At 61.3% G+C, this 57,671-nt stretch carries 51 protein-coding genes (1 of these 51 running past the window's edge); 27 read left to right on the forward strand and 24 right to left on the reverse strand.

What is annotated here, in order from left to right:
• Positions 1–313: 313 nt before the first annotated feature.
• Genes bchO through crtA form a run of 4 tightly spaced genes read right to left on the reverse strand, consistent with a single transcriptional unit; the run spans position 314 to position 4,649 of the window.
• A complete protein-coding gene (bchO, locus tag ACTIE1_RS11930) occupies positions 314–1,210 on the reverse strand; it encodes an alpha/beta fold hydrolase BchO (RefSeq protein WP_439562610.1) in 897 nt (298 codons plus the stop codon).
• A gap of 3 nt (positions 1,211–1,213) precedes the next feature.
• Positions 1,214–2,887, reverse strand: coding sequence for a magnesium chelatase subunit D (locus ACTIE1_RS11935; RefSeq protein WP_439563418.1), 1,674 nt, complete (start codon positions 2,885–2,887; stop codon positions 1,214–1,216).
• A 56-nt stretch (positions 2,888–2,943) separates the two neighbouring features.
• Positions 2,944–3,945, reverse strand: coding sequence for a magnesium chelatase ATPase subunit I (gene bchI, locus ACTIE1_RS11940; protein ID WP_439562608.1), 1,002 nt, complete (start codon positions 3,943–3,945; stop codon positions 2,944–2,946).
• Positions 3,942–4,649: a spheroidene monooxygenase gene (gene crtA / locus ACTIE1_RS11945; protein WP_439562607.1), complete on the reverse strand. Its 708-nt coding sequence runs from the start codon at positions 4,647–4,649 to the stop codon at positions 3,942–3,944. The genes bchI and crtA overlap by 4 nt, the downstream gene beginning before the upstream one ends.
• A gap of 115 nt (positions 4,650–4,764) precedes the next feature.
• Here crtA and ACTIE1_RS11950 point away from each other — a divergent pair, with 115 nt between their 5' ends.
• The 3 genes from ACTIE1_RS11950 to tspO all read left to right on the forward strand — a co-directional run bounded on the left by ACTIE1_RS11950 (position 4,765) and on the right by tspO (position 7,961).
• Positions 4,765–6,318: a phytoene desaturase gene (locus tag ACTIE1_RS11950; RefSeq protein WP_439563419.1), complete on the forward strand. Its 1,554-nt coding sequence runs from the start codon at positions 4,765–4,767 to the stop codon at positions 6,316–6,318.
• A complete protein-coding gene (gene crtB, locus ACTIE1_RS11955) occupies positions 6,315–7,367 on the forward strand; it encodes a 15-cis-phytoene synthase (protein WP_439562605.1) in 1,053 nt (350 codons plus the stop codon). Before ACTIE1_RS11950 ends, crtB begins: the two co-directional genes overlap by 4 nt.
• Before the next feature lie 135 nt (positions 7,368–7,502).
• Positions 7,503–7,961, forward strand: coding sequence for a tryptophan-rich sensory protein TspO (gene tspO / locus ACTIE1_RS11960; RefSeq protein ID WP_439562604.1), 459 nt, complete (start codon positions 7,503–7,505; stop codon positions 7,959–7,961).
• 129 nt (positions 7,962–8,090) lie between these two features.
• On the opposite strand, the gene idi is transcribed toward tspO, so the two are convergent.
• From idi to ACTIE1_RS12000, 8 genes are all read right to left on the reverse strand, one after another.
• Positions 8,091–8,636: an isopentenyl-diphosphate Delta-isomerase gene (gene idi, locus ACTIE1_RS11965; protein ID WP_439562603.1), complete on the reverse strand. Its 546-nt coding sequence runs from the start codon at positions 8,634–8,636 to the stop codon at positions 8,091–8,093.
• Positions 8,633–9,814, reverse strand: a complete 1,182-nt coding sequence (locus tag ACTIE1_RS11970; RefSeq protein WP_439562602.1) for a geranylgeranyl diphosphate reductase — start codon at positions 9,812–9,814, stop codon at positions 8,633–8,635. Before ACTIE1_RS11970 ends, idi begins: the two co-directional genes overlap by 4 nt.
• A 3-nt stretch (positions 9,815–9,817) precedes the next feature.
• Entirely contained in the window at positions 9,818–11,089 is a 1,272-nt protein-coding gene (locus ACTIE1_RS11975; protein ID WP_439562601.1) for a BCD family MFS transporter, read from the reverse strand.
• Positions 11,086–12,006: a chlorophyll synthase ChlG gene (gene chlG / locus ACTIE1_RS11980; RefSeq protein ID WP_439562600.1), complete on the reverse strand. Its 921-nt coding sequence runs from the start codon at positions 12,004–12,006 to the stop codon at positions 11,086–11,088. The genes ACTIE1_RS11975 and chlG overlap by 4 nt, the downstream gene beginning before the upstream one ends.
• Before the next feature lie 39 nt (positions 12,007–12,045).
• Positions 12,046–12,633 (reverse strand): bacteriochlorophyll 4-vinyl reductase, encoded by a 588-nt coding sequence (bchJ, locus tag ACTIE1_RS11985; RefSeq protein WP_439562641.1) that lies wholly within the window; start codon positions 12,631–12,633, stop codon positions 12,046–12,048.
• A gap of 5 nt (positions 12,634–12,638) precedes the next feature.
• Positions 12,639–14,330 (reverse strand): magnesium-protoporphyrin IX monomethyl ester anaerobic oxidative cyclase, encoded by a 1,692-nt coding sequence (gene bchE / locus ACTIE1_RS11990; RefSeq protein ID WP_439562599.1) that lies wholly within the window; start codon positions 14,328–14,330, stop codon positions 12,639–12,641.
• Positions 14,331–14,499: 169 nt separating this feature from the next.
• Positions 14,500–15,927, reverse strand: coding sequence for a transcriptional regulator PpsR (gene ppsR, locus ACTIE1_RS11995; protein WP_439562598.1), 1,428 nt, complete (start codon positions 15,925–15,927; stop codon positions 14,500–14,502).
• A gap of 63 nt (positions 15,928–15,990) precedes the next feature.
• The gene (locus ACTIE1_RS12000) at positions 15,991–16,788 is read right to left on the reverse strand and encodes a cobalamin B12-binding domain-containing protein (RefSeq protein ID WP_439562597.1); all 798 of its coding nucleotides are present in this window, start codon (positions 16,786–16,788) and stop codon (positions 15,991–15,993) included.
• A gap of 338 nt (positions 16,789–17,126) precedes the next feature.
• Here ACTIE1_RS12000 and bchF point away from each other — a divergent pair, with 338 nt between their 5' ends.
• From bchF to ACTIE1_RS12075, 15 genes are all read left to right on the forward strand, one after another.
• Complete coding sequence (bchF, locus tag ACTIE1_RS12005; RefSeq protein WP_439562596.1) at positions 17,127–17,594, forward strand: 2-vinyl bacteriochlorophyllide hydratase; 468 nt, start codon at positions 17,127–17,129, stop codon at positions 17,592–17,594.
• On the forward strand, positions 17,594–18,883 hold the full coding sequence (locus ACTIE1_RS12010) for a ferredoxin:protochlorophyllide reductase (ATP-dependent) subunit N (RefSeq protein WP_439562595.1): 1,290 nt from the start codon (positions 17,594–17,596) through the stop codon (positions 18,881–18,883). Before bchF ends, ACTIE1_RS12010 begins: the two co-directional genes overlap by 1 nt.
• A gap of 46 nt (positions 18,884–18,929) precedes the next feature.
• Complete coding sequence (bchB, locus tag ACTIE1_RS12015; protein ID WP_439562594.1) at positions 18,930–20,492, forward strand: ferredoxin:protochlorophyllide reductase (ATP-dependent) subunit B; 1,563 nt, start codon at positions 18,930–18,932, stop codon at positions 20,490–20,492.
• On the forward strand, positions 20,482–24,033 hold the full coding sequence (locus ACTIE1_RS12020) for a magnesium chelatase subunit H (RefSeq protein ID WP_439562593.1): 3,552 nt from the start codon (positions 20,482–20,484) through the stop codon (positions 24,031–24,033). Before bchB ends, ACTIE1_RS12020 begins: the two co-directional genes overlap by 11 nt.
• Positions 24,034–24,142: 109 nt before the next feature.
• Positions 24,143–25,039, forward strand: a complete 897-nt coding sequence (bchL, locus tag ACTIE1_RS12025) for a ferredoxin:protochlorophyllide reductase (ATP-dependent) iron-sulfur ATP-binding protein (RefSeq protein ID WP_439562592.1) — start codon at positions 24,143–24,145, stop codon at positions 25,037–25,039.
• Positions 25,039–25,716, forward strand: coding sequence for a magnesium protoporphyrin IX methyltransferase (gene bchM, locus ACTIE1_RS12030; RefSeq protein ID WP_439562591.1), 678 nt, complete (start codon positions 25,039–25,041; stop codon positions 25,714–25,716). Before bchL ends, bchM begins: the two co-directional genes overlap by 1 nt.
• On the forward strand, positions 25,713–27,149 hold the full coding sequence (locus ACTIE1_RS12035) for a PucC family protein (RefSeq protein WP_439562590.1): 1,437 nt from the start codon (positions 25,713–25,715) through the stop codon (positions 27,147–27,149). Before bchM ends, ACTIE1_RS12035 begins: the two co-directional genes overlap by 4 nt.
• A 19-nt stretch (positions 27,150–27,168) precedes the next feature.
• Positions 27,169–27,963, forward strand: a complete 795-nt coding sequence (gene puhA / locus ACTIE1_RS12040; protein ID WP_439562589.1) for a photosynthetic reaction center subunit H — start codon at positions 27,169–27,171, stop codon at positions 27,961–27,963.
• A gap of 42 nt (positions 27,964–28,005) precedes the next feature.
• A complete protein-coding gene (puhB, locus tag ACTIE1_RS12045; RefSeq protein WP_439562588.1) occupies positions 28,006–28,647 on the forward strand; it encodes a photosynthetic complex putative assembly protein PuhB in 642 nt (213 codons plus the stop codon).
• A gap of 12 nt (positions 28,648–28,659) precedes the next feature.
• Entirely contained in the window at positions 28,660–29,139 is a 480-nt protein-coding gene (gene puhC, locus ACTIE1_RS12050) for a photosynthetic complex assembly protein PuhC (RefSeq protein ID WP_439562587.1), read from the forward strand.
• A gap of 25 nt (positions 29,140–29,164) precedes the next feature.
• Complete coding sequence (locus ACTIE1_RS12055) at positions 29,165–29,461, forward strand: hypothetical protein (RefSeq protein ID WP_439562586.1); 297 nt, start codon at positions 29,165–29,167, stop codon at positions 29,459–29,461.
• 38 nt (positions 29,462–29,499) lie between these two features.
• Positions 29,500–30,552: a magnesium-protoporphyrin IX monomethyl ester (oxidative) cyclase gene (gene acsF, locus ACTIE1_RS12060; RefSeq protein ID WP_439562640.1), complete on the forward strand. Its 1,053-nt coding sequence runs from the start codon at positions 29,500–29,502 to the stop codon at positions 30,550–30,552.
• A 63-nt stretch (positions 30,553–30,615) separates the two neighbouring features.
• The gene (gene puhE / locus ACTIE1_RS12065) at positions 30,616–31,416 is read left to right on the forward strand and encodes a putative photosynthetic complex assembly protein PuhE (protein ID WP_439562585.1); all 801 of its coding nucleotides are present in this window, start codon (positions 30,616–30,618) and stop codon (positions 31,414–31,416) included.
• Positions 31,417–31,430: 14 nt separating this feature from the next.
• A complete protein-coding gene (gene hemA / locus ACTIE1_RS12070) occupies positions 31,431–32,642 on the forward strand; it encodes a 5-aminolevulinate synthase (protein ID WP_439562584.1) in 1,212 nt (403 codons plus the stop codon).
• A gap of 75 nt (positions 32,643–32,717) precedes the next feature.
• Positions 32,718–33,200: a c-type cytochrome gene (locus tag ACTIE1_RS12075; RefSeq protein ID WP_439562583.1), complete on the forward strand. Its 483-nt coding sequence runs from the start codon at positions 32,718–32,720 to the stop codon at positions 33,198–33,200.
• A 159-nt stretch (positions 33,201–33,359) separates the two neighbouring features.
• Here the strand turns inward: ACTIE1_RS12075 and ACTIE1_RS12080 are convergent, their stop codons facing one another.
• The 4 genes from ACTIE1_RS12080 to ACTIE1_RS12095 all read right to left on the reverse strand — a co-directional run bounded on the left by ACTIE1_RS12080 (position 33,360) and on the right by ACTIE1_RS12095 (position 37,126).
• Positions 33,360–34,082 (reverse strand): hypothetical protein, encoded by a 723-nt coding sequence (locus tag ACTIE1_RS12080; RefSeq protein ID WP_439562582.1) that lies wholly within the window; start codon positions 34,080–34,082, stop codon positions 33,360–33,362.
• Positions 34,079–34,909 carry a cobalamin B12-binding domain-containing protein gene (locus tag ACTIE1_RS12085; protein WP_439562581.1) on the reverse strand — a complete coding sequence of 277 codons (831 nt, stop codon included), beginning with the start codon at positions 34,907–34,909 and terminating at the stop codon, positions 34,079–34,081. The genes ACTIE1_RS12080 and ACTIE1_RS12085 overlap by 4 nt, the downstream gene beginning before the upstream one ends.
• Positions 34,910–35,048: 139 nt before the next feature.
• Positions 35,049–36,245, reverse strand: a complete 1,197-nt coding sequence (locus tag ACTIE1_RS12090; RefSeq protein WP_439562580.1) for a LysR family transcriptional regulator — start codon at positions 36,243–36,245, stop codon at positions 35,049–35,051.
• Positions 36,242–37,126, reverse strand: coding sequence for a DUF1932 domain-containing protein (locus ACTIE1_RS12095; RefSeq protein WP_439562579.1), 885 nt, complete (start codon positions 37,124–37,126; stop codon positions 36,242–36,244). Before ACTIE1_RS12095 ends, ACTIE1_RS12090 begins: the two co-directional genes overlap by 4 nt.
• A gap of 192 nt (positions 37,127–37,318) precedes the next feature.
• On the opposite strand from ACTIE1_RS12095, the gene ACTIE1_RS12100 reads away from it, so the two are divergent.
• The 3 genes from ACTIE1_RS12100 (at position 37,319) to ACTIE1_RS12110 (ending at position 41,493) form a co-directional block, all read left to right on the forward strand.
• Positions 37,319–38,611 (forward strand): phospholipase D-like domain-containing protein, encoded by a 1,293-nt coding sequence (locus ACTIE1_RS12100; protein ID WP_439562578.1) that lies wholly within the window; start codon positions 37,319–37,321, stop codon positions 38,609–38,611.
• A 566-nt stretch (positions 38,612–39,177) separates the two neighbouring features.
• Positions 39,178–39,357 carry a hypothetical protein gene (locus tag ACTIE1_RS12105; RefSeq protein WP_439562577.1) on the forward strand — a complete coding sequence of 60 codons (180 nt, stop codon included), beginning with the start codon at positions 39,178–39,180 and terminating at the stop codon, positions 39,355–39,357.
• 135 nt (positions 39,358–39,492) lie between these two features.
• Complete coding sequence (locus ACTIE1_RS12110) at positions 39,493–41,493, forward strand: OmpA family protein (RefSeq protein ID WP_439562576.1); 2,001 nt, start codon at positions 39,493–39,495, stop codon at positions 41,491–41,493.
• Between the two features lie 87 nt (positions 41,494–41,580).
• Here ACTIE1_RS12110 and ACTIE1_RS12115 read toward each other — a convergent pair whose 3' ends face one another.
• The 5 genes from ACTIE1_RS12115 to ACTIE1_RS12135 form a co-directional block, all read right to left on the reverse strand.
• Positions 41,581–42,684 (reverse strand): 5-methyltetrahydropteroyltriglutamate--homocysteine S-methyltransferase, encoded by a 1,104-nt coding sequence (locus ACTIE1_RS12115; RefSeq protein WP_439562575.1) that lies wholly within the window; start codon positions 42,682–42,684, stop codon positions 41,581–41,583.
• 169 nt (positions 42,685–42,853) lie between these two features.
• Positions 42,854–43,621: an SDR family NAD(P)-dependent oxidoreductase gene (locus ACTIE1_RS12120; RefSeq protein ID WP_439562574.1), complete on the reverse strand. Its 768-nt coding sequence runs from the start codon at positions 43,619–43,621 to the stop codon at positions 42,854–42,856.
• A gap of 35 nt (positions 43,622–43,656) precedes the next feature.
• Positions 43,657–44,991 carry a TRAP transporter large permease gene (locus ACTIE1_RS12125; RefSeq protein ID WP_439562573.1) on the reverse strand — a complete coding sequence of 445 codons (1,335 nt, stop codon included), beginning with the start codon at positions 44,989–44,991 and terminating at the stop codon, positions 43,657–43,659.
• Positions 44,984–45,472 (reverse strand): TRAP transporter small permease, encoded by a 489-nt coding sequence (locus ACTIE1_RS12130; protein WP_439562572.1) that lies wholly within the window; start codon positions 45,470–45,472, stop codon positions 44,984–44,986. Before ACTIE1_RS12130 ends, ACTIE1_RS12125 begins: the two co-directional genes overlap by 8 nt.
• A gap of 68 nt (positions 45,473–45,540) precedes the next feature.
• The gene (locus ACTIE1_RS12135) at positions 45,541–46,545 is read right to left on the reverse strand and encodes a DctP family TRAP transporter solute-binding subunit (RefSeq protein WP_439562571.1); all 1,005 of its coding nucleotides are present in this window, start codon (positions 46,543–46,545) and stop codon (positions 45,541–45,543) included.
• Positions 46,546–46,736: 191 nt separating this feature from the next.
• Here ACTIE1_RS12135 and ACTIE1_RS12140 point away from each other — a divergent pair, with 191 nt between their 5' ends.
• The 4 genes from ACTIE1_RS12140 to ACTIE1_RS12155 are packed head-to-tail and all read left to right on the forward strand — an operon-like array spanning position 46,737 to position 51,176.
• Positions 46,737–47,561: an IclR family transcriptional regulator gene (locus ACTIE1_RS12140; protein WP_439562570.1), complete on the forward strand. Its 825-nt coding sequence runs from the start codon at positions 46,737–46,739 to the stop codon at positions 47,559–47,561.
• A complete protein-coding gene (locus ACTIE1_RS12145) occupies positions 47,558–48,727 on the forward strand; it encodes an acetyl-CoA acetyltransferase (protein WP_439562569.1) in 1,170 nt (389 codons plus the stop codon). Before ACTIE1_RS12140 ends, ACTIE1_RS12145 begins: the two co-directional genes overlap by 4 nt.
• Complete coding sequence (locus ACTIE1_RS12150) at positions 48,724–50,328, forward strand: acyl-CoA synthetase (protein WP_439562568.1); 1,605 nt, start codon at positions 48,724–48,726, stop codon at positions 50,326–50,328. The genes ACTIE1_RS12145 and ACTIE1_RS12150 overlap by 4 nt, the downstream gene beginning before the upstream one ends.
• Positions 50,325–51,176: a hypothetical protein gene (locus ACTIE1_RS12155; protein ID WP_439562567.1), complete on the forward strand. Its 852-nt coding sequence runs from the start codon at positions 50,325–50,327 to the stop codon at positions 51,174–51,176. The genes ACTIE1_RS12150 and ACTIE1_RS12155 overlap by 4 nt, the downstream gene beginning before the upstream one ends.
• A 247-nt stretch (positions 51,177–51,423) precedes the next feature.
• Here the strand turns inward: ACTIE1_RS12155 and ACTIE1_RS12160 are convergent, their stop codons facing one another.
• Genes ACTIE1_RS12160 through ACTIE1_RS12170 form a run of 3 tightly spaced genes read right to left on the reverse strand, consistent with a single transcriptional unit; the run spans position 51,424 to position 55,605 of the window.
• Complete coding sequence (locus tag ACTIE1_RS12160) at positions 51,424–53,793, reverse strand: TIM-barrel domain-containing protein (protein WP_439562566.1); 2,370 nt, start codon at positions 53,791–53,793, stop codon at positions 51,424–51,426.
• A 4-nt stretch (positions 53,794–53,797) separates the two neighbouring features.
• Positions 53,798–55,096, reverse strand: a complete 1,299-nt coding sequence (locus tag ACTIE1_RS12165) for a TRAP transporter large permease (RefSeq protein WP_439562565.1) — start codon at positions 55,094–55,096, stop codon at positions 53,798–53,800.
• Positions 55,093–55,605 carry a TRAP transporter small permease gene (locus ACTIE1_RS12170; protein ID WP_439562564.1) on the reverse strand — a complete coding sequence of 171 codons (513 nt, stop codon included), beginning with the start codon at positions 55,603–55,605 and terminating at the stop codon, positions 55,093–55,095. The genes ACTIE1_RS12165 and ACTIE1_RS12170 overlap by 4 nt, the downstream gene beginning before the upstream one ends.
• 226 nt (positions 55,606–55,831) lie before the next feature.
• Between ACTIE1_RS12170 and ACTIE1_RS12175 the strand changes: the two genes are divergently transcribed.
• On the forward strand, positions 55,832–56,815 hold the full coding sequence (locus tag ACTIE1_RS12175) for a TRAP transporter substrate-binding protein (protein WP_439562563.1): 984 nt from the start codon (positions 55,832–55,834) through the stop codon (positions 56,813–56,815).
• 94 nt (positions 56,816–56,909) lie between these two features.
• A protein-coding gene (locus ACTIE1_RS12180) for a glycoside hydrolase family 2 protein (RefSeq protein ID WP_439562562.1) crosses the window boundary here: on the forward strand, positions 56,910–57,671 show its beginning. 1,029 nt of this gene lie beyond the right edge of the window; 762 of the gene's 1,791 nt are visible here — the first part of the coding sequence; the start codon lies at positions 56,910–56,912; its stop codon lies off the right edge, out of view.

Raw genomic sequence — 57,671 nt, forward strand, 5'->3', positions numbered from 1 at the left:
CGATTAGGCCATGCAGCGGTCAGGGGAAAGGAGTGGCACAGACAGGTTGTTTTCCGGCCTGAAGGGGGCCTTGGGTATTCCCCCCAAGGTGCGGGACAAGGCCGCAGGCCGCCGCACCATCGGCGGGCCGTCCCGCGGCCTGCCGATTTGGCTGGTGGCAGGCCCAGCCTTTTAACGCCGGAGTATGCAGCCTGCATAAAGTGCATTCTACAAATGTCGGATCGGCCGTCCCGCGGCCTGCCGATGGTGCGAGCTTGATCCAAGTTCGAAGGCCCACACCCTGCCCGCATCCCCCCTAGCGCCGAAACTGGCGTCAGTCCGGCGTGTCCCGTCCGTCGGGGACCACACGCAGCGTGCCCTGATGTTCAGCCAGCCATGGCAGGATAAGTGCGGCAACATCTTCGGGGTATTCCTCGTGCACCAGATGCCCGCCTTGCGGCAGTTCCGCGTATTGTGCGCGCGCGAGTTGCTGGCTGGCCTGACGCGACACCTGCACCGGAACCGCCAGATCCCCGCGCGATGCAATCAGCAGTGCAGGCACGGTAATTTGCGGCAGGCGTTCCAGCAGGGGTTCCAGATCCCATTGCGCCATCATGCCCAATGTCCCTTCAATATGGGATGTGCGGCTGACAAGGCGTTGATACAGCGCAACACCGTCTTCATCCAGCGGCGAGCCCGTCCCCTCCAGTAATTTTTCGACCTGCTTGCGCTTGGACGACAGCCGCGTCACGATCGCGGCAACGAAGGGGCTGCCCGCCATCGCGCGCGCCAGTTTCGGGAACAGCCACCCCGCAAAGCCGTCAAATGGACCAAGGGCAGCATTTATCCCCACTACGGCACGCGGGGGCCGACGCATCATTTCGGTCATGCGCAGCGCTACTGCCGCCCCTGCCGAATGGCCGATAATGGCATCCGGCCGCCAGCCCTGATCCTCGCACAGCGCGCACAAATCATCGGCCATGGCATCCAGCCCCAGACGCATAACGCCACCTGCACGCGTGAACCCCTGACCGGGCAGGTCGGGCACAATCAGGCGACAGCCGGGTATATGCCCCATAAGGCGGTGAAAACTGTGGCCGGACGCGCCAGCCCCGTGCAACAGCAACACATCCGGTCCGGTGCCCGCAATCTGGACATGCCATTCATGCGGGCGGCAGCGGATCAGCCGGGAATATTCGCATAATGGCCAGTCTTGCGGGACAGCGCGCATCACCTAATCCCCGAATGCGGCGGACAGCGTTGCCGATAATGCGCGCGCATCGGCGCGTGGCAATGCAATCTGTGTGGCCCCCATATGGCCGGACAAACCGGCCAAATGCAGGTTCGGACGCAGGCCCGTATCAATAACAAGCGCGGGAATGCCATGCTGCGCGATCCCGCGCGCCAGCCTGTCGGCATCTGCGCCCGCCTGCGCGCGGTCGGCACTGCCGTCCAGCGCGATATTGCCACGCCCGTCGGTCAACAGCGCAAGCGTGGGTGCCATGCCATGGCTGCGCGCCTGCAGCGCGGCATCAAGGGCCACCTGCAACCCTGCCGCAAGCGGTGTGCCCCCGCCACCGGGCAGGCCCGCAAGCTGCCGTTTGGCCTGAACCAGCGACCGCGTTGGCGCCAGCTCAAGCGCTGCCTGCCTCCCGCGAAAGCTGACCAGCGCAACATGGTCGCGTGTGGCATAGGCATCGGCCAGCATCAATTCTATCGCGCCCTTGGCCTCGGCCAGACGGGCGATTGCGCTGGAACCGGATGCATCGACCACGAAAATCAGCACGCGGTCGGTTTGCGCCCGAAACTGCTTCACGCGAATATCGGACGGGTGCACCAACACCCGCCCTGCTGGCGCGTCGGGGCGTGCCTTGCGGCGCAGTTTCTGCCACGGCGCCGCCTGACGCAAGGTCGCCACCACATCCACCCGCGCAGCCGAATCCGGCGCACCGGCACGCGATGGCAGGGGCCGCCCGCGACGTCTGGACTTGCGCACGGCCCCGCCACTGGACTGGCCCTGTGCAGCACGCGCCACGCGACCGGCCTGCAACCGTGCCAGCAACCCTGCCGGCAAGGCCGCGCGCGCTGCCTCGATCAGCAGATCATCGGGAATGTCTTGCGCGTTTTCATGTTCAGACTGCGGGGCGGGGGTATCATCATCAGGCGGGGGCGGCGTGTCTTCGTTTTCGGGCGGGGGCGCATCGGGCATCATCGTGGCGCGGTGGCCCAGAACCAATGCAACCGCCAGCGCGATATCCTGCGCCTGCGGGCGTGACAGGCCGCGCCACGCCGCATGCGCCCGCGCGGCAGCCAGCGCAAGCAGCGGCGCGCGCAGACTGTCTATGCCAAGGGCCGCTGCAACGCCCGTGACCTGTTTGCGCATATCATCCGTGATACAGACCTGCGACAGTCGGCCGCGGGCCTGCGTGATCTGGTCCATGGGCAGAACGAACGGCGCCGTATCGGCCCATGCCACCCCGTCCAGATCCAGAAACAGCCCAAGGCGTTCGGACAATGCGGACGCCAGCCCTTCACCGTCCTGCGCGGCTTCATCAAGGGCAATCAGCCCAAGGTCTGGTCGCGCATCAAGCGCCTGTCCCAGCCGCACGGCAAGCGCGGGCGGGCAGCGTTCGGCCATGGTCAGCACACACATGCCCCCTTCACCCAGAAGGCCCGCATGGTGGTGCATTCTGCCCGTGCCAAGCGTGGCGGCCAGATCCAGCCCGCCAAAAAGCGCGTCATCACTGATACTGGGGTGCAGTTTGCGCGGCGCGAACGCCGCCAGCGCATCTTGCAGACGCGCGCGCACAGGGCCTGCCCGCGCCCGCAACCACAACCCGCGCAATCCCGCAGGGTCCACAGCCAGCAATGTCAGTGCAAGGGTGACACGCGCCCATGGGTCTTCCATGGGGTCCGGCCCGTGGCCGGGGCGGCCGGTCGGGCCGCTGGTGTCGTCAAAGGGTGTCAGGGCAGCACCTCTGACAATTGGCGGGCGACACGGGCACCCGTGCCCGCCTCGTCCAGCGGATCACGGCGCAGACGGTGGCGCAGCGCCATGGGCGCGGCCGCACGAATATGGGCGCGCGACACGGCATCCGCGCCCGCAAAGGCCGCCATGGCACGCGCCGCGGCCAGCAATGTCAATTCCCCCCGCAACCCGTCAGACCCAAGCGCCAGACACACCGACGCGCAATCATGCAGCGCCACATTCGACACCTGCACCCCCGCAAGCGCCGCGCGCGCCGCAAGGATCTGCGCGCGCAGATCCGCATCCTCGGACTGCCAATGCGCCATAAACGCCGCATGGTCGTTTTCATAGGCATCGCGCCTGCGCATCACCTCGATACGGGTTTCAATATCCTTGGGGCTTGTCACTTCGACCGACAGGCCGAAACGGTCCAGCAATTGCGGGCGCAATTCACCTTCTTCGGGGTTGCCCGACCCCACCAGCACGAACCGTGCAGGGTGGCGAATGGACAGCCCTTCGCGTTCGACCACGTTTTCGCCCGACTGCGCGACATCCAGCAACAGATCGACGATATGGTCCTCCAGCAGGTTCACTTCGTCGATATACAGATACCCGCGATTGGCCCGCGCCAGCAGTCCCGCCTGAAACGCCTTTTCACCGCGCGTCAGGGCGCGTTCAATATCCAGCGCCCCGGTTACGCGATCCTCGCTGACACCAAGGGGCATATCCACAACCGGCGTGGGGCGTGTGACAATATCGGTCTGTGTTATGCCTGCCCAGTCGGGGCATTCGGCCAGTGTGGCGGAATTGCATGGGCACCCCGCAACCATGTCAATGGGCGGCAACAACGCCGCAAGCGCGCGCACCGCCGTTGATTTTCCGGTGCCACGATCCCCGAACACCAGTACACCCCCGATTCTGGGGTCGATCGCAGTCAGGATCATCGCGGTTTTCATTTCGTCCTGCCCGACAATGGCAGAGAAGGGATAAGGCGTCATGCGGCCTCCTGAATAAGTGCTGCAGGGTCCAGCGGATCGCGGCCCTGCCATGTGCCCATGCGCGCGGAAATGCGGAAACGGGCGTAAAGTTCTTCGGTAAACCAGCGTTCATTCCGCACGGCGCGGATGGCCTGCTGGTGCGGTCCACGACGGGCAAATCCGGCCATGCTGTCCGCATCGGGCCAGACCGAGAATGTGACCTGACGCAGCAGCGGCATTTCCCCGATACCAATCTTGAACATGACATTGGGGTCGGTCCCCACCTTGGCGGAAATATCCGGCACCTGCCCCCAGAAGCGCAACGCCCGCGCCGGACGCACACTGGCGCGCGTCATCGCGGCAACAGGGCCATCAGCGCCGCCTTCGGGGCGAAACGGGGCCTGACCGGACCAGCGCCCCCGCGCGGCATAGGGTTCCAGAAACAGCGTATAGCATTCATCCGCGCGCGCCCGCCACCGCGCGAAGGCGTCGCCCGACAGCCCTTGTCGCGCGGCATTCTGCGTGCCCCAGACCCCCAGAATTGCCCACACGCCCCAATTCGGGCGGGGTGTGAACCCCTGCCCCGTGCCAGAGCCGCAGATCTTCCAGAACTCCAGCCCCGACTGGCGCGCAAGTGCCCTGCGCGTGGCCAGCATCCGGGCCAGAACCCAAAGCCGTGTGGCCGTCCGGTCAAACCGGAAAAGGCTGAGCGTGATCGTTTGCATAGCGATTCCCGTCCGCAAGTGTAAACTTAAGTTGTCACATTACAGGCAGAGTGTAAAGAATAAGAATGTAAACCTTGATTGACAGTTTGCATCTGTGTAAGCTGACATCAACACTATGAAACGGGAAGCGCACATGTCTGATTCTGACGCACCGCACCACGCCATTGTCATTGGCGCGGGATTGGGCGGGCTGGCTGCGGCCATGCGACTGGGCGCCAAAGGCTACTGCGTCAGCGTGGTTGACCGGCTGGACAGGCCCGGCGGGCGCGGATCTTCCATCACACAAGGCGGGCACAGATTCGACCTTGGCCCCACCATTGTAACTGTGCCGCAGGGGCTGCGGGAATTATGGGCCGCCTGCGGGCGCGATTTCGACCGCGATGTGACGCTGAAGCCCATGACCCCGTTTTATGAAATCCGCTGGCCGGACGGGTCCAGCTTTGCCGCAGTTCAGGACGATGACGCGATGGAAGCCGAAGTCGCGCGCCTGTCACCCGATGATCTGGCGGGCTATCGCAAGTTCCTGAAGGACGCGAAAGCGCGCTACTGGTTCGGCTATGAGGATCTGGGCCGCCGCCCCATGCACCAGCTATGGGACTTGATCAAGGCGTTGCCGCGTTTCGTCTGGCTGCGTGCCGACAGGTCGGTTTATGCCCATGCTGCCGCGCGCGTGCGTGACCCGCGCCTGCGCTTCGCGCTGTCGTTTCACCCGCTGTTTATCGGGGGGGATCCTTTCAACGTGACATCGATGTATATTCTTGTCAGCCATCTGGAAAAATCGTTTGGCGTGCATTACGCGATGGGCGGCGTGCAGGCCATTGCGGATGCCATGGCGAATGTGGTGCGCGCACAGGGCGGCACCGTTGCGCTGAACACGGAAATCGACGAAATCATCATTCAGGATGGGCGCGCTGCGGGTGTCCGCCTGCGGGGCGGCAGGGTGATGCATGCCGATATTGTCGTGTCCAACGCAGATGCGGGGCACACCTATACCCGCCTGTTGCGCAACCAGCCCCGCAAACGCTGGACTGACGCGAAGCTGAAACGCAGCCGCTGGTCGATGGGCCTGTTCGTGTGGTATTTCGGCACGCGCGGCACGCGCAACATGTGGCGTGACGTGGGCCACCATACCATTCTGGTCGGTCCGCGATACCGCGACCATATCAAGGATATCTTCATTCGCGGCCACCTGAGCGATGACATGAGCCTGTATGTCCACCGCCCTTCCGTCACCGACCCCTCGGTCGCGCCAGCGGGGGATGATACCTTCTATGTCCTTAGCCCCGTGCCGCATCTGGGACATGACAACAGCGTGGACTGGACAACCCGACAGGACCCCTACCGCCGCAAGATGCTGGCCATGCTGGAACAACGCTTGTTGCCCGGCCTGTCAGACCATATTACCGAAAGCCTTGTTTTCACGCCGGAAACCTTCCGCGACCGCTATCTGTCGCCCTTGGGGGCGGGGTTTTCGATTGAACCGCGCATTTTGCAAAGCGCGTGGTTCAGGCCGCACAATATTTCCGAAGAAGTGCCGGGCCTGTATCTGGCAGGGGCGGGCACACATCCGGGCGCGGGGCTGCCCGGTGTGATCAGCAGCGCCGAAGTGCTGGCGCAGGTTGTGCCCGACCCCGCACCGTCCATGGCCTTGCCGGTGGCCGCGGAATGACCGGCCAGCCCTATATCGCTGCGCCCGACATGGACGCCTGCCGCGCGGCAATCCGCACCGGCTCGCGCAGTTTTCATGCGGCCTCGCGGTTGCTGCCCGCCAGCTTGCGCGACCCCGCGCTTGTGCTCTATGCGTTTTGCCGCGTCGCGGATGATGCCGTCGATGAAGGGCATGATCCGGTGCGCGCTGTGCTGCACCTGCAAGACAGGCTGGAGCGCGCTTATGCTGGCCAGCCCCATGACGCCCCCATTGACCGCGCCTTCGCCGCGATGGTGCTGCACCATGATTTGCCGCGCGCCCTGCCCGATGCCCTGCTGGAAGGGCTGGCATGGGACGCCGAAGGGCGGCGGTTTGGCACATTCTCGGAACTGCTGGATTATGCCGCGCGCGTGGCCGCTGTTGTGGGGGCCATGATGTGCGTGCTGATGGGGGTGCGCGACCGCGACAGGCTGGCGCGCGCCTGCGATCTGGGCGTGGCCATGCAACTGACCAATATCGCCCGCGACATTGGCGAGGATGCGCGCAACGGGCGGCTGTATCTGCCGCTGGAGTGGTTTGACGACGCGCAGCTTTGCCCTGACAGCTTCTTGAGCGCGCCCACGGCCACCCCCGAAATACGCACCATGGCCGCACGCCTGCTGCAAAAGGCCGATCACCTGTACCACCGTGGCAGCGCCGGTATTGCAGCGCTTCCGCTGGCCTGTCGCCCCGGTATATTTGCCGCGCGCCATATCTATTGCGGGATCGGGGGCGCCCTGCGCGCCACGGGCTATGACAGCGTGACGCAGCGCGCCTATACCGGCAAGGGGCAGAAACTTGGCTGGCTGGCCCTGTCTGCCGCGCAGGCGGGGTTAAGCCTGATGCAACCACAGGCGGCGACATTACATGCCCGCCCCCTGCAAGAAACCCGCTTTCTGGTCGATGCCGCCAGCCGTGACACTGGCGCCACCCAACGCTCGCAAACCCTGATTGACGCCATGGCCCGCCTGCGCGCACAAGATTTGTCGGCGCGCCAACATTACCTTTCAGCATACCGCCGCAACGCCTGACGGGATCACAGAAAGCGGACCATATGCCCCGCCGCGCCCGCAAGGGCGCCCAAGTAAAGGCTTGCATCCGGAACGGATGCCCCGTTAGGTCAAACCACTTACGCAGCCGCAGATGTGGCAAAGGATGATATATTTATGGATTGGCTCCTGTTTCTGACCTTCCTTGCGGCCACAGCCGCCGCCGCCACCACAGGCGCAATGTTCGAGCCGGGCAAATGGTATGATGATCTGGACAAACCGCGCTGGACACCACCGGGCTTCATGTTCCCGATTGTGTGGACAACGCTTTATCTGGCCATGTCCTACGCCGCCATGCGCATCGGCCTTCTGGACGGGACGGCGCAGGCGCTTGCTTTCTGGGCGTTGCAGATCGCGTTCAATACACTTTGGTCGCCGGTTTTCTTCGGACTGAAACGCATGCGTGCGGCCCTTGTCGTGCTGTGCTTCCTATGGCTGTCCGTTGCCGCGACAACTGTCAGTTTCTGGATGTTCGATCCGGTCGCAGGCATGTTGCTGGCCCCCTATCTGCTATGGGTGACTATCGCGGGGGCGCTGAACGCGTCGGTGTTGCGGCGCAATCCGCAATTTGCCTGACGCAGGAGGGGGGGGCTGGGGCATGTTGCTCAAAAGTGGGAACCGGTTTTGAGCTTCTCGAACATGCGAAACCAATAAGTTAGAGCATGTCGCGTGAATACGAATGAACGCGACATGCTCCAGGGCGCCCTAGCGGTTGCCCGCATATTCCGGCGCGGGGCTGAATATCCTGTCCGCGTGATCGCGCAGATAGATTTTCAGCCATGGTGTGAACCGCTGGGGCGCGCGTTCCACGATGGCAGGCAGGGCCTGCAGGCTGATCCAGTCGGTCGCCGCCACCTCGTCAGGGTTGGGCGTGATCCGCAGGTCAGCCATGGCGCGCGCGGTGAACACCTGAACCACCTCATGCTCGACCAGCCCGCCACCGACATCGGCGCGGTATTCGATTTCGGCAACATGGGTCAGGGGCAATCCGGTAATGCCCAACTCCTCTTGCAAGCGGCGCGTGGCGCAGCTCAGGTCATCCTCGTCCCAATGCGGATGCGTGCAGCAGGTATTTGTCCACAAACCGGGGGTATGGTATTTGCCCAAGGCGCGGCGCTGCAACAAGACACGTTCGCCTTCGGTCACAAAGACCGAAATGGCCTTATGCTTCAGTCCGCGCTGGTGAACTTCCAGCTTGTCAACCGGCGTCAGGTGCCCGTCGACCCATGCGGGAATCAGCGCGCCACTCATGTGAAACCGGGCCGGACCAGCCCCGACAGATGCAGCAGGTTCTTCACCCCGATCTTGATATGCGCCAGCGGGCGGGCGGCCACCAGTTTCTTGTTCATATACGCCTCGAATGTCAGGCGCTGCACGTCAATGTCATGGCACAGGCTGACAAAGCGTTCGCGCCGTTCGTCGGATTTGTAATAGGCATCCTGCATGGAACGCAAGACCTTGAACACGGTCTTGTGGTCGCGCATGAACAGCTTGCGCGCCAGTGCCAGATCACGCGCGCGGCCACTGGCCAGCGCCGCCTGTGCCGCAGTTGCGGCCACCCGTCCGCCGACCATGGCATAGTAGATCCCCTCGCCCGAACTGGGGGCCACGACACCGGCGGCGTCACCTGCCAGCACAACATCGCGGCCATTGTCCCAGCGGTCCATCGGGCGCAGCGGGATGGGCGCGCCTTCGCGCCGGATGGTTTCGCACCCTGACAGGCCCGCCATGGCGCGCAGATCCGCCGTGGCCTGTTTCAGGTCCGCGCCGTTGATTTCGGTGCCCATGCCCACGCTGGCATGTTTTCCATGCGGGAACACCCAGCCATAGAAATCCGAACTGATGCGCCCGTCATAGATGACATCGCAGCGGTCGGGGTCATAATGGTCATTGGCGGGTGGGGCCTTGATGATTTCGTGATAGGCGATCACATACGGAATCCTGTCACCGCCCGGCACCTCGGCGCGGGCCACGTTGGACCGCGCGCCATCCGCGCCGATGACCAGCCTTGTGGGGCTGCGCCGCTCCTCTCCGCTGGCCTTGTCGCGCCAGACAACATGCGTGCCGTCCTTGTCGCGGTCTATCCGCAAAAAGGTTCCCGTCAGCCGCGCGGCCCCGTTTGCCGCGGCCCGAACCCGCAGGAATTCGTCAAAATCTTCCCTATCCACCATGCCGACAAACCCGTTTTCAATGGGAATATCCACGGCCCGCCCTGTGGGCGAGATCATGCGCGCTGTGGTGATCTGCGCGACCAACTGCGTCATGGGGATGTCAAAATCCGCGATTGCGCGCGGCGGAATGGCGCCGCCACAAGGCTTGATGCGCCCCGCCCTGTCCAGCAGCGCCACCTTATGGCCCGCGCGCGCCAGATCATCGGCTGCCGTGGCCCCCGACGGGCCACCCCCCACAACAAAGACATCATATTCCATCGCTTATTCCCCCGGAACCAGCAGCGCAGTGTCGCGCGGTGTCATGATGCGTGCAGCCAGCAGGGCCGACGCGATGAAAATTATCGCCTGAAACAGGAACACGGCACCGAATGCGTCCGCCACAGGCAACAGGGTGCGGGCCAGATCAACCAGCGCAGCCCCTGTCAGCCCGCCAAACCCTGCCGCAATCGCCTGACTGGCGCCCCACAGGCCCATGCGCGTGCCTTCGCGCTTGTCGCGCCCTTCACCCGCAAGCTGCATCATCGACCCGATGGCCGCGACCGCAAACATCCCGTTGAAGAACCCCAGCGCGACGACCAGCGGCACCAGTGGCAGCGCCCACAGGCTTGCGCCCGCAATCGCCAGCAGCACCAGCGCGGACCCCGTGCACCCGCACACAACCCAGACCCGCAGCGACCCCAGCCGCAACCCCGTCGCCGCAACGCCCACCAGCACCATGCCCAGAAACACACCGCCATTCTGCGCGCCCGACATCTGTGTTGATTGCCCCGGTGTGAACCCGAACACCAAACCCGCATAGGGTTCCAGAATCAGTTCCTGCATGAAATAGGCCGTCATCGACAGGAATACGAAAAAGGTGAAATTCCGCGCGCGGGTATCGGCCCAGATGTCGCGCATACCGTCCCGAAAACGTATCGGCGCAGGTGCTGCGCGGGCAATGACCTGCCGTTCAATCCCCCAAACCGCCAGAACAGTCAGCACAAACGCCCCCGAACAGATCACCGCGACGATCATCAGCAGGCGCGCAGGGCTGTACGGGTCCAGATACCTGCCCGCCATGATTGCCGTCAGCGCAATACCCGCAATCATCATCAGCCATGTGATTGTCGCCGCAGCAGGGCGCCTGTGTTCCGCCGTGGCCGTGGCCAGAAGCGCCAGCAGCGATGTGCCCGAAGCGCCCACCCCCAGCCCGATGACCGCATAGGCCAGCACCGACAGCGCCAGCCCAAGGGCGAAACTGACCTCCAACACCGGAATGGCCAGCGTTGCGCCAAGACCCCCAAGGGCCAGAATGCCCATACCGGCGATAATCCAGCGGGTGCGGTTGCCGCCCTGATCGGCCAGATGGCCCCAGTTCGGCCGCGTGATCTGCACCCCGTAATGCAGCGCCACCAATGCACCGGGCAACACGACCGGCAGCGCCAGTTCCACCACCATCAGCCGGTTCAGGGTCGATGTCATCAACACCACAATCGCGCCCAGACAGGCCTGCACCAGCCCAAGGCGGACTATCTGCACCCAGCCCAGCGTCATGCCCCCAGCCCCCGCAGCGCGAAGGCCGCAACCATCATGCCCAGCACATAGGGACCGACCCCCGTGCCGTTGAACCATGGCGCAAGGCGCGCGGGATCACTGCGCCAGCGCCCCAATGCCCAGATCTGGACACCAATACCCAGCGCGATTGCCCCTGCATGCAGCGGCGCGCCCCAGATCAGCAGCAAAACCACAACGATCAGTTGCGCCAGCACCATGACGGTGCCCGCAACCGTTGCCGCATCAACCGGCCCCAAGGTGACCGGCAGGGACCGGATACCCATCTGGCGGTCGCCTTCAATCGCCTTGAAATCATTGATTGTCATGATGCCATGCGCGCCCAGACCATACAGGACGGCAATCACCACAATCTCGAACCGTGGGGCACCGGCTGCGATGACGGCGGCGCCCGTGAACCATGGCAGCGCTTCATAGCTTAGGCCCACCAACCCCGGACCCCACCAGCCTGACCGTTTGGCCCGCACAGGTTCGGCGGAATAGGCCCATGCCGCCAGCACACCGACCACAGTTGCGCCGAACCCCCAAGGCCCCAACTGCCAGCCGACAGCCAGCGCCAGCACAGACATGACCAGCGCGATATACAGGCCCCAGCGGCCCGGAATGCGCCCGGACGGGATGGGGCGGTCAGGTTCGTTAATGGCATCCACATGGCGGTCGCACCAGTCATTGGCGGCCTGCGACATGCCGCAGACAATGGGACCGGCCAGCAACACCCCCAGCACCACCAGCGCCCAACTGTCCGGCCACACCCCCACAGAAATGATACCGCACAGATAGGCCCACATTGGCGGGAACCATGTGACAGGTTTGATAAGCTCCAGCATCGCGGCGGGTTTGGGCAGGGTGCCCTGTCCTGAACGGCGTGCAGATCGGGTGTCTAGACTCGCTTCACTCATACTGTAAACTTTGCCTGACATATTTGTTTGCATCAAGTGTTATTTGCGCCCGTGCGGTGCAATCATGAAACGACAGCTTGGCGCACCGGCGGCACAACACCGCGTTTCGGTCACGGTTGCATCTGGCCAGACAAGTTCGGCAAACAGCCCTTCGAACACGGCTGCATGCCAGTCGCATACCGGATGTGGTGACGCGCGACGCGCCAGCGGGTTATCCGCAATTTCAAAACATAGCGGCGCATGACCCTGCACGCGAAACCGGCCTGATCCCGCGAATGTCCATGCATGACGCGCAATCGCCGCCGACAGCACCCGCGCCCCCAAGGGCGCGGGCAATGCCCGAATTATGGCCTGTGCGGCACGGGGTATACGGTTGGCCAGAATGTATCTTGCGGTCGCCAGGCCAGCTGCGCGCTGGATTGCGGCGGCCTGCGCGGGCAGGAACAGGCGCACGGCATGATGCAGCCTTGCGACCTCCTCCTCGTGCAGCATGCCCGCATCGGGGGGCGGCGCATCCAGACCTGCGCGATGCAGCAATGCCGCGCGCAGGTTTTCACCGATCAGCGCATCCAGTACCGGCAGATGCTGCAAAACGGCATTCGGCCCAATTCTTGCCTGCGCCGTCATAAGGCTCACTCCGCTGGCTCTATCCGCGCGGTGGCTGCCCCGTTGGGCATGCGGAACTGGCGGGGGGCGTCAAGCTGCTGAGTGCCGCCGCCGCAAGCCTTCACGGCAGACCGTTCGGCGGCGCGTTCCTTGCCCTGGGCGCGCAATGCGGCGCGGCGTTCCCCGGCCTTGGCCTTCACATCGGCGCTGGCCTGCCAGTCGGCCATTTGCGCATCGGCAATGGTGCGGGTCATGTCGAACTGGAAATCAACCTTGTCCTTGGATTGCGGCCCCCAGTATCCGGCCTTGCCCAGATCATAGAATGTGCGCCCCACACCCGCCTTCAGAAACGCCTTCAAGCAGCCCAGCAAATACCGCCGCCGGTAGCCGGTGCCGCGCCACGGGTAATGAAACAACGCCTTTTGCATATAGAAGCGGCGGTAATTCTTCATCACCCCGTCCAGCAATTCACCGCGCGTCATGGCTGCGGGTTTCATGATTGGGGTGACAAAATTGTATTTTGAATAATCGAACACCTCGACCTGATCGCGCAATTCCTGAAACAGCGGCGTGAAGGGCCAGGGCGTGTACATCGCCCAATTCGCCAGATCAGGCTGCCAGTCCCATGCCATGCGATAGGTTTCTTCCAGCGTTTCGGGGGTTTCATTGTCCAGCCCGACGATAAACTGCGCTTCCACAAAAATATCGGCCTCGCGCAGCAGGCGGATGGCTTCCTTGTTTTCGGCGACTGTGGTTTCCTTGTTGAACTGGTCCAGCTTCAACTGCGCAGCAGCTTCGGTGCCAAGGCTGACATGCACCAGACCCGCCTTGCGATACAGCGCCAGCAATTCGCGGTCCCGCATGATGTCGGTGACGCGGGTATTGATGCCCCATTGCACACGCGCGGGCAGGTCGCGGCGGATCAGTTCCTCGCAAAACTCCACGAATTTGCGGCGGTTGATGGTGGGTTCCTCATCGGCCAGAATGAAGAAGCCCACACCGTGGTTCTCGACCAGATCCTCGATTTCATCGACAACCTTGATGGGGTCGCGCACACGGTAATCGCGCCAGAATTTCCACTGGCTGCAAAAGGAACAGGTGAAGGGACAGCCGCGCGCCATATTGGGAATGGCCACACGCCGGTTCAGCGGCACATAGATGTATTTGTCCCATTCCAGAATCGACCAGTCCGGCTTGATCCCGTCCAGATTCCTGACCGTAGATGCCGCCTGCGTGGCCACAATTTCCGTGCCTTCCGTAAAAGCCAGACCATGAATTTTGCGCCGCTCCGCAGGCCAGCGCCGCTGTTCTATGGCCTGCATCAGGTTGACAACGATCTCTTCGCCCTCGCCGCGCACAATCACATCGATCCATGGCGCCTCGCTCAGGACCTGACGATACATGAATGTCGCGTGAATGCCGCCCAGCACCCTGACGGCCTGTGGCGCGACCTCTTGCGCGATGCGCAACACCTCCTCGGCCATATAGATGGCGGGTGTGATTGCTGTTGTGCCCACAACATCAGGCTTCAGTTCGGCCAAACGCGCGCGCAGGCTGTCATTGTCGATGTGGTTGGTCATGGCGTCGATGAAATGAATATCATCAAAGCCCGCAGCCTTCAGCGAGCCGGTCAGATACGCGACCCATGCAGGCGGCCAGTTGCCCGCGATTTCAGCGCCGCCGGAATGATAATTCGGGTGAACGAACACGATTCGCATATCAACCTCCAGTTATGTAACGACAGGTTGACAGTTTATGAGTACATTACAATTGACACAGATCAAGTATGTGGAAAAAAAGCTGTCGTTGCGCGCGCATATCCTGCCGCACAACGCAATAATCCTGTTCAGGAATGGTCGCGGGCAAACACTGCTGCCATGCGGGCAATCAGGCTTCGTCGCGGCTGAGTATACCGTATTTGCGCAGCTTCACATACAGCGACTGGCGCGACAGACCCAGCATTTCGGCGGCCGCAACGCGGTTGTTGCGCGTCAGTTCAATCGCGGTCTCGATGCAGATCTTCTCGATGACATTGGTGGTTTCCGACACAATGTCCTTCAGGGTGGATGATCCGACAAGTTCCATCACACCGCGCATATTCGCCTCTGGTGTTGCGTTATCCGCCCGCAGCGCTGCCGCGTTGGATGCGTTGCGGATAATAAGCGCCAGCACCGGATCACTGCGGTCGTCCAGCCATGTTGCCGAAATTTCCACCGAAACGCGGGCGTCAAAATCGGTCTTCAGCTTGGTCGAATACATGCGCAACTGCCCCGCACGGCGGGCGTTGTCCAGCAGCACTTTCAGATCGACCATGCCGCGTGTCAGGAAATCGGCCATTGACCGGCCACGCACAGCGGCCAGACCGGGGGCATCGGTCAGGTTCAGGAATGTTTCACTGGCCGCAAGGATCAAGCCTTCCTTGTCGGTGAACACAATCGCATCCACCCCACGGTGGAACAACTGCCGCAGGTTTGTCATCAACCGCCCGTCGGCAGACGACCCCTGTGCGACATCGCTGATGCGGATAATGGCAAGCTGTTCACCGGCGGCGCGGAACATCTTGGGTGTCAGCAACAACCGGCGCGCCTCGGCCTTCGCTTCAACCTCGATCGCAGGCGAGGCCTCCATCGAGGAGGGCAAATCCAGCGCGGCCATCAACTCTTCCTTGCCGCGGCCCACGAACTGATCGGCGAAGGGACGCTTGATCAGATCAGCGCGCGCACTTCCCAACAGCGCCGCCGCATTATGGTTCATGTCAACAATCTGGCCGGACATCGCCGCGACCAGCACAACGGCATCGGTGGTGAAATCCATCAGCAACCGGTAGCGCGTGTCGATTTCGCGCTGTGCCTCGTAGTCGCGTTCAAGGGCAATTTGCGCATTCAGCAGCATTTGCTGCATTTCCAGAACCGGGCGCTGGTCGGTGCCCAGCAACAACAGCTCGCCGCTCTCCTCGACCCAGTGCATGACATAGCGCACAGGCACCGTCTGGCCCGAACTGACAGGATGCGCAATCTCCAGCCAGCGGGGCGGGACAGTTTCACCTTTTTCGGCCCGTTCCAGCAAATCCGCCAGACGTTCCTGAAACTTCGGAACACTCTCCGAATCCAGCAAGGACACAAAGTCCTTGCCAACCCATGATGCCACCCCGTCAAAACTTACGGCGTCAGGCTTGACATGAACGACCCGAACAATAGCTTCCTTGGAAATAAGCAGGGAAATATCGGCAAGACTGGTCAGAACGGCAGAGAAGAAATTCCCGCCGAACACAGGGACAGAGCCGCTTTCAAGGAATCTGGCACCTTCGTTAGACACAGTAAACCTGCTCCTTCCTGGAATCTGCCCCAAACCTGCGGCGCAGATAACGCGGCATATAACTTATTTTACATTTAAGTGATTTATGGCCAAACCGCAGGAAGTTAAAGCCTCTGATATATGCGTTGTGGCGATATTTGCGCCCACCATTGCCGCGATATGCTGCAAATTCATATCTTTTTGCAACAATGTCACCAATGCGCCCCCCAAAGCGATCGGCAGATCCCTGCCGGAATGCGCACGAATCGTTTTCATCAACTCAACACAAGGGGTTAGCGAAGAGCGGTTGGAGGCTGATACAAAAACCGCGTGAAAGCGGTGTTCGGACAATTCCTCCTCGATGGATCGCGCGGTCGGCAGCAGGCTGACACGGACCGATATGCCCAAGCGCCGCATCTGATTGGCCGCCACCATCGCCCCCAGACTATGCTGTTCACCGGCGGGCAGCACCAGAAACACGCGCCCGTCATGGCAATCGCCGGTCCTGTCTGCGAACCATGCCAGCGCGATTTCACGCAGCAAGGATTGCAGGCGCGCCATGGCCAGTGTCGCCTGAAATATATCCAGCTCGCCCTCGTGCCAGCTGTTTCCCAATTTTGAAATTGCCGCAGGCAGATAGATATCCACGATCTGCTCGGCCGAGACACGCCTGCGCTTCATTTCCTCATACACAGCCGCGAACATTCCGGGATCTGAATTCTTGGACAATCTGACCATCAGACTCAGCAAATCCCGATCAGGTTCACCCGACTGGACGCCGGATTTCTGAACAAGCTCGGACACAACCCGAAGCGCAAATTGCCGCACAACAGCCTGACCTGACGTCATGTCATCAAACTGCGCTAATCGAAGTCCTTCCATCTCTGCCCCCCCGGCAGATTTCAAGACCACGCGCACGGACCAAAGAAACCTGGTGATGCACTGAATACGTTATGACCTTGAATCTTGGATATTAAGCAAACCCAGTGTCACAGTTGAATGCTGAATTGTCAAACTAAACTTACATCACCCGCGCAAAACAGGGAACAGGTCCAGACTTGTAAGATTTTAACATTATAAATCAAAGCCTTGAGACCGCACCACTGAAACCCGCCCCTCAACATGTGTCACCTTACATGTGCAGCAATGTGTAAGTTTTAATTGACACTCAATCCTTGATGCCGTTAGTATTTTTAGTGGGAATCAAGAGAGGATGCGCAATGCAACGGCAACAAGGTGACAGGCAACTCTATACGCCTGAACAACGTGCCCGGCGCGACGCATCCCGATGGACATTCGTTCAGGCCGTGCTGGCGCCTGTGCAATTCCTGATCTGCCTGATCTCGGTCGTGCTGGTCGTTCGCTATCTCATGACCGGCGAAGGCTACATGGCCGCCACCATTTCGGTCCTTATCAAGACCTTCGCGCTTTATGCCATCATGGTCACCGGCGCGATCTGGGAAAAGGAAGTGTTCGGCCAGTATCTTCTGGCGGATGCGTTCTTCTGGGAAGATATGGTCAGCTTCGCTGTCATCGCGCTACATACGCTATATATTGCCGCGCTGGTGTCAGGCATGCTTGCGCCGGCGCAGCTTATGGCCCTGGCACTGGTGGCCTATATTGCCTATGCCGTGAATGCGGCGCAGTTTCTGTGGAAATTGCGGGTCGCGCGATTGGGGGCCTGCTGATGCCCGCGGACCCCACAACCTGCCAATCGGCCCCAGTCCTGAAAGAACGCGGCCAGCGCGAGGTGTTTTGCGGCCTGACCGGCATTATCTGGCTGCACCGCAAAATGCAGGATGCCTTTTTTCTGGTTGTCGGCTCACGCACCTGCGCGCATCTGTTGCAATCGGCGGCGGGCGTGATGATCTTTGCGGAACCCCGTTTCGGCACGGCAATTCTGGAAGAAAAAGATCTGGCCGGCATGGCCGATGCCAATCAGGAACTGGACCGCGAAGTGGGCCGCCTGCTGGCGCGCCGCCCCGATATTCGCCAGCTGTTTCTGGTCGGCTCCTGCCCGTCCGAGGTGATCAAGCTGGACCTTGCGCGCGCCGCAGAACGCCTGAGCATTCAGCACGCCCCCCATGTGCGGGTGCTGAATTTCTCGGGCTCGGGCATCGAAACGACCTTCACCCAGGGCGAGGATGCCTGTCTGGCGTCCATGGTGCCCGCGCTGCCCGACACACAGGCAAGGGAACTTCTGCTGGTGGGGGCCTTGCCCGATGTGGTCGAGGATCAGGCGCTTGATCTGCTGGCCCAGATGGGCATTGCGCCCGTGCGCTGCCTGCCTGCGCGCCGCGCGCAGGATACGCCCGCAATCGGGCCGAACACCGTCTTTGCCCTGACCCAACCGTTTCTGGGCGACACGCATGCCGCCTTGCTGCGCCGTGGTGCGCGCCATATCCCCGCCCCCTTCCCGTTTGGCGCCGAAGGGACAATGCTGTGGCTGAATGCCGTGGCCGCCGAATTCGGCATTGCGCCGGACGTGGTGGCCCGTGTCACCGCAGCCCCCCGCGCCCGCGCCGAAAAATCCATTGCCGCTGCGGCCGCCACCCTGCGCGGCAAACGGGTGTTCTTCATGCCCGACAGCCAGCTTGAAGTGCCTTTGGCCCGTTTTCTGACGCGCGAATGCGGCATGACGGCCGTGGAAATCGGCACGCCCTATCTGCATTCCGAATTGCACGGCCCCGAACTGGCGCTGATCGCCGCAGGCCCCACCCTGTCCGAAGGGCAGGACGTGGACCGCCAGCTGGACCGTGTGCGCGCCGCGCGCCCCGACCTGACCGTATGCGGCCTGGGCCTTGCCAATCCGCTGGAAGCCGAAGGGCTGGCCACCAAATGGGCGATCGAGCTGGTCTTCACGCCTGTGCATTTCTTTGAACAGGCCGGTGATCTGGCCGCACTTTTCGCTCGCCCGCTGCGCCGCCGCGCAGCCCTCGCCCGCCAGCACCCCAACTTTCAGGAGGCCGCCGAATGACCGCCGCCTTCATCTTGCCAGAAATACTCAAATCAGGACAGCAGACATGAAGCTGGCGGTCTGGACATATGAAGGCCCGCCGCATGTCGGCGCGATGCGCGTGGCCACAGGAATGCGCGATCTGCATATGGTGCTGCATGCGCCGCAGGGCGACACCTATGCAGACCTGCTGTTCACAATGATCGAACGGCGCAACCACCGCCCGCCTGTCAGCTACACCACCTTTCAGGCGCGCGATCTGGGGGCTGATACGGCGGGTTTGTTCAAATCCGCCTGTCAAGACGCCCATGACCGTTTCCAGCCTCAGGCCATTATGGTCGCGGCCTCTTGCACCGCGGAACTTATTCAGGATGATCCCGGCGGGCTGGCGGAAACCATGGGCCTGCCCGTTCCGGTTGTCGCGCTGGATTTGCCCAGCTACCAGCGCAAGGAGAATTTCGGCGCGGATGAAGCCTTCTTGCAACTCTGCCGCCATCTTGCCAAACCCGTGGCCCGCAGCGCACGCGTAAGCTGCAACATACTCGGCCCCACGGCATTGGGGTTCCGGCACCGCGACGATCTGGCGGAAATTACCGCGCTGCTGTCCGAAATGGGCATTGCGGTCAATGTGGCAGCGCCCATGGGCGCCAGCCCTGCCGACATTGCCCGCATGGGGGCTGCCCATTTCAATGTGCTGCTCTATCCCGAAACGGCCGAATCTGCCGCGCGCTGGTGCGAAAAGGAACTGGGCCAGCCCTATACCAGAACCATCCCCATCGGGGCGCACGCCACCCGCGCCTTCATTGATGAACTGCGTGCGCTGTCGGGCAGCACCCTGCCTGTAGACGAGACGCGCCTGCGCCAGCCATGGTGGGCCGCCTCGGTCGATTCGACCTATCTTCACGGCAAGCGGGTGTTCCTGTTCGGCGATGGCACCCATGTCATGGCCGCAGCCCGCGTCGCGCGCGACGAGATGGGTTTTGAGGTTTGCGGCATGGGCTGCTACAACCGCGAACAGGCCCGTCCCCTGCGCGCCCTTGCGCAGGAATTCGGCCTTAGCGCGCTGATCACCGATGATTATCTGGAGGTCGAGGCCGCAATCGAGGCCGCCGCCCCCGAAATGATCCTTGGCACCCAGATGGAACGCCATATCGGCAAACGCCTTGGCATTCCCTGTGCGGTCATTTCCGCGCCCGTGCATGTGCAGGACTTCCCCGCGCGCTATTCGCCGCAAATGGGGTTTGAAGGCGCGAATGTCCTGTTTGACACATGGGTTCACCCGCTGGTCATGGGGCTGGAAGAACACCTGCTGCACATGTTCCGCGACGATTTCGAGTTTCACGACGCCGCTGGCCCGTCCCATCACGGGGCCAGGGCGCAACCCCTGCCCCAAAGCGCGCCCGCCGCCCCTGCGGCCGCGGATGAAGGGGGCTCGACGCCCCCGCCATCCGCCCCCCCGTCGCTGGACAATATCGTCTGGCTGTCCTGCGCCGAACGCGAATTGCGGAAAATTCCGTTCTTTGTGCGCGGCAAGGCACGGCGCAATACGGAAACCTTCGCGCAGCAAAAGGGCATCAGCGAAATTTCGGTCGATACGCTTTACGAGGCAAAGGCCCATTATGCTCGATAGTCGCCACACCCAGCCCCTGCCTTACCGTTTCGTCATTGTCACACTTGACGCACATGCCGCTGGCCCCGCCGAGCGTGTTTTGCCCAAACTCCGGCAAGATTTTCCGGGGCTGGAAATCTCCATTCACGCCGCGGCCGAATGGGCCGAAGACCCTGACGCGCTGGCGCGGGCCAAGGCCGCGATCAACGCCGCCGATATTGTCGTGGCCAACCTGCTGTTCATCGAGGAACATGTCACCGCCTGCCTGCCCGAATTGCAGGCCGCGCGCGCACGTTGCGACGCTTTTGTCGGTGTGATCGCCGACCCCCAGATCGTGAAACTGACAAACATGGGCGATCTGGACATGTCCAGACCCGCCACAGGTCTGGCCAAAATCATGAAGAAACTGCGCGGCGGTGGCGACAAGGGAAAACCCGCGTCCGGCGAGAAGCAGATGACCTTGCTGCGCCGCCTGCCGAAAATCCTGCGCTTCATTCCCGGCAAGGCGCAGGATCTGCGCGCATGGTTCCTGTCCATGCAGTACTGGCTGGGCGGGTCGGACGACAATATTGAATCGATGATGCGTTTTCTGATTTCGCGCTATGCCACACGGCCGGAATGGTCGGGCATTACCGCAAAAGCGCCTGTCGACTACCCCGAACTGGGCCTGTATCACCCCGATCTGCCCGCACGCATGACCACCGACCCCGCCGCATTACCCACGCGCCGCGACGCGCGCGGCACTGTCGGGCTGTTGCTGATGCGGTCATATATTCTGGCGTCGGACACGGCGCATTATGACGCCGTGATCCGCGCATTGGAGGCACAGGGGCTGAATGTCATTCCCGCCTTCGCTGGCGGGCTGGACGGTCGCCCCGCGATCGAGGCATTCCATCAAGGGCGCGTGGACACGCTTTTGTCCCTGACAGGGTTCAGCCTTGTGGGGGGGCCTGCCTATAATGACAGCCCCGCCGCCGTATCGGTCCTGAAGGCGCTTGATGTGCCCTATATGGTCGCCCATCCGCTTGAATTCCAGACACTTGGGCAATGGGCATCATCCGGCGGGGGCTTGGGTCCGGTGGAAACCACCATGCTGATTGCCTTGCCCGAAATTGACGGGGCCACCTGCCCCACAGTGTTTGCCGGACGGCATGCCCCGGACGGCTGCACCGGCTGCGCCCATGCCTGCAAGCCCGCGCCCGACACCACCGCCAAGGCCATGGCCCCTTGCCCTGAACGTATTTGCGCACTGGCCGATAAGGTCGCCCGCATGGTGCGCCTGCGCCGCAGTGACATTGCACAGCGCAAGGTCGCAATCGTGCTATACGGTTTTCCGCCCAATGCCGGTGCAGTGGGCACTGCCGCCTATCTGTCGGTATTTGAAAGCCTGTTCAACACCTTGCATGCCATGGCCCGCGATGGCTATGACCTGACCCCGCCCGACAGTGTGGACGCCCTGCGCGCGATGGTGCTGGAGGGCAATGCCCAGCGCTATGGCCAGCCTGCGAATGTCTGCGCCCATGTCAGCGCCGACCAGATTGTCGCCAATACCCCATGGCTGCCCGAGATTGAGGCCGTCTGGGGCCCCGCACCGGGGCGCGCGCAGTCGGACGGGCGCAATGTGTTCGTTCTGGGCGCGCAATTCGGCAATATCTTTGTCGGGATTCAACCCGTTTTCGGCTATGAGGGCGACCCGATGCGCCTGCTGTTCGAGAAGGGCTTTGCGCCGACCCACGCCTTCGCGACCTTCTATCTGTGGCTACGCAACCAGTTCAATGCCGATGCCGTGCTGCATTTCGGCATGCATGGCGCGCTGGAATTCATGCCCGGCAAACAGGCAGGCGTGGGCGCGGGCTGCTGGCCGGACCGGCTGATCGGCAACCTGCCCAATATCTATCTGTATGCGGCCAATAACCCGTCCGAGGCAAGCCTGGCCAAGCGCCGTTCAAACGCGGTGACAATCACCCACCTGACGCCACCTGTCGCGGCGGCGGGCCTGTATAAGGGCCTGCAAGACCTGAAGGACAGCCTGCAACGCTGGCGCAAGACAGATGCCGGCGCGCGCGCCGAACTGGACGCGCTGATTGCCGAACAGGCCGCAGCGCTGGACCTGTCGGGCGCGCCGGCAACGCTGTGGCTGAAGCTGCTGGAACTGGAAAACGCCCTGATTCCCGAAGGGTTGCACGTTATGGGCCGCGCACTGGACGCGCCCGACCGCGCCCGGCTGCTGGCGATGGTCGATGCCGATGACGACACCCGCGCCCGCATGGATACCGATCTGGCAGGCGATCACGAAATGCGCGGTCTGCTGCACGCGCTTGGCGCGGGCTATATTGCGCCCGTTCCGGGCGGCGACCTGATCCGCGCGCCCCAGATCGTGCCCACGGGGCGCAATATTCACGCCTTTGACCCGTTCCGCATGCCAACGGCCTTTGCCCTGCGCGAAGGGGCTGTTCAGGCGCAAAAGCTGATTGACGCCCATCGCAGCATCCCGCGGTCTGTCGCAATGGTGCTGTGGGGGTCCGACAATATTAAATCCGACGGTGGACCAATTGCGCAGGCGCTGGCGCTGATCGGCGCGCGCCCGCGTTTTGATGCCTATGGCCGCCTGTCAGGCGCTGACCTGATCCCGCTGTCCGAACTGGGCCGCCCGCGCATTGACGTGGTGATGACCCTGTCGGGCATTTTCCGCGACCTGTTGCCGCTGCAAACCCGCCTGCTGGCCGAAGCGGCGCTGAAAGCCGCCATGGCCGATGAGCACGACTCGCAGAATTTCATCCGCGCCAATGCCCGCGCCACTGCGGCCGAGTTGGGCATAGACATGGAAACCGCGGCCCTGCGCGTGTTTTCCAATGCCGAAGGGGCCTACGGGTCCAATGTAAACCAGCTTGTCGACAGTTCCGCATTCGGGCACGAGGACGAGTTGGCCGACGCCTATCAGGCGCGCAAGGGTTTTGCCTACGGGGTGAACGGCAAGGCCAAGGCCCAGCCGGACCTGCTGAAGGCGACGTTGAAAACTGTGGATCTGGCCTATCAGAACCTTGAATCCGTTGAACTGGGCGTCACCAGCGTAGACCATTATTTCGACACCCTTGGCGGGATTGCACGCGCCATCAAACGTGCGCGCGGCGGCGCCGACACCCCCGTCTATATCGGTGATCAGACCAAGGGCAGCGGCAAGGTCCGCAGCCTGCGCGACCAGATCGCACTGGAAACACGTTCGCGCAGCCTGAACCCGAAATTCTATGAGGCGCTTTTGGTGCATAAATCCGAAGGGGTGCGCCAGATCGAGGCCCATGTGACCAACACACTGGGCTGGTCGGCCACCACCGGCAAGGTCGATCCATGGGTCTATCAACGCCTGTCCGAGACCTTCGTGCTGGACGAGGTGATGCGCAGACGACTGGCGGATATGAACCCGCAAGCCAGCGCACGCCTTGCCGGACGCCTGATCGAGGCGGGCGAGCGTGACTACTGGCAGCCGGATGCCGCCACACTGGCCGCACTGCAAAACGCCGCCGACGAGATCGAAGACCGCGTGGAAGGGATTGCCGCCGAATGAGCACCCCCACCCGCATCGCCAGTCCCGCAAAGGGCACAGGGGGGCCAGCCCCCCGGCGGCTGCGCCGCCACCCCCCGGGATATTTTTACCAGAATGAAGGAAGAACGCCATGAGCCCCAGAGATGACATACCGCAACTGAGAGGGCTGGACGGCGAGGGTTCGGTTCAGGTGCATCAGGACGAGGCCGCGCGCATCGAGGGCGCGATGGTGTTTTCCGTATATGGCAAGGGGGGGATCGGCAAATCGACGACCAGTTCCAACCTGTCCGCCGCCTTTGCCGCAATGGGCAAGCGCGTGTTGCAGATTGGCTGCGACCCGAAACATGACAGCACATTCACCCTGACGGGCCGGTTGCAGCCCACCGTTATCGACATTCTGAAAGAGGTGGATTTCCACCCCGAAGAACTGCGCGCCGAGGATTTCGTCACCGAAGGCTGGGGCGGGGTGATGTGTGTGGAGGCGGGCGGCCCGCCTGCGGGCACCGGCTGCGGGGGCTATGTTGTGGGCCAGACGGTCAAATTGCTGAAGCAGCACCATTTGCTGGAAGACACGGATGTGGTGATTTTCGACGTGTTGGGCGATGTGGTTTGCGGCGGGTTTGCAGCGCCCCTGCAACATGCCGACAAGGCGGTGATTGTCACCGCCAATGATTTCGACAGCATCTATGCGATGAACCGCATCATTGCCGCCGTGCAGGCCAAATCGGCCAATTACAAGGTGCGGCTGGCCGGCTGCATTGCCAACCGGTCGCGCGACACTGACGAGGTGGACCGGTTTTGCGACCGTGTGGGGTTCAAGCGCATTGGCCATATGCCCGATATCGACGCCATTCGCAGAAGCCGTCTGAAGAAGAAAACCCTGTTCGAGATGGACCCGGACGAGGATGTTCTGGCCTGTCGTGCCGAATATATACGGCTGGCGCATGCGCTGTATACGGGCACAGACGCGCTGAGCCCCGACCCGATGCCCGACCGCGATATATTCGAGTTGCTGGGATTTGACTGATGCGCGATCTGACCCCGCCCCCGTCCAGTTATGATGACACCCGCGCGCGGGTCGAGCAGTATTTTGACGCCACTGCAACGCGGGTCTGGGAGAGGCTGACCTCGGACATGCCGGTGTCGCGGATTCGCCAGACTGTGCGCGAGGGGCGCGACGCGATGCGCGCGCTGATTCTGGCGCAATTGCCGGACGACCTGCGCGGGGCGCGGGTGCTGGATGCGGGCTGCGGCACGGGGGCTGCAACTGCGGAACTGGCCGCACGCGGGGCGGATGTGACCGCGATCGATATTTCGCCAAAGCTGGTCGAGATCGCACGCGCCCGCCTGCCCGAGGCGCTGGCGGGCCGTGTGGCGTTTCGCGCGGGCGACATGCTGGCGGGAAATCTTGGGCGGTTTGACCATGTCATCGCCATGGACAGCCTTATTTACTACACCCGCCCCGATCTGGAGGGCGCGTTAGACGCGCTGTCGGCGCGGGCCGGTTCGGTGGTGTTCACTGTAGCCCCGCGCACGCCGTTGCTGATGGCCATGTGGCATATGGGCCGGATGCTGCCGCGTGCCGACCGGTCCCCCAGCATGATACCCCATGACTGGCGGCGTATGAATGTGGCCGGACTGGCCCGCGTCGGGCGGGTGTCGCGGGGGTTCTATATCTCGGAATGCCTGAGGGTGGCGCCATGATCATCCCGAAATCCATGTTCCGCACGCTGAACGCCAACTGGCTGCCCTTTGCCGATGCCGCGTCCGAAGGGTTGCCGCTGCGCCAGATCCTGCGCCTGAGCCTGTTTCAGGTGTCGGTGGGGATGGCCACGGTCCTGCTGCTGGGCACGTTGAACCGCGTGATGATTGTGGAAATGTCGCTGGCCGCAAGCCTTGTGGCGATCATGATTGCCCTGCCGGTGCTGATTGCGCCGTTCCGCGCGCTGCTGGGGTTCAAGTCCGACACCTACCGGTCGGCGATTGGCTGGAAGCGCATTCCGTTCCTGTGGTTCGGCAGCTTGTGGCAATTCGGCGGGCTGGCGGTCATGCCTTTCGCGCTGATCGTGCTGTCGGGTGACAATGTCCATGACGTGCCCTTCGCAGGCGAGGTGCTGGCAGCGCTGGCGTTCCTGATGACAGGGCTGGGCCTGCACATGACCCAGACCGCAGGCATCGCATTGGCCGCAGACCGCGCAGACGCGCAAACCCGCCCGCGTGTGGTGGCGCTGTTATATGTAACCTTCCTTGCGGGCATGGCGGTTTCGGCGCTGATCGTGGGCTGGCTGCTACGCGATTTCAGCGAATTGCAACTGATCCGCGTGGTGCAGGGCTGTGCGGTGGCGACACTGGCGCTGAACATCATTGCATTGTGGAAGCAGGAAAAAGTGCGGCCCATGACGCGCGAGGAACGCGCAGCCCCCCGTCCCAGCTTCCGCGAGGCATGGGCCGATTATGTGGGTGGCGGGCAGGCCGGGCGTCTGCTGGCAGTGGTGTTTGTGGGCGGTCTGGCCTTCAATATGCAAGATGTGCTGCTGGAACCCTATGGCGGCGAGATCATGGGCCTGTCGGTTGCGGCCACAACCACCCTGACGGCCGTATGGGCCTGTGGGGCGCTGCTGGGTTTCTGGCTGGCGGCGCGCTGGCTGGCGCGGGGGGTGGACCAGTTCCGGATGGCCGCGCGCGGCATCCTGTTTGGCATTGTGGCGTTCTCCGCCGTGATTTTTGCCGCCCCCATCGGGTCTGGCGGGCTGTTTTATGGCGGGGCCTTCGGAATTGGCCTTGGCATGGGGTTGTTTGCCGTGGCCACGCTGACCGCCGCGATGGACATGCCCAAGCGCGGTGTCGTGGGCGGCGGGCTGGCGCTTGGCGCGTGGGGGGCGGCGCAGGCCACCGCCGCCGGGCTGGCCGTGGCGCTTGGCGGCGGCATTCGCGACAGTGTTCAGGGGCTGGCCAATGCGGGCCATCTGGGCGCGGGCCTGATGACGCCCGACATCGGCTATTCGGTTGTTTACCACATCGAGATTGGACTGCTTTTCCTGACGCTTGTCATTCTGGGCCCGCTGGTGCGCACCCGCATTGTTGACACGTCCCAAACCCGCAGATCGCGGATCGGCCTTGCCGATTTCCCGACCTGACATATCGGAGGATTGACTAATGGATACCCCTTATGGCTGGATATTCTTCGGCAATTTCGATCTGGCGCTTGTATCGCTTTACATGTTCTGGATCTTCTTTGCCGGGCTGATCTATTACATCCAGCGCGAGAATATGCGCGAAGGCTACCCGCTGGAAAACGATGACGGCAGTCACGCGAATTCGCTGCTGTCCGTGCCCGAACCCAAAACATTCACCCTGCCACACGGGCGTGGAACCTACGCAGCCCCCAATGCGGAGCGCGAGGCCCGCGAACTGGCGCTGGCACCCACCGCGGTTTCCGGCGGCTTTCCTTTTGCCCCCACGGGGGACGCCATGAAGGACGGTGTCGGCCCCGCCGCCTATGCCATGCGCCGCGACGAGCCGGAACTGGACGGGCACGGCCATGCCAAGATCCAGCCCATGGCCAAGGTCGGTGATTTTGCCGTTGCCGCAGGGCGCGATCCGCGCGGGCTGAAAATCATGTGCCATGACATGAAATCACCGGGCGTTGTCAGTGACATGTGGGTGGATATTCCCGAACAGATGGTGCGCTATCTGGAAGTGACGCTTGAGGATGGCGGCAAACGGCTGGTGCCCATGGCGATGGTGCGCATCAAGCAAAACCGCGTCATCGTCAATGCGCTGGATTCCGAGAGTTTCAAGGATATTCCCGTCATCGCGTCTGATGCGCAGGTCACCAAGCTGGAAGAAGACAAGATCTCCGGCTTCGTGGCGGGGGGGTACCTGTACACCAGCGACAAGCGCATGACGCAATGGTCGGCGTTCAAGAAGATCATGGCGCAACCCGCATAAGGGTGCGCCACGAATAGCCCTATAAAAACAAGGAACCGGTCCATGTCACATGATGATTTCGCCTTTGAACCCGTGAAGGGCTTGCCAGAGCGTCCACCAGAGCATGAGCACATTCTGTGGCAGGGCCGGCCCGACACATTCGCGCTGGCGCGCGAAGCCTATAAGCTGAACTGGATCAACGCCTATTTTGCGCTGATCGTGCTGTGGCGTGCAGGTGTTGGCGCCGCAGATGCGGGGGCCGCGGGGGCGTTTGCCTTCGGGCTGCCCTATGCGCTGCTATGGGCGCTCGCGGTCGCGGTGGTGCTGGTGCTGGCCGTCGTGCAAGCGCGCAGCACGGTCTATACCGTCACGACCGCGCGCGTGGCCATGCGGATCGGGGCCGCGCTGACGGTCACGCTGAACCTGCCGTTTCGTCAGGTCGCGCAGGCCAATCTGGACCTGCGCAAATCCGGCACCGGCACAGTCGCGCTGGAAACACTGGGCGAGACGAAGTTTTCATATCTTGTGCTGTGGCCGCATTGCCGCCCCGGCCATGTGCGCGTGACCAAGCCTGCCTTGCGCTGCATTCCTGATGCGGCGCGCGTGGCCAAGCTGCTGGCAGATGCCGCCGAGGCGCGCGTGTCGCAACCTGTCGTGGAACGCCGCACGCCTGCGCCCGCTGGCACCCTTGTCGCAGCGGAATAAAGGAAACACGCCATGACACACAGTCCCGAACCCTTCTCCCCTGCGTTCAAGCGCGAAGACAATAACGACATGATCCCCGTGGGGCTGGTGCGTGCCATGTTCGCGCTGGCCTTGCTGACACTGGCACTGGTGACCATGGCCGCGCTGTCGGGGCGCCCCCCTGCGGCGATTCCCGATAATGGCGCGGCAGTGCAGGAATGGCAGTTGCGCCTTGTCGCGGGCGATGCGCAGGCGGTCACGGTGCAAGCCGCTGATGGCACGCATATCGACCGGCTGGATCATGGCGGCTTTGTCACTGTGGTTCAGAACGGCCTGCAAACCGCGCGCCGCCGCCATGGCATAGACCCCGCCCTGCCGCTGCGCATTGTCGCGTTCGAGAATGGACGCCTTAGCGCGATTGACGACCACACAAATTACCGCGTCGAACTGGATGTGTTCGGTGCAGATAACAAGGCCGCGTTCGAACGGCTGCTGACAACACTGCAAAACTAAAAAACACCAAATAAGGGAAAATCAAATGTCACTCTTCTCTCGGAAAGTCGAAAAAGTGCCCTGCACTGTCGAAGTCAGCCACCGTTTTGAGGCGCTGCACGCGCATGTGCGTTTCAATGACGGGTCCATCATTCACCCCGGCGACGAAGTGCAGGTCCAGGGCCCGCCCGTTCTGGCGGCATGGGGTGAACTGATCATCGAGGACCGGATGGCCACCATCACGCGCGCGAACGCGCTGGAACGGCTTTGGACGCGTCTGACGGGTGATTTTGAATTCATGGAACTCTGTGAATTCTCGTTCTCAGAGGAGATGAGCGTATGAACATGCATGCCACCACACATGACGAACTTGCCGCTGAAATGGGCGACCGTTTCGACACGGATGCCATGGCGCAGGAATCCACCCTGCTGAACCCGCGTTTCTACACAACCGATTTTGACGAAATGGACCGTATCGACGTAAGCCCCGTGCGCGAAGAATGGGACATTCTGATCGGCCAGATGAAGTCGGACCCCAACAAGGGCCATTTCAAGAAAAACGCTGACTGGGACCAGATCGACTGGGACGGAATGGAACCGGGCCTGAAGCGCGAGTTCATCGACTTTCTGGTGTCGTCCTGCACGGCCGAATTTTCGGGATGTGTGCTGTATAAGGAAATGAAACGCCGCGGCACCAACAAGGACATCTGCGAGCTGTTCAACTACATGGCCCGCGACGAGGCCCGCCATGCAGGTTTCATCAACGACGCACTGCGCGAAGCGGGGGTTGCGGTCAATCTGGGCTTTTTGACCAAGGCCAAGAAATACACCTATTTCCGGCCCAAATTCATCTATTACGCCACCTATCTGTCAGAAAAGATCGGCTATGCGCGCTACATCACCATCTACCGCCATCTGGAAGCAAACCCCGACAAGCGCTTCCACCCGATTTTCAAGTGGTTCCGCGAATGGTGCAATGATGAATTCAGCCATGGCGAGGCCTTCGCCCTGCTGATGCGCACGGACCCCAAACTGACGGAAAGTTTCGTCAACAAGCTGTGGATACGCTTCTTTCTGACTGCGGTGTATTCCACGATGTATGTGCGCGACCATGCGCGGCCAGAATTCCACAAGGCGCTTGGTGTCGATATCGAATGGTATGATCAGGAAGTGTTCCGCAAGACATCTGCCATCGCGCGGCAGGTGTTCCCGATAGAAGTGGATATCGACCACCCGCGCTGGCTGCCCAATCTGCGCCGTATGGAAGCGGCATTCCGCAAGATGGACGCGGGCGCAAAACAAGGCGGGCTGGCCGGACAGTTGCGCAAACTGGCAGGCACGGCACAGGCCGCGCGCGCGTTTGCGTCATTGTATCTGATCCCCGTGCGCAAGACCACGCCGCCCGCTTCGGTTCGGATGGAACCGGCATACTGACCCCGTGGTGTCGGGCCTGATCCGGCACCCTTACCCCTGACCCCTGACCGGCGGGAGCCGCCCATGTTTGAAACCCCCTGGATTGCCGCACTTGCCGCATTGTTTCTGTGGTGGTCCACCACAGGGCTGCTGCTGTGGCGCGTGCATGCGGCAGACAGGGGCGGACCGGACCAGCATTTATGGTCGGTCATCCTGTCGGTGCCGCTGCTGGTGGGCGGGGTGCTGGGCGTGAATGGCACCCTTGATGACGGCAGCCCGCAAGGCGTCTGGTTCGCGTTCCTGTCGGCGCTGGCGCTGTGGGGCTGGGTGGAACTGGCCTTCTTGTCGGGCATCATTACCGGCCCGAACACCCGCCCCTGTCCGATGGGGCTGGGGCCAATGGCGCGGTTTTCGGCCGCGTTCCGCACTGTGGCCTTCCATGAACTGGCACTGGCCGCGATTTTTCTGGCCCTTGCCATTGCCACCTATGACAGGGTGAACCCGTTTGCATTCTGGACATTTCTTGTGCTGTTTGCGGCGCGTATTTCCGCGAAACTGAACCTGTTTCTGGGTGTTCCGCGCATCAACACGGATTTCCTGCCGCGCCCGCTGGAACATTTGTCCAGCTATTTCCGCCAAAGCCCCGTCAGCGGTTTCTTCCCGCTGTCGGTCACAATTCTGACGATCGGCACCGGCTATTTTCTGGCCCGCCTGTGGCATGCAAATGCCATGGGCGATGATGGCAGGATTATCGGCTTCACGCTTTTGTCCATGCTTGCCGCCCTTGCCCTGCTGGAACACTGGTTCATGGTCTGGCGGGTGCGTGACGACAAACTCTGGCGCTGGATGCTTCCGGCACCTGACGCCCAAAAACCCAAAATATGACCGAGGGGACACCTATGAATTTTGACCGTCATTTCAAAACCGCACTCGACACCCTTCGGACAGAAGGAAACTACCGCGTCTTTGCCGAAGTCGAACGTCAATGCGGCGCCTTTCCGAAGGTCCGGCATTTCAACGGCGATGATATCGACGAGGTGACGGTCTGGTGTTCAAATGACTATCTGTGCATGGGCCTGCATCCTGACGTGATGGGAGCCATGGTTGATGCGATTGGCAGATGCGGGACAGGCGCGGGCGGCACGCGCAATATTTCCGGCAACACCCATTTGCACCGCGTTCTGGAAGAAGAACTGGCGCAGCTTCATGGCAAGGAAGCCGCATTGCTGTTCACATCCGGCTATGTGTCGAACTGGGCGGCGCTGTCGACGCTGGGCACGAAAATCCCTGACGCCGTCATATTGTCGGATGAAAAGAACCATGCGTCCATGATTGAGGGCATCCGGCATTCGCGCGCCGACAAGGTCATCTGGAAACATAACGACTGGCGCGATCTGGACCGCAAGCTAAAGGCCGTGGGCGACAGACCCAAGATTGTGGCGTTTGAATCCGTCTACTCCATGGATGGCGACATTGCCCCAATGCGCGAGATTGTCGAAGTGGCCGAAGCGCATGGGGCCATGACCTATTTGGACGAGGTGCATGCCGTGGGCATGTATGGGGCGCGGGGCGGCGGCATTTCCGAACGCGAGGGGCTGGCCCATCGTATTACCCTGATTGAAGGGACATTGGGCAAGGCATATGGCGTTGTCGGCGGCTATATCACCGGATCGACGGCGCTGTGCGACTTCATCCGGTCATTCGCCAGCGGGTTCATTTTCACCACCGCATTGCCGCCCGCAGTTGCGGCGGCGGCAACGGCATCGGTGCGGCACCTGAAACACTCTGGCATCGAACGCGCGGCACAGCGCGACCGCGTGGCACGGTTGCGCGCAAGGCTGGATGCGCAAGGCATTCCGCATATGGCCAATGACAGCCACATCATTCCCGTAATGATTGGTGATCCGGTCAAATGCCGGATGATCTCGGACATCCTGATGCAGGACTGGGGCATCTATGTGCAGCCCATCAACTACCCCACGGTGCCCAAAGGAACCGAACGTCTGCGCATAACCCCCGGCCCCATGCACAGCGATGCAGATATCGACCATCTGGTAATGGCGCTGGCTGCGCTGTGGAAGCAATGCGCCATATCACATGCCGTTGCCTGATTGATCCGGCAGCGTCGTCTGCGCGTATTAGTACGTAAGCAAAAAAACCAAATTCCAAATCGGGAGGACCCCACGATGACCAGATTAAGCTACGCAACCTTCGGTGCCATGGCATTTGCCATGACGGCCTTTCCGGCATTTGCAGGGGACCCTGCAGCAGGTGAATCCGCCTTCACCAGCCAGTGCCAGAACTGCCACAACGTCACAAATGAGGCAGGCGAGGTTCTGGCGGGGCGCCCGAATATGCGCACTGGTCCGAACCTGTACGGCGTTATCGGACGTCAGGCAGGAACGATTGAGGGGTTCCGCTATGGCGCGTCACTGGTCGAGGCCGGAGAGGCAGGACTGGTCTGGAACGAAGACGACCTTGTCCCCTATCTTCTGGACCCCAACACATTCCTGCGCGAAACCCTTGATGAGCGTCGCGCCCGCAGCCAGATGTCATTCCGTGTCCGTGATGAGGATACGGCGCGCGATATCATTGCCTTCCTGACCCAATTTTCCGAAGTCGAGGATGGTGATGCAGATGAAGAAGGCACTGAAGAAAGCGAAGGGTGACAGTGATTGCGCAAACCCATGCCGGGTTTGCGCAATCCCGTGATCCTGAAAAATGCCAAAGTCCGCGGTCATTCCGGTGACTGCGGCCTTATCTTGAACGCCATTGCAGAACGGGAAACACGCGGCGGCAATCGTGCATCGGGGGCTTATATTACTGTTTCAGGCCCGCTTGGTTTCAAAGGCAAACCGGCTGGCCAGTTCATCCGAACTTATGCCCAGCATGTCGGCGGTTTTCGACAGGTCGTAATCGCAATGCTCGAACGCCTGACGAATGCACAAATCTTCCAGCACACGGCCGGTCTGTGCAATGATTTCCGACAACGGGATTTGCCCGATATTCGTGATCGCTTCTTCCATCGCGACATTGGCACGCGCTTTGGGCGCGGCGCCCCGTGTCACCGGCTTGCCGGATTCGGCTGAAACCAGATGTTGCTTCCAGCGCGTATCCTCGAAGGATTGTTCCATCTCCAGCATGGCATGACTGAATTTTTGCTGCATCCGGACCACGGGCCGAAGATCACGACACACAAGGACCGAACTGCCATAATCGGCCGCAATCCTGCGCACCAGCAGGGGTATTTCCGTGGCACCCTGATCGTCGATAAAGTTCAGGTGCCGCCAGACAGATGCCGCGTCGCCCTGATCGGACCACAGCAGATCCAGCTTGTGCCACACGTCATGGCTGACGACACTGCGCAGTTGCTGTCCGACCCAACCGGCCCCGATACTGTCTTCCAGCGCGCCCCCGCGCAGAACAGTGTCGACCCTGTTTTCGGCAGAAACAAACAGACAAAGATCACTTGCGGCCAATACAATCTGACCCAGCACTGACGGGGTTAATCGCGCGAAGGTGTTTACATCATGCTGGGGGGGGGTGGTCATGACAAACTCCATCTGCCGTATCGGCCATGCGTCATTTGGCTTAGCAAATGCTCTGACATCTCATCTATGTGCAACCCGACTTTATCGGCTTGCAAGAACCTGTAATGATCATAGGGTGGCATAATTGCAGCGCCCCCGACAATCACTTCGGTGTGTTGGGCCGAGTCTACACACCGCCATTCCCCTATCAGATCGGCCAATCCCATGAAAGCACTATCGGTGCTGACTGAAATGGCGACTGCGTCAACCGGACCCGCCTGCAAAAGGGGTGTCACCCTTCCGGTGCTGGACCCGTCAACAAATGTGACATCCCAGCCCCGCAGTTCCAGATGTTTGACCAGCACCCGCGCGCCGAATTCATGCGTGTCGCCGGGTGCTACAACCACAACAACATGCCCAAGATGCAATGCCCCCCCGTTCCGCACCTTCGGGGTATCAGCAGCGCCCAATGTCTCGATAATCCGGTGCATCAGACTGTAGGCGAAGGCGATCTGCTCGAATCCGGCGCGGTCCTCACTCCAGTCGCGACCAAGCTGCGCGATAACGGGCAGCAACAAACGGCCATACACTGCCGACCGGTCATGGCGTTGCGCCGACCTGAAGGCGCGGCATATTTGCAATGCATTTGCATATTCGCCCTTCAGCAAGGCCATATGCAGCTCATCGACAGGAACACGCACCTGCCCCGGCCTGACAGAATGCAAGGCCGTCCCCTGCAAGGGTGCGGCGGTGTTCAACCTGCCCATCCGCGCACCAATATCACGCCCCAGCGCTTCCAAACCCTGGACCAGCCAGGAACTACAGCCCTGATACAATCCCTTGTCCAATTCGCATGCCACCCTGTTTGACACCAAAGACCAGACGTAGTGCACCGGACACAGAACCCAAACCCCTGCCCGATTGCGGGACAGTCTAGCCGCGTGACGCCATGTTAAGCAACATTTCCTTCCTGTGCCGCAATTCCGGTCAGTTTGGAACACCCGCACCGGCACCATGCTGCGCCGCATCCCGCAGGAATTTCAGAAACTGGTCCTGCGCCGCCGTCGGCACCCAATCCGCGCGGTAGGTCAGTCCAATCGCGCGCCCCGGCGTTTCAAGTCCCGTGTGCAGCCGTGCCAGCAGCCCGCGCGACACCTCGGCCTCGGATTGATGGGCTGATATACACCCCAGCAGCGCGCTGCGATTCAACAATTCGCGCATCAACAATATGGACCCGCATTCGACGATACTGTCAGGCACAGGCAGGCCCTGATCATGGAACAAGGCGTCAAATTGCGCGCGCGCAGGAACGCCTGCGCGCGGGACAACCCAGCCATAGCGCGCCAGTTCCGCAAGCGGGGGTGCATCTGTCCCCGCCAGCGGGTGGGCCGGACTGCACAAGAATGCCAGACGGTCCATGAAAAGCTGTTCCTGCACCACATCGCCAATCGGCAGCGGGTCGCGCAGGGCACCAATGATAACATCAATATCACCACGGCGCAGACCGGCCAGCATTTCGCCATAAGGGCCGTCAAATATCTTGATACGGTGCCCCGGGCGTTGCGCGCGAAACCGCGCAATCGCATCAGGCAGCACGACCGAACGCGACAGGGGAAGCGCGCCGACAACAATATGGCCCACGTCACGGCCGTCAAATTCGGCGATATCGGCCTGCGCCTGCTCAAACTCTGCAAAGGCCAGCCGCGCGGCCTGTGCCAGTTTGCGGCAGGGGCGCGTTGCCACCATCCCGAAGGACGTGCGCTCGAACAGGGTCCGGCCCGCGGATTGTTCAATCTGCGTGACGGCGCGGTGCACTGTCGGCTGTGCAAGGCCCATGTTATGCGCAGCCAGTGTGAAATTCTGCGCCTCGCTCATCGCGACAAGGGCCTGAAGCTGCGAAAAGGTGGCGGTCACAATCAGCCGCGCCGCAACATCGTGCAGCGCGGCGTCCAGCTTCTCCATCGCGCGGCGAATGCGGGCCTCGAATGTGCGGCCCCGCGCCGTCAGGAAGAAGCCCTGCCGCGTGCGCTGGAACAACGCGCCGCCCATATCGCGTTCCAGCTTGTTCAGGGATTGTGTCACGGCGGGTTGCGACACACTGCAGCGCTGCGCGGCCCCTGTGGGCGAATGCAGTTCCGCAACCGCAAGGAAAACCCGCAAATGCCGAAGGTTATGCGCGATCATAGCGCCGCCAGTATCCGGTCAAGACGCAGGGCAAGATCATCCGGTCCGGGGTCGACGCCCAATCCGGCAACGCTGTCCTGCCAGTGCGCGCTGGCCGCGCTCATGGCGTTGGGCACGCCCAGCGCGGACACTGTTGCGGCGACTTCGCGCATTTCAGACGCCCGCCTGCCCCCATGCACCGCCATCCGTTCCAGATTATAGCTTGCCCTTGCACGCCAGTTGATATCGGGGTCCGACCCTTCAAGCGAGGCAAGCACCTGTTCTTCCACCCCCGCGCGCCGTGCTGCCAGAAAGCACTCGGCGCTCAGCGCCTCCATACCCTTGATCATGACCGAGCGCAGCATCTTGATGGATGACGCCTGACCCACGCGATCCCCTGCCAGTTGCGGGCGCATGGACAGCGCTTGCAGCGCCCGTATGGCGCTGTCCGCATGCGGGCCGGATACCAGCATTGGCACAAGGTGACGCTTGGGGTGGACAGGCGCCATAATGGCCACATCGACATAGCGCCCGCCCGCGGCCTCGATGATTTGCGCCGCCTGAATCTTGGTATCGGGCGCGCAGGAATTGCAATCCAGCCACAACGCGCCTGCACCAATATGCGCAGCCGCATCCGCTGCCGCATCCAGCGCCTGATCAGCAGTGACCAGACTGAAAACCAGCGCGGCACCATGCAGGGCACCTGCGGGACCATCTGCACCGGCAATGTCGTGACGGTCATATCGTGCCTGCATCGCGGGCCGCTGCGCAGGCTGGTGTGTTTTGACATCGAACGCCGAAAGTGTTGCCGGACGTGCAGCAGCCCAGCCGGTGACGAAAGCGCCCGCCGCCTCGCCAAAACCGATGAATGCGACGGGATCGGACAGGGTGAATTCACTCATCATGTCTCCTTACTCAAACGCAGAAATCCACGCCATCCATCTCATAATATGCATAAAATTACCAATTACTATAGCTTTTGCTTATGCCGATGCATACATTTAATTCCCGAACTTCCGATTATATGCAGTGGATCGGGAACCAAATCCGCGTCAGATACTTTAGCTATTGTCACTTTCCAACAAGCTGGTCCCATGCCGCGATTGCCGCACCGTTTTCGCCGAAAGATACGCGCAGCGATTGCCGGCATTCTGGCCATGTTTCTGTTCTGGTTTTTCGTCATTGCCCTTATGCCCTACCGGCGCGAATTGCGCAGGGCCGTTCCTGCAGGCACTGCGGCGTGCGACCCGCAATTCGCGCGCGATATGGCGGGGCTGTATGGCAGCCCCATCATTGGCGGCAACCGCATTGAAACACTTGTGAACGGTGATGCCATTTTTGACGCCATGCTGTCCGCGATCACGGGCGCGCAAACCTCTATTACGTTTGAAACCTATATTTATTGGAGCGGGCACATAGCGACGCGCTTTTGCGAAGCGCTGATCAACCGCGCGCAAGCAGGTGTGACCGTCAAGGTGCTGATCGACTGGGCGGGCGGGCTGCCAATGGATGACGACCTGATTGACCGCATGCACGAAGGTGGCGTTCACCTGCGCATGTTCAGGCCCATGCGACCGCGCACATTGTCACGGCTGAACAACCGCACCCACCGCAAGGTTCTGGTTATCGATGGCAAAACAGGTTTCATTGGCGGCGTGGGCATTGCCGATGTCTGGCAGGGCAATGCGCGCAACCCCGATGAATGGCGCGATACGCATTACCGCGTGACCGGACCTGTTGTTGCGCTGATGCAAAACGCATTTGCACATAACTGGGTCGAAGCCAGCGGCGAGGTGTTGCGCGGGCCGGACTTCTACCCGACGCTGCGCCCCACAGGTGATACCGATATCCAGATGGTCAAAAGCAATACCGGCAGCCGCAATGAAATTCACCTGATGTTCATGACCGCCATCGCCGCTGCCGAACGCCACATCCGCATCTCGACCCCGTATTTCGTGCCCGACAAGGTTGCCGTAAACCAGCTGCTGGAAGCGCGGGCGCGCGGTGTGGAAGTGGACCTGCTGATTGCCGGCAAACACACCGATTCATTTCTGGTGCGGCGTGTGTCGCGCCTGTCATGGCGCAGATTGCTGGAGGCGGGCGTGACCATACGCGAATATGCGCCGACATTCCTGCATGCCAAACTGATCGTCATTGACGAATGCTGGGCATCAATCGGGTCCGCGAATTTTGACGAACGGTCCTTCCGGCTGAACGACGAAGCGAACCTTAACGTCTATGATGCCGCGTTCGTGGCAGAGCAGATTCGCATCTTTGAAACAGATTGCGCAGCCGCGCAAAGGGTGACTCTGGCTGATCTGGACCGGATGGGCTGGATGCATCATGCGCAGAATGCTGTTCTTGGTCTGCTGAAACCGCATTTGTAGCAACCCCGTCCAACGCGTCGAATTGCGACAACACCTTCATTATCTCGTCAGGCAGGTTTTCGGGTTCCGGCAACGCGAAGGCGCGTTTCAGGTTCCTGTCGACAAGATGCTTGTTTTCAACGGACGTCGTGGTGAAGTTTTCAGTGTTGCTCATGATGCTCTCTACGCGGTGGTGTTGTGCGCGCGCCTCCTTAACTGCGGATTATGGTTCAACAGACATAATGTTACCAACGTAAACAGGTTCCAAACAAAACCGGAAAAGCCGGTAAAATCTGATGTGATGAAACATCGCGCTACAAATTGCGAAAAAATATTCCGACTGCGGGAACCGGTTCGGCCAACACACGTTTCATTGCTGTCCCTGTTCTGAAATCGGGTTGTCCCGCCCGGCAATTTCAGACCTTCCGGCCCGTCTTGCGCTGTTCCTCCCCGCAAGGCGGGCCAATTATTTTGCACACGGACTGTTGCAGAACATGCCAAGGCCCGCGGCCCTGCATGCGCCCGCCGTCGGGAACCAAAGCCCCTGCTTGTGCATTTGTGAATATACCCCTGAAAGGAGTGAAAAGATGGAAACCCCAACCCTGCTTGTCCTTCTTGCGCTGTTCACGCTGATTTGCGTTGTTATCTTCGCGGCAATCAGCAAACGAAAGACCGAGGAGCGGCGGCATGATCCGGCTGTTGCGAAATCCTCGCTGGCAACCGACAGCCCCGGCAAAAGCGCTGTCGAGGCATTGGACCGTCATTGAACCCGCGCCCTCAGGCGCAAGGTTCCCGTTTGTTGAAAGAGAGTTCAGATGCGTATCGCTAAATTCTATGCTACAACAGCCCTGACAGTTTGCCTGGCATCGCCCGCATCAATGACGTGGGCGCAAACCAGCATAATGACAGACGAAGATCTGTCCCGACTTAGCCCGCTTGCGCAAATGTGCATCGCCAACCCGCAAGGCGAAGATTGCGGGCCGGTGCTTGATGCCGTCAGTGATTGCGCCGCAGACATGAATGCCGTGCAATGCGAGGTTCTGTTCGACGATCCGGATGCGGTTTTTGCCTCGCCAGAGGAAACAGAGCGCGCACAAGAGCTTCTGCGCCAGATCGACGATGAGATGGCAGCGCTGGACGGAACTGAACCCGAGGCGGAGGCCGAGGTCGAAGCGGAGGCGGAGGCGGAGGCCGAAGCAGACACAGGGCCTGTTGATATGGTCACCGACCTGATTGACGATGCGACAGACGCGGTGGAAGGGCTGGCCGAAGAAGTATTGCCACCAGATGAAGACCCCGCGCCGGACGCGCCCGAAGCGCAGGACATGACGCCAGAGGATGAAGCGCCTGCGCCTGCCGAACAACAGGCGGAGCCAGCGCAAGACGACACGCAGCCGGATGACGCGGCAGAAACTGCGGCAGCGATGCAGCGCGCCCTTGAAGAAGAGGCGGCAGCCGCCGAGCTGGAAGCCGAGGCAGAAGCAGAGGCAGAGGCAGAGGTCGAAGCGGAAATCACAGCCGACGAAGGCACCACAGCCGAAATCGATGAAGCCGCAGAAATCGCGCAACAGGAACTGGAAGCAGAGCGCGCGCGCCTGCTGGAAGAAGCCGAAGCGCAGGCACAGGAAGCGCCCGAACTGGTCATCGAGGAGGCACCGGAAGAAGAACTTGTTGCCCCTGCCGACGCCCCGCGCGAACTGGACGCCGACCAGCAGGCGGCAATCGACCGTATGCTTGAAGACCCAAGCGTGTCATCCGCAGTTGGCCTTCTGGGGGCAATGCTGGGCACGCAGGACACCACCGGCCAGACGGACGCACCCGACGATGCACCCGCTGCGGCAACCATGGCGGCGCGCGACGAAGACGCGGACGCAGACCCCGACGCAGACACCCCGGAGGTCAGCGAGGAACGCATCACAGCCGCGCAAACCCGCAGCAGCCGCGATGATTTTGAATCTCGCCTTGCGCTGGATTTTGACACGGATGCGCAGGCACAGACCCAACGCAGCAGCAGCAACCGCCGCGATCTGGAACGCGCGGGTCTTGCCGCACTCGGGGCGCTGGCTGTGGGGATGGTCATCAACCAGAACCGCGTTGTTGCGCGGTCTGACGAACGCGTTGTCGTGGATCAGGGCGATGGCCAGTTGCAGCTGTGGCGCGATGATGACGCCATCTTGCTGGAGGACGGGTCCACCCGCCGGATCGAACGCTACAGCGACGGGTCCACACGCACCCGCTGGGAACGGCTGGACGGCACGCAAATTCTGACCATCCGCGATGCAACAGGGCGTGTGCTGCGCCGCGATCGCGTGCTGCCTGATGGCACAATCATCGAACTGGTCGATGACACCCGCGCGGTGCAGGCGATTGACGTGTCGGTCCTGCCGCCGCCGCGCACGCGCGAATTGCGCATCACCCAACGCACCGACCCTGAACTGGCGCTTGCGCTGCTGCGCGAAGCAGAGGCAGAGGCCCGCGCACTGGACAGGGAATTCTCGTTGCGGCAGATCCGCGAAATCCGCGAACTGCGCGAAACCGTGCCACTGCTAAGTCCGGACCCGATCACGTTTGAAACCAACCGTGCGAATGTCCGTTCCGAGGAAGCCTCGAAACTGTTGCAGGTGGGGCGCTTGATGGAACGCCTGATCGCGGACAACCCGCGAGAGATTTTCCTGATCGAGGGTCACACCGACGCCACTGGCCCTGCGGCCTTCAATCTGGCCCTGTCGGACAGGCGGGCTGAATCCGTGGCACTGGCGCTGACCGAATTTTTCGACATTCCGCCGGAAAATCTGGTCGTGCAAGGGTATGGGAAACGCTATTTGCGCATTCAGACCTTGCAGGCCGAAGAACGCAACCGCCGCGTTGCCATTCGCCGGATCACACCACTTCTGGGCCGGTAGCACCACCAAAACAAGACGGCAGGCCAGTTTGGACTGGCCTGCCGCTTTCGCAATTCATCCTGCCTTTATGCCAAGGGCAAAAGGGGCCTACGCCTCGCCCCACAGGTCCTGTGCGACCTTGACCACCAGTTCCAGTTTGCGCTTCTGGTCATCTTCAGTGATCTTGTTGCCATGCTCGGTCGAGGCGAAACCGCATTGCGGGGCAATGCCCAACTGGTCCATATCCACGAATTTTGACGCGGCATCGAACTGGCGGCGCAGGGAATCCATGCTTTCCAGTTCAGCGGTTTTGGTCGTGATGAAACCCGGCAACACGCGTTTCGTGCCTTTCGGCAGCAGGGCCAGCGGTTCCAGCCCGCCTGCGCGGTCGGTGTCATATTCCATGAAATAGACATCAACACTGGTGCGGTTGAAAATGGCATCTGCCGCCGCATCATACCCGCCAGTCGCCACAAAGGTGGACTGGAAATTGCCACGGCACATATGCATGCCGATGATCATATCGGACGGGCGGTCCTTGATGGCATCTTCCAGCATGCCGGCATATCGTTCGATCAGCCAGTCAGGATCCTGCCCCATGGCCGCACGGATGGCACGCTGTTTTTCGTCGCCCAGATAGGCGAAGAAAATGTCATCCAGCTGCAAATACCGGCACCCCGCCGCATAGAACGCATGCACGGCCTTCTTATAGGTCGCGGCGATGTCGGACATGAACAGGTCCTGATCGGCATAGGGGGCGTGTTTGTTGTTTTCGGGGGTCACCCGAAAATGCACAGCGGACGGGCCGGGAATGGAAATTTTCGGGCAAACCTTGGTCATCTGCGCAAGTTTGCGAAAATGCTCCAGCATGGGGTGGTCGGCGGGAAAATCCAGCGGGGCCGTGATCTGCGGCACCTGCGAAACAGTCGCCCCCTTGAACCCCAGCGCATCGCTGCCGGTTTCAATAATGTCCAACCCGTCCAGCATACCCATGAAATCATAATGCCAGAAGGCGCGGCGCGCTTCGCCATCGGTGACGACGTTCAGGCCGACATCTTCCTGCATGGCGACAAGGGCCGGTATCTCGCGGTCTTCAATGCTGGTCAGGTCTGCGCCAGTCACACCAGCCTTGCGGGCGTCTGCGATTGCCGCAGGGCGCAACAAGCTGCCCACATGGTCGGCGCGAAATGGCGGTGTAGCGGTGGTTGTCAAGGTTTCATCCCTTTTTCGGTTTCCGGTGGCGCGGGCGGGTCAGGGCAGCGCGATATCCGCCCCTGATCCTGCCCGCAGCACATGCCTGTTTGCACAGGGGGTGCACTGAATTGTTAACCCGCGTAACACACATGGAACAGGCCACAATGTCAATATGGGGCCAGCGGCGTCAGGGCGTGCCAGAACCGGCGCGCAGCGCGGGCAGGCCCACGCCCACAGCGTCAAACCCGCCATCCACGGCAATCGTCTGGCCGGTCACATAGCTGGCCTTGTCCGAACACAAGAAGGTTATCATCTCTGCGATCTCGGTTTCGCGGCCATAGCGGTTCAGCGGGATCGCGTCATGATAGGCGGCGCGGATTTCGGGCGAATGCACCGCAAGGGCCAGTTTAGTGTCCACAGGACCGGGGGCCACGCAATTGGCGCGAATGCCCCATTCGCCAAGTTCCGCCGCCTGCTGCGCGGTCAGGTGAATAACCGCCGCCTTGGATGTGCCATAGGCCACGCGCAGGGTGCTGGCGCGCAGCCCCGAAATGGACGCGATATTCACAATCGCGCCGCCCTGCGCCTTCAGATACGGAATGACCGCTTGCGATGTCAGGAAAACCCCGTCCAGATTTGTGGCCATCACCTGCCGCCAGATGGCAAGGTCGGTGTCGTCCATCGGGCGAAAATCGGCCACGCCCGCATTATTGACCAGCGCGTCAATGCGCCCGAAACGCCCCGCCACCTGCGTGACCATGGCGTCAACCTGATCCGGCAGCGACACATCGCATTCAAACGCCTGCGCGCCCGTCAGGCCCTGCGCGGCATCATGCAGCGCGGGTGCATCGCGGTCGATCATGGCCACATGCCAGCCCTGTGCCAGAAACAGGCGCGTCGTTGCCAGACCTATGCCGCGCGCCGCACCTGTTACGATTGCTGTTTTCACAGTCATTCAGTTTACCCTTCTGTATCGGAATTTCGTCCTGCCTAGCGCAGCCAGTCCACCAGTATTTGCGACATGGACGGCACAGCCGCCACAATCGCAATGCCCACAAGTGACGCCAGCAGGAAGGGCATGGTGCCGCGCGCGACCTGTTCAATCTTCATGCGGGTGACATTGGCCGCAACATACAGGTTTATACCCACCGGCGGCGTGATCAGCCCGATGGCCAGATTAACCATAACCAGCACCCCGAACCACACCGGGTCCCACCCCATTTCCCGCGCAACCGGCAGGAAGATGGGCAGCGCAATGAACATGACCGTGACAGGGTCCATGAACATGCCCGCCACCAGCAGGATCAGCATGATCACCAGCAAGATGACCCATTCATTCTGGCTAAGTCCCAGCAGCGCGCCGGAATAGCTGCGCACCAGATCATCAACCGTGACGACCCAGCCAAACAGGCTGGCATAGGCGACAATCAACATTACCACCGCAGAGGAGGCCGCCGCCGTGCCCAGCGCATCATATAATTTGCGCAGCGTCAGCGTCCGGTAGGCCAGCGCGCCCACGGCCAGCGCATAGACCGTGGCGACCAGCGCGGCCTCGGTCGGGGTGAAGATGCCGGAATAGATACCGCCCAGAATGACCACAGGCGTCATCAGGCCCCAGAAACTGTCACGGAAACTTAGCCATAATTTGCGGCCGCGCGGCTCCCCCTCGTAGGGTTCGGGCATTAACGCGGCCAGACTGGGTGCTGTTGCAGGCGCCGCGCGCCGCCGCGCGAAAGGCAACACCGCAACCATGGTCAGGGCCATGAATATGCCCGGAATAATGGCGGCAATGAACAGACGCGAGATCGAGGTCTCTGCGATCACCCCGTAAATCACCAACCCGATGGACGGCGGTATCACAATGGAAAACGCCGCCCCCGTGCACACAAGCCCCGCCGCAAAGGCGCGGTCATAGCCGTCTTCTTCCATGCCCTTGATGATCATCGGGCCAATGGCCGCAACAGATGCGGGGCCGGACCCGCTGACCGCGCCCCAGAACAGGCACACCACGGTTCCCACAACGCCCATTCCACCGGGCAACCCGCCCACAGCCACGCGGAAGAACCGGATCATGCGTTCGGCAATGCCCAGACTGCCCATCAGCGTGCCCGCCAGAATGAAAAACGGGATCGCCAGCAACGAGAATTTTGTAATGCCCGTGGCAATCAGGTCGCCCGCAAGTTCCAGCCCGAACCCGATTTGCCACATCGCATAAAGCGCAGACAGGCCCAGCGCGAACGCCACGGGCAGGCGCAAGGCCATCAGCAGGAAAAAGATGATGATCATCTGTGTGCCTGCGGATGATATGCCAAACCATTCAAACATCAGGCATGCCCCAGCTGTCCTTGCCGCGCAGCACATCCCATGCGTGTTGCAAATAGCGCAGAATAATCAGCCCGAACCCGAAGGGTATCGCGGCCTGATAGTACCATGCCGGAATTCCCAGCGCATAGGACCGCATGCCAACGCGCTTGATATTCATCATGGCATCCCATGAAAACCACGCCGATAACGCAAGCATGCCCACAGACAGCAGCACCGACAGAAGGAACACCGGCACCCAGAACGGGCGCGGCAACAGGTCATGCACAAGTGTAACCGCCAGATGCTCGCCCCGCCGTGCGGCAAGGGCTGCGCCGAAAATGGTCAGCAGCAAAAACCCGTTGACCAGAAGTTCCTCGCTGGCGGCAAAGGACAGGTTGGTGCCATAGCGCACAACGACATTCGCAAACCCCAACAGGGTCATGCCCAGAAACAGGATTGCGCAGATGATTTTTTCAGCGTCTCGCAAAAGAAAACGTATCACCTGCCGCACCCCCCGCCGCGCCTGTAAGTCCCATGGCCCAATACAGGGCCACGGGACAGATTTAAACCTTAGTTTGCTGCGGCAATCGCGTCCTGAAACGCACCCACGATTTCATCGCCCACACGCTCGGCCCATTGGTCGAATGCGGGTTGCGTGGCTGTGCGGAAGGCATCCAGTTCTTCAGCGCTTGGTTCATAGACTTCCATGCCCTGCTCGCGCAGGAATTCGATCCCTTGCGCAGTGCCGTCGCGGGTAATCTCGCGCTGGTATGCCATGGCGTCCTGTGCGGCTTCACGCAGAATGGTCTGCATGTCGGCGTCATAGCTGTCCCATTTCGCCTTGGAAATCCCAAGGAAAATGGGGTCATAGGAATAATGCCATGCCGTCAGGTATTTCTGGACCTCATAGACCTGCTGGGGAATGATCACGGCGCCAATGGGGTTTTCCTGACCATCGACAACACCCTGTTGCAGCGCGGACATGGTCTCGCCCCATTGCATCTGCTGCGGGTTCGCGCCCAGTGCGTTCATCACGTCGATATACATAGGCCCTGCCACGCGCATGTTCAGCCCGCGCAAATCTTCAGGGGTGCGGATGGGACGGACATTGTTGGTCACTTCGCGGAAGCCGTTTTCGCCCCATGCCAGCACGACAATGCCTTTTTCCAGCAGGATATCAGCCAGCATCTCGCCGGGTGCGCCTTGGGTTGTGGCGTCCACCTGTTCATAGCTGGAATACAGATAGGGCAGCGAGAAGACCGCCATTTCCGGCACCAGCGGGGTCACGTTGATGGCCGATGTCACCACCAGATCCAGCGCGCCACGGCCAACCATTTCGGCCTGACGCATCTGGTCGCCACCCGAAAGCTGCGCATTGGGGAAGACGCGCACATCCAGCGCGCCATCCGTGCGTTCGGCCAGCAATTCGCCGAATTTTTCGGCGCCCTGCTGCCATGTTGTCGTGTCGCCCGTGTTATGTGACAGGCGCAGGGTTTCCGCGCCCGCCGCGCCAAGGCCAAGCATACCGGCCAATGCGGCAGCAAGTGCTGTCCCGCTTACGCGTGCAAATGTCATGTTCTCCTCCTCTTGGTGTTCAGCGGCCTGCGCCATGACGTTGCACAAACCGGACCCTGAATAGCGTTCATATAGTGGACCGTTCATTTTCATGATTGCAAGAAAAACTTGCAACCTTCATCAGAAAAAATAACAATACCCCAAACAAACGGGTCATCACCACAGATCCTATGCAAGCACAGGTTCACATTATGAAACACGACATGGCAGAACCCGCGATTGGCGGCGCGCAAAGCGTTGATCGCGCGCTGTCGCTGCTGGGTCTGATCGGGCGGCATTCCGCACAGGGCCTGACGCTGTCGGCGCTGGTCGGGCAGTCGGGGCTGAACAAGGCCACTGTGCGCCGCCTTCTGCTGGCCCTGATGCGTGCGGGGCTGGTGGAGCAGGCCACCGAATCGCGCGCCTATCATCTGGGCGAGGAAGCCTATCTGCTGGGACTGATGGCGCAGGGGCGGCACGGGTTGCTGTCACTGGCCATGGACAGTTTGCAACGCCTTGCGCGCAACACGGGGGACGCCGCGTTCCTGTCCGTGCGGCGGGGCTTGTATTCCGTATGCCTGCACCGCGAGGATGGCGCGCACCCGATCCGCACCTATGCCCTGATGCCCGGCGCGCATCATCCACTGGGGGTGGGGGCGGGGTCGCTGGCCATGCTGGCTGCCCTGCCCGACGCGGAAGTGTCGGATATCATGACCGCGATCAAGGACGAGCTGCAAGACTCCTACCCCCGACTTGGTCCGGATGATCTGCATGCCCAGGTCGCGCGCACGCGCACTGACGGGTATGCCATGAATCCCGGCCTGATATTCGAGGATTCATGGGGGCTCGGCGTGGCATTGCACGGGCCGGACGGGCGGTTGGTGGGCGCCCTGTCACTGGCCGCCGTCGAAAGCCGCATGCGAGAGCCGCGCCGCGCCGAATTGTTGCACAGCCTGCGCATGGAAGCGCGCAAGATCGAACAGAAGCTGGCGCAAGGCAGCACCCGAAGCCATGAGAACAAGGAACAGATAACATGACACGCGCACAGATCATTGGCTGGGGCCATACGCCTTTTGGCAAATCCGACCACCCCGACACCGAAACCCTGATGGCCGCCGCCATTGCCCCCGCGCTGGACCATGCGGGCGTTGACGCGGGTGATGTGGATGGCATTTTTGCAGGCGTTTTCAACAACGGCTTCGCCAAGCAGGATTTTCAGGCGGCCCTTGTGGCCATGGGGGACGCGCGTTTTGCCCATACCCCCGCGACACGGTTTGAAAATGCCTGCGCGACAGGGTCGGCGGCGCTGCATGGGGCCATGGATTTTATCGAATCAGGGCGCGGGAATATTGCCTTGGTGGTCGGCGCCGAGAAAATGACCGCCACCCCCACCGCCGATGTGGGTGATATTTTGCTGGGGGCCAGCTATCGCGCGGAAGAAGCCGGTATTGACGGCGGCTTTGCGGGATTGTTCGGCACCATCGCCAATTCTTACTTCCAGCGCTATGGCGACCGGTCCGAAGAACTGGCCATGATCGCAGCCAAGAACCACGCCAATGGCATGGCCAACCCCTATGCCCATATGCGCAAGGATTTCGGTGTGGATTTCTGCAACACGGTATCAGATCGCAACCCGCGCGTGGCCGGACCCCTGCGGCGCACGGATTGCTCGCTCATCTCGGACGGGGCGGCCGTGCTGGTGCTGGCCAGCGCGGAAGTTGCGGCCACAATGCCCCGCGCAATCGGGTTTCGTGCCCGCACGCAAGCCAATGACATCATGGCGCTGTCACGCCGCGATGTGCTGGAATTTCGCGGTGCGCGCATTGCATGGGCCAACGCTCTGGCGGCGGCAGGGGTCACATTGGAAGATCTGGACCTTGTCGAAAGCCATGACTGTTTCACCATCGCGGAAATGCTGGAATACGAGGCCATGGGCCTGGCCGAGCAGGGGCAGGGGCACCGTGTTATCCGCGACGGGATCACGCGCAAGGACGGGCGGCTGCCTGTCAACCCGTCCGGCGGACTGAAATCCAAGGGCCACCCGATTGGGGCAACCGGCGTATCCATGCATGTGATGGCCGCAATGCAGCTGATGAACGACGCGGGTGACATGCAGATCAGGGACGCAAACCTTGCGGGGGTGTTCAACATGGGCGGTGCGGCGGTCGCAAATTATGTGTCCATCATGGAGCGCGTGAAATGAAGGACGACCTGTCGGCGGGTGTAACCCCCTATTCCACGCGGGTGATGAACCTGTCGCATTTTCTGACCGAAAGCGCGCGCAGGCTGGACAAGGCTGTTGGCATTGTATGGGGGGACAAGACATGGACATGGGCGGAAATGGACGCCCGCGCCAGTGCCTTCGCGCATGCATTGACGAATGAGTATGGCATAGTCAAAGGCGACCGCATTCTGGTACAATCCGCCAATTGCAACCAGATGCTGGAAGCGATGTTCGCCTGCTGGCGCATTGGCGCAGTCTGGGTTCCCGCAAATTACCGCCTGCCCCCCGATGATCTGGCAGGGCTGGCGCAATCATCCGGTGCGCGCGCGTTGATTTGCGGCGCACAATTCCCCGACCATGCGCAGGCCTGCGCCAGTCTGGTCGATTTCACCATCGCAATCGATTCCGCGCCCTTTGCGCAGGATTATGATGCGCTGGTCGCGCGCCATATGGGCCAGATCCCTGCCCCTGTTGCGGTGCAACGCGACGATCCGGCATGGTTTTTCTTTACCTCCGGCACAACGGGCAAACCCAAGGCGGCAGTGCTGACACATGGGCAGCTTGCGTTTGTGGTGACAAACCACCTGTGCGATTTGATGCCGGACACCGGCCCTGATGACGCATCGCTTGTGGTGGCACCCCTGTCGCATGGCGCAGGAATTCACCAGCTTGCGCAGGTGGCGCATGGGGTCAAGACAATCCTGCCCGCAGGTGACAGCTTCGACCCCGCCCAGATTTGGGCGCTTGTCGCGCAATGGCGGGTGACCAACATGTTCACCGTGCCCACGATCGTCAAACTGCTGGTCGAACATGACGCGGTGGACCAGCATGACCATTCCAGCCTGCGCCATGTCATTTATGCAGGCGCGCCGATGTACCGCGCCGATCAGGTGCGCGCGTTGCAAAAGCTGGGGCCGGTTCTGGTGCAGTATTTCGGACTAGGCGAGGTGACAGGGAATATCACCGTGCTGCCACCCTGCCACCACCATCTTGATGACACGGTCATGCGCATTGGCACATGCGGATTTGCCCGCACCGGCATGCAGGTCCAGATACAGGACGCGCAAGGCGCAGAAGTGCCTTTCGGGCAAACCGGCGAGATTGCGGTCATTGGCCCTGCGGTTTTCGCGGGGTATTTCAACAACCCTGACGCCAACGCGAAATCCTTTCGCAACGGCTGGTTTCTGACAGGTGATCTGGGCCATATGGACGCGCAGGGCTTTGTCTATCTGACGGGGCGTGCGTCTGACATGTATATTTCCGGCGGTTCCAACATCTACCCGCGCGAGATTGAGGAGAAGCTGTTGCTGCACCCCGACCTGTCGGAAGTGGCGGTTCTGGGCATTCCGGACCCCGTCTGGGGCGAGGTGGGCATGGCGGTTTGCGTGCCGCGCACAGGGGCCGCACCTTCAGCCGAAGCGCTGCTGGAATGGCTGGGTCCGAAACTGCCACGCTACAAGATGCCGCGCCATATGGTGTTATGGGATGCGCTGCCAAAATCCGGATATGGCAAGATCACCAAGAAAATGATCCATGATGAATTGCTGACGCGCGGGGAACTGCCCGCACCCCCCACATGACGCGCCCTGCCTTGCGCCGCATAACCCATCCGGGCCAGCCTGCACAGGCGCGTGATGCGGCGCTGCCCTGCCATGCGCGGCCCGTGACGCTGGCATTGCGCGCGGGCACGAATGTGACGCAGGCCATAACCGACGCGCTGGCGCAGGCAGGGGTTCAGGCGGCCTATCTGCGGCTGGACGGGGCCGTGCTGTCTGCGCTGTGTTTTGTTATTCCCGCCCCTGCCCCGGGGGACGGGCATGCGGCATGGTACAGCCGGACCTATGCCCCCGCACAGCCCGTGCGCCTGTTGCATGCAGGCGTGCATGCGGGCTGGCGTGACGGTGCGCGGTTTCTGCATTGCCACGGTCTGTGGGACGGGGCCGCGCCCGAACCTGCGATGGGGCATGTGCTGTGTCCTGATACCGTTCTGGCCGCGCCGTATCAGGCAACGGGCTGGGCGATCTGCGGGGCGGGCCTGTCTGTGGCGCATGACCCCGAAACCGAATTTTCCCTGTTTCAGCCGCAATCATCGCCGGATGATTCAGCGCAAAATGCAATTCTGGCCACCCTGCGCCCCAATCAGGATATCGGGCAGGCACTGGAACGCATAGCCGCGCGCCATGGCATGGAAAATGCCAGTATTCACGGCATTGGCAGTCTGGTCGGAACCTGTTTTCAGGGCGGCGGGAATATTGACAGCTACGCCACTGAAATCCTGATCCGCGATGGCAGGGTGCAGGCGGGCAAGGTCGCGCTGGATGTGGCCTCGGTAGGGTTTGACGGGGTTGCCCGCACAGGGTGGCTTCGCCCTGATGTGAATGCGGTTTGTGTCACTGCGGAACTGCTGTTGATCAAGGACCGCGCCTGAGCGTGCGTTTGGTTTGTCGCTGGCGTTGGCGGCTGGATCAAGCCCGCGCCATCGGTGGGCCGGGGTCTGCCGATCCGGCGGTATAGGGATGCACTTTATGCAGGCGGCATATCCCGACTTTCATGCCGTGGCATCTCGCTGGTAAAATCGGCAGGCCGCGGGACGGCCCACCGATGGCGCGGCGGGCTGCGCCCTTGATTCCGCGCCTTTGGAACTTCCCAACGCCCCTTTCAGACCGATGCCCCGATCAGTCCGCAACCCTGAAAACGTCGCCATGCGCCACAGACTGCCCGCCGATACGCAAAGGATCGCGCGCGCCTTCCGGCAACACAAGTTGCAGCGTGTCAGACGCGAACGCGCGTTGACCTGATACTGTCACATCAAGGACAGGCTGCGCGCCGTCCCGCGACAGTGCAAACTGCATGACGCAATGATTGCCCGCCAGCGCGTCCGCATTATCACCGGCATCGTCATAGCTTTGTGATATGTGCACGCCCTGATCAGGTGCGGGGAACACCGCCGCCACACTGGCCGCAGCGTCAGAGCGCGCGCCCTGCTGCGCCATTGGCAAAACCGCGCCCCCACGCACGAATAGCGGGATACTGTCCAGCGACACCGCAAGGTCCAGCCATTGCCCGCCCGCATGCCAGGTGCCGGTATGGAAATTCCACCAGCCGGTAGCATTTCGCGGCAGATACACACGGCGTTGCCGCGCGCCCTGCTCGACCACGCTGGCCACCAGCAGATCACGCCCCAGCATGAAATCATCGGTATCGGCCAGACATTCGGGGTCATCTTCATGGTCAAGGAAGGTGGGCCGCAGCATTGGTTCACCCGCAGTCACGGCCTGCCACAGGCAGGTATACAGATAGGGCAGCAACCTGTACCGCAGCGCGAATGCGTCGCGGATCAGCGGCAGGACTTCGGGGTGGGTCCATGCTTCGGTCACCGAGCCGTCATCATTCCAGCTGTGAATCACGAAACGCGGATGGAAAATGCCGTTCTGAACCCAACGCAGCAGCAATTCACCATCGGGTTGCGGACCGGCAAAACCGCCCACATCATGCCCGATATTTGAAATGCCCGACAATGCCAGCCCCAGCCCCATCCGGATATTCCAGCGCAGGCTGTGCCAGTTCGTGCGGTTGTCGCCGGTCCATGTCTGGGCATGGCGTTGCAAGCCCGCACAGCCCGCGCGCGTAATCAGATAGGGGCGTTTGTCGGGGGCATGCGCCTTTTGCGCGGCCTCGGACGCCTGGGTCATCAGCAGCGCATGAAGGGGCCGGATCAGTCCCATATCAACAGGCGCGCCGAAGCCGTGGCATTGCGCGTGGTGGTCCCACACCTCGAATTCGTTATTGTCGTTCCAGGTGCTGTCCAGTCCCATATCCAGCAGTGCGGTCGTCACATTGCCTTGCCACCAATCCAGTGTGTCAGGGTTGGTGAAATCCAGATGCGACCCTTTTGCGTCCCAGAACATGGATATTTCGGGCGCATTGGTATCGCTGTCACGAATGAACAGGCCCTTGCCTGCGGCCTCGTCATATCGTGGGTGGTCCTGCAAGAGGCAGGGCTTGATATTGGCGATGATGTGAATGCCCGCATCCGCATAGGCGCGCGCGAACCCCGCGATGTCGGGGAATTTGTCCGTGTTCCAGTTGAACACATAGCGCTTGCCGTTGATCGAGGTGTAGCCCGATGACAGGTGAAAACTGTCGCAGGGTATGTCATGGCTGCGCAAGGCGTCCAGAAAGCCCAGCATCTGTGCCTGTGCATCAGGGGCGTCGGTATAGGCCATGGTGGACCCCGAATAGCCCAGTGACCAGCGCGGCGGGAATGCCATGCCCCCCGTCAGGTGCTGCTGCGCCTTGACCAGCGCAAGGGTGTCAGGTGCCCATGTGAAATAGTAATCAAGATCACCATCTTCGGCACGGAAACTGCGGTAGGGGGCGTGGTAATTGTCCAGCTCATTCCCCAGATCCAGCCAGCAGCCCGCAAGCGTGTCATAAAACAGGCTGAAACTGCCCGCATCGGGCGTGCGCGTCAGGGTAAAGGGGATGTGCTTGTAAAGCGGGTCTGTCGTTTCCGCATTATAGCCCATCGCATCAAGATTGCGCATCTCGAAGCGGCGGCCGGTGCGGTCCAGCGGTCCTGCCTTCTCGCCCAGTCCGAAAACATGTTCGCGCCGGTCGCGGGCCATGAAATGGGCATTGCGGTGGTCGCGCCGCCCCAGCATATACGCCCCTGTCGGGCGGTCCTGCGCCACATCGCGCCATTGCCCGTCAATCATGGCCTGCCAGCAAATATGCAAAGGGGTGCGAATGGTCGCACGCAACTGGCCGGTGGCAATGCTAAGTGTGCCATCGTCTTGGGTCACGTCCACAGCCGGACAGGCAAAGCCGTCGCGCGCATCGCGCGCACGCCCCTCGCGCGGCAGCGGCCCGTCGGGGGCCACGGTCCAGCTGCGCGACAGACGCCATTGCCCGTCCTTGCGCAGGCGGACACGAAACTGCGCATTCTCCAATGCTTCGATGCTCAGGATATGCCGGTCTTCGACCTGCAAGGTCACGGAGCATTCATCCCGCGACAGCAGCGTCCAGTTTTCCAGTGTTTTCATTTATTTAGTATCCCAGCAATAGACGTGGCAGGAACAGGCTGATTTCCGGCACGAAGGTGACCAGCAGCACAATCGCAATCAACACCCCGTAGAATGGCATCATCGGGCGCAGCACTTTGGCGATGGACACGCCGCTGATCGAACAGCCCACAAACAGCGCGGACCCCACAGGCGGTGTGCAAATGCCAACGCACAGGTTGATGGTCATGATGATCCCGAAATGCACCGGATCAATCCCCAGATCATTCATGATCGGCATGAAGATCGGCGTGAAAATCAGCAGCGCGGGCGTCATGTCCATGAATGTGCCGATCACCAGCAAGACAATAACAACCACAAGCAAAATCATGTAGGGGTTGTCCGTCAGCCCCAGCATAAAGCCCGATATCGCACCCGGAATACCGCCAAATGCCATAACCCGCGACATGGCAATCGAACAGCCGATCATCAGCAGCACAATCGACGTGGTGATCGCGGAATCGATCAGGATGCGCGGCAGGTCCCGCAGGCGGATTTCACGGTACCACACCAGCGCCAGCAACAATGCATAGGCCACGGCAATGCCCGACGCCTCGGTCGCGGTGAAAATACCGCCCACAATGCCGCCCATGATAATGACAATCAGCCCCAAGGGCAGAATTGCATCCCGCGTGGCCGCCAGCGCTTCGGCCATGCTGGGTTTGGGCGCGACCGGATAGCCGCGCTTCTTGGAAATGATCCCCGCCACGACCATCAGGGACAGCCCCATCAGGATACCGGGTAAGTAGCCCGCCAGAAACAGCGCCGCGATCGACGTGCCGCCGGTGATCAGCGAATAGACAATCAGTGTTGTGCTGGGCGGGATCAGCAACCCTGTCGGGCAGGATGCCACATTGGCCGCTGTGGTGAATGCAGGGTCATAGCCTTCGCGCTTTTGCACGGGCGCCATAACGCCGCCCACCGCCGCCGCAGACGCAACTGCCGAACCCGAAATGGACCCGAACAGCATGTTTGCAATGATATTCACATGCACCAGCGCGCCCGGCAACCGCCCGCCCAGCACCTTCGCCAATTCGATCAGCCGCCGCGCAATGCCGCCGCGATTCATGATATTGCCCGCAAGGATGAACAGTGGAATGGCCAGCAGCGTGAAACTGTCCAGCCCCGATGCCATTTGCTGCGCGACAATGAACATGGACTGGTCGAACCCCATGAACAAAAGGAACGTCAGCGCCGCCGCGATCCCGATTGCAAACGCAATCGGCACGCCGATCAGCATCATCAGCCCGAAGGACCCGAACAGGACAAAAATGGCGGTGGTCATGGCTGTACCTCGGTCTGGGATTCGGTTCGGCCGACCAGCACATCATCAGGGTCACGCCACAGGCGGTGCAGGAAATGCACACAGTAAAACACAATCACGCCCCCCGAAAACGGAATAGCGCCATAGACATAGCCCATGGGCAGGCGCAGCGTGGGGGTGATCTGGCCCGATGCCAATGTGCGGCTTGTCAGCGACCAGCCGCCCTTGATCATCACCAGAATGGCAAACCCCGCCACCAGCGCCAGAATCACCACATTCACCAGCGCGCGAATGCGGCTTGGCAACAGCATGGGGACGATATCAATGGCCAGATGTTTCGCGCGCCCGAAGGTATAGGCACCGCCAATCAGCGCCAGCCACATGAACAACAGCCGCGCAAATTCGCCCGTAACCGTGCTGGGGGCTTGCAGGACATAACGCGAAAAGACCTGCCAGACGATGCTGGCCACGATAATCGCAAAGATCACAACTATGATCGTTTCCAGCACTGTATCGACAATGCGTTTCATTTCTGTCCCTCCCTGCGGCGAAACTTGCGCGCGAAGGCATGCGCGCCAGTGGCCGGACCATACCACCGATCAGACTGCTTGTGACAAGATCCGATAAATTGGTCAACCAATTTATGAAATGGGTTGACTAATGGGCCTTTTGGTCGTCATCTTGCCCGCCAGAGGGTTCTTGCACCCTTGCGCCCATTTCACGACCACCTAACCAAACCATCGGGAGGAAGATACCATGGCCCAACTTACACGCACCATCGCACTTGCCACGACCGCAAGTCTGGCATTCGGCGCGGCTGCGCAAGCACAAACACTGCTGCGGCTGAACCACAACAACCCCGCCGACCACCCCACGCATATCAGCATGGAATTCATGGGCGAGCGTTTTGCCGAACTGACCGACAATGCCTACCGCATTCAGGTTTTCCCCAACGCCCAGCTTGGCACGCAGCGCGAATCAATGGAACTGGTGCAGAACTGTGCGCTGGAAATGGCGCGGTCGAACGCGGCTGAACTGGAAGCGTTTGAACCGCTTTACAGCGCGATCAACCTGCCCTTCATCTTCGCAAGCGAGGACCACTTCTTCGAGGTTATCGATGGCGAAGTCGGCCAGACAATCCTGAACGCGTCCGCGGACAAGGGCTTTCTGGGGGTTTCCTTCCTGACCGAAGGCGCGCGGTCCTTCTATGGTGACCGCCCCATCAACAGCCCCGCTGATCTGGCTGGCGTGAATGTACGCGTGCAACCCAGCCCGTCAGCCATTCGTATGGTTGAACTTCTGGGCGGCAACCCCACCCCCATCGACTGGGGCGAATTGTACAGCGCGCTGCAACAGGGCGTTGTGAACATGGCCGAGAACAACCCCACCGCGCTGACCACCGCGCGCCATGGTGAAGTTGCGGACTATTTCTCGTTGAATGAGCACACGATCATTCCGTCGGTTGTCGTGATTTCAAGCTGCGCATGGAACGACATGTCAGAAGAGCACCAGCAGGCGCTGCGCACGGCGGCACTGGAATCGCAAGCGTTTCACCGCGAAAGCTGGGACGCCATCGCGCAGGCATCGCTTGACACCGCGCAGGCCGAAATGGGCGTGACAATCAACACCGTCGAAAAAGGCCCCTTCATTGAAGCCGTGCTGCCCATGCATGAAGAAGTCGCAGCGCAATCACCCGAACTGGCCGCGCTGATCGACAGCATCAAGGCACTTGCCGACTAAGGCACGTTCAAGAACGCCTGAAGCGCCTGTGGCAATTCAATAAAATGCCCGGCCGCTTCAGGCCCATAACAAAAGGTTTCGGGGGATAACCGGCATGCTGGAACGATCAACCATAGGAGAGAACGCGCTTCAGGCCCTGCATGATGAAGATTATGCAGCGCCCTTTGACACGCGCGCCCTGACGCATAAGGGGCTTCTTTTTACAGGTGGACGTGACGCGCAATCGCTGGATGGGGACTGGAATTTCTGCGTGGACCTGCTGGATACAGGTCTGCGCCAGAAATGGTTTTCCATGCTGCCCGCCGCCCCCGAAAACCGCACCGAACCGTGGGATTATGACCCCTATATGGGCGAAACGGTTGCAGTGCCTGCCAACTGGCAAATGCTGAAGGAAAAATGGTATTTCTATGAAGGCAGCGCCTGGTATACCCGCGCGCTGGACCACAGCCCCCGCGCGGGTCGGCGCCAGATCCTGCGCATCGGGGCCGCACAATATGACTGCAAGGTTTTTCTGAACGGCAAGTTTCTGGGCAACCATCTGGGCGGGTCCACCCCGTTTTGCGTGGAACTGACCGATGATTTGCAAGACGGCCGCAACTGGCTGATGCTGTGCGTCAACAACGCCCGCACGCTGGACCGCGTGCCGATGCGCAATACCGACTGGTTCAACTATGGCGGCATATACCGCGAAACGCAGCTGTTTGACCTGCCCGCCGCGTTTATCCGCGACATGGGCCTGCGTCTTGGCCCTGACGGGGCGTCCATCGTGGTCGATCTGGAAATTGACGGGGCGGATCATGGCGATGTGCAACTGTCCATCCCCGAACTGGGGCTGGATCAGGCCATTGCGGTCGTA

Origin of the sequence: Roseinatronobacter sp. (assembly GCF_051859525.1) — a bacterium.
Taxonomy (GTDB): Bacteria; Pseudomonadota; Alphaproteobacteria; order Rhodobacterales; family Rhodobacteraceae; genus Roseinatronobacter.

Bases quoted from the DNA above. Each gene is read 5' to 3' on its own strand.
- bchO (WP_439562610.1), bottom strand. From the start codon at position 1,210: ATGCGCGCTGTCCCGCAAGACTGGCCATTATGCGAATATTCCCGGCTG.
- ACTIE1_RS11935 (WP_439563418.1), bottom strand. From the start codon at position 2,887: ATGGAAGACCCATGGGCGCGTGTCACCCTTGCACTGACATTGCTGGCT.
- bchI (WP_439562608.1), bottom strand. From the start codon at position 3,945: ATGACGCCTTATCCCTTCTCTGCCATTGTCGGGCAGGACGAAATGAAA.
- crtA (WP_439562607.1), bottom strand. From the start codon at position 4,649: ATGCAAACGATCACGCTCAGCCTTTTCCGGTTTGACCGGACGGCCACA.
- ACTIE1_RS11950 (WP_439563419.1), top strand. From the start codon at position 4,765: ATGAAACGGGAAGCGCACATGTCTGATTCTGACGCACCGCACCACGCC.
- crtB (WP_439562605.1), top strand. From the start codon at position 6,315: ATGACCGGCCAGCCCTATATCGCTGCGCCCGACATGGACGCCTGCCGC.
- tspO (WP_439562604.1), top strand. From the start codon at position 7,503: ATGGATTGGCTCCTGTTTCTGACCTTCCTTGCGGCCACAGCCGCCGCC.
- idi (WP_439562603.1), bottom strand. From the start codon at position 8,636: ATGAGTGGCGCGCTGATTCCCGCATGGGTCGACGGGCACCTGACGCCG.
- ACTIE1_RS11970 (WP_439562602.1), bottom strand. From the start codon at position 9,814: ATGGAATATGATGTCTTTGTTGTGGGGGGTGGCCCGTCGGGGGCCACG.
- ACTIE1_RS11975 (WP_439562601.1), bottom strand. From the start codon at position 11,089: ATGACGCTGGGCTGGGTGCAGATAGTCCGCCTTGGGCTGGTGCAGGCC.
- chlG (WP_439562600.1), bottom strand. From the start codon at position 12,006: ATGAGTGAAGCGAGTCTAGACACCCGATCTGCACGCCGTTCAGGACAG.
- bchJ (WP_439562641.1), bottom strand. From the start codon at position 12,633: ATGACGGCGCAGGCAAGAATTGGGCCGAATGCCGTTTTGCAGCATCTG.
- bchE (WP_439562599.1), bottom strand. From the start codon at position 14,330: ATGCGAATCGTGTTCGTTCACCCGAATTATCATTCCGGCGGCGCTGAA.
- ACTIE1_RS12000 (WP_439562597.1), bottom strand. From the start codon at position 16,788: ATGGAAGGACTTCGATTAGCGCAGTTTGATGACATGACGTCAGGTCAG.
- bchF (WP_439562596.1), top strand. From the start codon at position 17,127: ATGCAACGGCAACAAGGTGACAGGCAACTCTATACGCCTGAACAACGT.
- ACTIE1_RS12010 (WP_439562595.1), top strand. From the start codon at position 17,594: ATGCCCGCGGACCCCACAACCTGCCAATCGGCCCCAGTCCTGAAAGAA.
- bchB (WP_439562594.1), top strand. From the start codon at position 18,930: ATGAAGCTGGCGGTCTGGACATATGAAGGCCCGCCGCATGTCGGCGCG.
- ACTIE1_RS12020 (WP_439562593.1), top strand. From the start codon at position 20,482: ATGCTCGATAGTCGCCACACCCAGCCCCTGCCTTACCGTTTCGTCATT.
- bchL (WP_439562592.1), top strand. From the start codon at position 24,143: ATGAGCCCCAGAGATGACATACCGCAACTGAGAGGGCTGGACGGCGAG.
- bchM (WP_439562591.1), top strand. From the start codon at position 25,039: ATGCGCGATCTGACCCCGCCCCCGTCCAGTTATGATGACACCCGCGCG.
- ACTIE1_RS12035 (WP_439562590.1), top strand. From the start codon at position 25,713: ATGATCATCCCGAAATCCATGTTCCGCACGCTGAACGCCAACTGGCTG.
- puhA (WP_439562589.1), top strand. From the start codon at position 27,169: ATGGATACCCCTTATGGCTGGATATTCTTCGGCAATTTCGATCTGGCG.
- puhB (WP_439562588.1), top strand. From the start codon at position 28,006: ATGTCACATGATGATTTCGCCTTTGAACCCGTGAAGGGCTTGCCAGAG.
- puhC (WP_439562587.1), top strand. From the start codon at position 28,660: ATGACACACAGTCCCGAACCCTTCTCCCCTGCGTTCAAGCGCGAAGAC.
- ACTIE1_RS12055 (WP_439562586.1), top strand. From the start codon at position 29,165: ATGTCACTCTTCTCTCGGAAAGTCGAAAAAGTGCCCTGCACTGTCGAA.
- acsF (WP_439562640.1), top strand. From the start codon at position 29,500: ATGGGCGACCGTTTCGACACGGATGCCATGGCGCAGGAATCCACCCTG.
- puhE (WP_439562585.1), top strand. From the start codon at position 30,616: ATGTTTGAAACCCCCTGGATTGCCGCACTTGCCGCATTGTTTCTGTGG.
- hemA (WP_439562584.1), top strand. From the start codon at position 31,431: ATGAATTTTGACCGTCATTTCAAAACCGCACTCGACACCCTTCGGACA.
- ACTIE1_RS12075 (WP_439562583.1), top strand. From the start codon at position 32,718: ATGACCAGATTAAGCTACGCAACCTTCGGTGCCATGGCATTTGCCATG.
- ACTIE1_RS12080 (WP_439562582.1), bottom strand. From the start codon at position 34,082: ATGACCACCCCCCCCCAGCATGATGTAAACACCTTCGCGCGATTAACC.
- ACTIE1_RS12090 (WP_439562580.1), bottom strand. From the start codon at position 36,245: ATGATCGCGCATAACCTTCGGCATTTGCGGGTTTTCCTTGCGGTTGCG.
- ACTIE1_RS12095 (WP_439562579.1), bottom strand. From the start codon at position 37,126: ATGAGTGAATTCACCCTGTCCGATCCCGTCGCATTCATCGGTTTTGGC.
- ACTIE1_RS12100 (WP_439562578.1), top strand. From the start codon at position 37,319: ATGCCGCGATTGCCGCACCGTTTTCGCCGAAAGATACGCGCAGCGATT.
- ACTIE1_RS12105 (WP_439562577.1), top strand. From the start codon at position 39,178: ATGGAAACCCCAACCCTGCTTGTCCTTCTTGCGCTGTTCACGCTGATT.
- ACTIE1_RS12110 (WP_439562576.1), top strand. From the start codon at position 39,493: ATGACAGACGAAGATCTGTCCCGACTTAGCCCGCTTGCGCAAATGTGC.
- ACTIE1_RS12120 (WP_439562574.1), bottom strand. From the start codon at position 43,621: ATGACTGTGAAAACAGCAATCGTAACAGGTGCGGCGCGCGGCATAGGT.
- ACTIE1_RS12125 (WP_439562573.1), bottom strand. From the start codon at position 44,991: ATGTTTGAATGGTTTGGCATATCATCCGCAGGCACACAGATGATCATC.
- ACTIE1_RS12135 (WP_439562571.1), bottom strand. From the start codon at position 46,545: ATGACATTTGCACGCGTAAGCGGGACAGCACTTGCTGCCGCATTGGCC.
- ACTIE1_RS12140 (WP_439562570.1), top strand. From the start codon at position 46,737: ATGAAACACGACATGGCAGAACCCGCGATTGGCGGCGCGCAAAGCGTT.
- ACTIE1_RS12145 (WP_439562569.1), top strand. From the start codon at position 47,558: ATGACACGCGCACAGATCATTGGCTGGGGCCATACGCCTTTTGGCAAA.
- ACTIE1_RS12150 (WP_439562568.1), top strand. From the start codon at position 48,724: ATGAAGGACGACCTGTCGGCGGGTGTAACCCCCTATTCCACGCGGGTG.
- ACTIE1_RS12155 (WP_439562567.1), top strand. From the start codon at position 50,325: ATGACGCGCCCTGCCTTGCGCCGCATAACCCATCCGGGCCAGCCTGCA.
- ACTIE1_RS12160 (WP_439562566.1), bottom strand. From the start codon at position 53,793: ATGAAAACACTGGAAAACTGGACGCTGCTGTCGCGGGATGAATGCTCC.
- ACTIE1_RS12165 (WP_439562565.1), bottom strand. From the start codon at position 55,096: ATGACCACCGCCATTTTTGTCCTGTTCGGGTCCTTCGGGCTGATGATG.
- ACTIE1_RS12170 (WP_439562564.1), bottom strand. From the start codon at position 55,605: ATGAAACGCATTGTCGATACAGTGCTGGAAACGATCATAGTTGTGATC.
- ACTIE1_RS12175 (WP_439562563.1), top strand. From the start codon at position 55,832: ATGGCCCAACTTACACGCACCATCGCACTTGCCACGACCGCAAGTCTG.